This is a genomic window from Streptomyces longwoodensis, from assembly GCF_001514125.1.
Lineage (GTDB): Bacteria > Actinomycetota > Actinomycetes > Streptomycetales > Streptomycetaceae > Streptomyces > Streptomyces longwoodensis.
The window spans coordinates 163,645-220,838 of the sequence record NZ_KQ948553.1; the positions used below are offsets into that span (position 1 = coordinate 163,645).

Sequence of the window (57,194 nt, forward strand, 5' to 3'; positions counted from 1 at the left end):
CCTGAGCCGGCCGACGCCCGTCCGCCCGCCGTCACCCGGCCGTCATCAACCGCCGCATCGCCAGCGCCCACCGCGTCCGGCCAGGACCGCCCGAGCCGTGGCAAGAGCAGCACTTCGACGCCTGCCAGCGCCAGGTCGGTAGCACCGACGGCGTCGATCCTGAGCGGCGACACGACCACTTTCAGGGAGTCCTCTGTCCCTCTCGGCAAGCCCAGCTCCGCCGCTAGGCCCTCGGCCAGCTCAGCTGGGGCCACGGCAGCACCTACCGGCAGCGAACAGCCGCTCCCGGAGAAGCCCAGCCCGTCGCCCTCCGCGCCATCCAACCCGCCCTCTCAGTCCGGCGGCGGAGGACATCCACCCGCCAGCGGCGAGTGCCTACTCCGCATCGAACTGCCGATTCTCCACCTTTGCGTCTGAACCGGCTCGCCCGGTCGTGGCTGGAATTGACCTCACGCTCTCCGCAACAGGCAGCTTGCCCGTCACGCCGGGCCCTCGGAGCGCCCTATTCGCCCCAAAGGCCTCACCTGAAGCTCTGAGTTTCGGCCATGGCGCCGCCACGAATGAGCCTGTTGATCCATAAATATGAGTTGCACGCCTCCGGATTGCATCGTTGAAAATGGTTCGATCCGAAACTAAGGGGGCTAACGTGATTCAGCATGTCTTGTCGGGGATAGTGGGAGCTCTGATACTCGCCGAAATCCTTTTGTACCTGGGCTGGCGAAGGCACAGGCAGCTGATCATCCAGCTCCAGGCCGAGATGGCAGCGCAACGGCTCATAGGACTCGGCTCAGCTGACGCGGCTAATACCGCCGCTCAGCCGCAACGCGAGCAACCCCCCGGGCGGCGGCTCAGACTGCACGACTCGGGGGCTCGCGCCACGTCACCGGCCGCCAGCACACCGCGGCTCCCGCCTCCCGCGCAGGCGCCGCCCCCGGCATCCGGTCAAGACCACGCCGGTACCGATCACGCCGACGGCGGCTGCACGCCGATCAGGCGGGGATCCCTCACCCTGCTGGAGTAGCCAACTAGGCTTTTCCGCTGGCGGGTTACTTGCCACCCCCCACGCTCAACTACATCGCGGACTGGCGCGGCAGTGTCGCCCGGTCCGGATGCAGCGAGCAGATCCGCAGCGCATTCGCGCGCGCCGAGGCATAGGCCGCGCGCACGGCCTCCGCATCCGGGCCCCACGCCCGCGCCTCCGTCTCAGCCGCGGGCCCTCGCAGCCACTGCGCCGACGAGTGCGCTGGCTCCTGTGTGTACGACTCCTCGAAGTCCCACGCCCAGCCGCCGCGCACCTCGTGGACGCCCGGGTCGGTCACGGTCTCCGACCCGTCCGCCGCGTACAGTGCCGGACCGGCCTGCCAGATGTACGCGCGGGCCGGCAGCTCGCTGCGCACCCGCCGCAGCCCGTTGTCGGCGCCCGTCTGCCCGCCGGTCGTGCGTATCCACCAGTCCGTCGTCATCCGCTCGACGTGCACCGCGCCTCCGCGCTCCCTCGCCCAGCGCTCCGCCAGCTCCTCCGCGTGCCCCGCGTCCCAGAAGCCGAGCATGTTCCCACCGACATGCGCCACGTATAGCGTGCGGCCCGGGTCGCGCACCGGCACGTGCTCCAGGACCTCGTCCCGCACTCCGCCACCGCCGCCGAGGCCGAGCGCTTGGTCGATCGTGAGGAGCGCCTCCTCGTGCGCGCCTCGCAGCAGGTGCCCGTACGTGTCACTCGTCGTCTTGATCGACTCATGGCCCAAGCGCCGCTGCACGAGGGTCAGCGGGTGCCCGGCCGAGATCAGCGCGGCCGCGTGGCTGTGCCGCAAGTCATGGAACGTCGGCTGCTTCCACTCGGGCAGCAGTCCCTCCGTCTTCGCTTTCTCCACGGCCCGTATCCACTTCTCGTAGAACGTCGAGTAGACCAGCCGCCCGCCGGTCGGCCCCTGAAAGAGCAGGTCATCGTCAGCCATCGACGTGAGGCCCAGGTCGAACAGCTCATTCCACACGCTCTCGCTGATCTCAACCGTGCGCCGGCCCGCCCTCGTCTTCGGCGGCCCCAGGTAGAAGCCCTCGCCCTTCTTGCCCTTCTTCCAGGCGCGGGCAACGCGCAGCTCGTACTGGCCGGGCTTGCCGCAGCGAGCGTGCCTGCGGGCCAGCGCGGTGACCTCGCCCCAGCGCATCCCCGTCGCATAGGTCAGCCGCACGAAGATCCGGTCCTGCGGCTGGGTCAGCTTCGACACGATCCCGGCAACCTCGTCGGGTTCCAGGAACTCGATGTCCTCACCGTCGTCGTCGTCGATCCCGTCATCGTCGGTGCGGGGCAGAGCCGTCAGTTCACACGGGTTGCGCTGGCGCAGCGGGGGCTCCGCCTGCACCGCGTCCCGGAGGATCGACGACAGCAGGCCGTGCAGGTTCTTCAACGTCTTCGGCGACATCGGCTTGTGCTTCGAGCCGCGCCACACCTTCGTGCCCGCCATCTGGAGCACCCATGCCGACACGGTCGCCTTGGAGAAGTGCTCGGGCGAGCGGACGTCGCAGTGGCCGAACGTCGGCAGGATGTACGTCTCCAACTCTCGAAGACAGTCGGCCTTGTACTTGTCGCTGGCCCCAGTGCGCAGCTCGATGGACTGCCGCGCGTAGTTGTCGAACCGGTAGCGCAACTCTTCCTCGCCGACGGCCGCCTCGTCGACGTAGCCCTTGCCCTTGATCCACCCGGCCGGCCAGTGCTGTCCAGCCTCGTCGACGGCCTGCTTGAAGACCTCAGCGGACACTGGGTCGTCGAACCGTTCGGTCTGCCAGGCTCCCTTGGCGGCGCCGCCGAGGCGCCACTTCACCTGGTAGCTGGTGACCTCACCGGCCTTGTTTCTGCGCTCAACAACGCTCGCCATGGGCGCAGGCTACCTTCGATGTTCCCAAGGTGTTCCCACGCCAACATGACGAGCGATCAATTTTCGACTGTTTCCGCAGCTCAAAGCATGTGTGCGCGGAGGTGCCCAGAGCCGGACTTGAACCGGCACGCCCGCGAAGGGGCAGCGAGGTTTAAGCTCGCCGTGTCTGCATTCCACCATCTGGGCAAGTCAAGGGCTCCGCGTCGAGGCCGAGACTATCGGGACCGGTCCCGCGAACAGGGGCCGGACGGCTCGATGTTGTCTTATTTTATTGAGGTCTGAGGGAGCATCAGCACCGGGATCGCGCCATCCACACGTGCCAGAAGGCCTCCTGGCAGCGGTCAGCGGCACATGCTGAATGACGGGATTTCACCGCTTGAACCAAGGTGCCTCACCGGTTCTTCGCAGACCGGCCCGTACGGCGGTGTGATCGCCTCCGGGGCGGGGGTCATCCCCAGGTATGACACACGGCCCGCCCGTCCGACCGGAGTCTGCCCCCGATACCGGAACAGCGACTGACTCCACGGCGGCATCCGGCCGTGAGGATGGTGAGCGTCCCCCCGCCACCGTCCCGCGATCGGAGCGCCACCCGTGACCACCAGCCCCCTCGCCTCTCCCCGGACCACCGCCGTGGCCGCCCGTGCCACGGAGCTGTCGAAGATCTACGGACAGGGCGAGACCCAGGTGGTCGCCCTGGACCGGGTCTCCGTCGACTTCCGCCAGGCCGAGTTCACCGCGATCATGGGGCCCTCCGGCTCCGGCAAGTCCACGCTGATGCACTGCGTGGCCGGACTCGACACGTTCTCCTCCGGTTCCGTGCGCATCGGCGACACGGAGCTGGGCTCGCTGAAGGACAAGCAGCTCACGCGGCTGCGCCGGGACAAGATCGGCTTCATCTTCCAGGCGTTCAACCTGCTGCCGACGCTCACCGCGCTGGAGAACATCACGCTCCCCATGGACATCGCCGGCCGCAAGCCGGACCGGCAGTGGCTGGACACCGTCATCGAGATGGTCGGCCTGTCCGGGCGGCTCGGCCACCGCCCCGCCCAGCTCTCCGGCGGCCAGCAGCAGCGCGTCGCCGTCGCCCGCGCGCTCGCCTCCCGGCCCGAGATCATCTTCGGCGACGAGCCCACCGGCAACCTCGACTCCCGCTCCGGCGCCGAGGTGCTGGGCTTCCTGCGCAACTCCGTGCGGGAGCTGGGCCAGACGGTCGTCATGGTGACCCACGACCCGGTCGCCGCGGCCTACGCGGACCGGGTCGTCTTCCTCGCGGACGGGCGGATCGTCGACGAGATGAACGCGCCCACGGCCGACTCCGTGCTCGACCGCATGAAGCGCTTCGACACCAAGGGCCGCACGAGCTGACCCCCTCCGGCCACCGGAGCCGCCCCCGGCCGTCGCTCCCGGCCCCGTCACCCACCCTGGACTGAGACAACCCATGTTCCGTACCGCCTTGCGCAACGTGCTCGCGCACAAGGCCCGGCTCCTCATGACCGTGCTCGCCGTGATGCTCGGCGTCGCGTTCGTGTCGGGGACCCTGGTCTTCACCAACACCATCTCCGACGCCTACCAGAAGAGCTCGGCCAAGGGCTTCGACCAGGTCGACGTCGCCGTACGCCCCCAGGGCGGCAAGGACACCGGCGACACCGTCGGCCGGACGCCCGAGCTGACCGAGGCCCAGCTGCGCACGAGCGCCCGGGTGCCGGGGGCCGCTTCCGCGATCGGCGTGGTCGACGGCTTCACCGCGCTCGCCGACAAGGACGGCAAGCTCATCGGCGGCGGCTTCCAGTCGCAGGGCGGGAACTACTGGGGCACCGACGACCCGCGCTACCCGCTGAAGGAGGGCCGGGCCCCGCACGGCGCGCAGGAGGTCGCCATCGACTCCGAGACCGCGCGGCGCGCGGGCTACGAGGTCGGCGACACCGTGCGGATGTCCGTCGACGGCCCCGTGCTGGCGCCGCGGATCACCGGCGTGTTCACCACCGACGATGGCAACGTCGCCGCCGGCGGCAGCCTCGCCCTGTTCGACACACCGACCGCGCAGAAGCTGTTCGGCAAGGCGGGCACCTACGACGAGATCGACGTCAAGGCCGCGCCCGGCACCAGCCAGACCGCGCTGAAGGCGGCCCTGGACCGGGCGCTCCCCCGCGCCACCACCGAGACCACCACCGGCGAGCGACTGGCCGACGACCAGGCCGAACTGATCTCCTCGCAGATGAGCGGGCTGAAGCAGGGCCTGCTGGTGTTCGCCGGCATCGCCCTGTTCGTCGGGACGTTCATCATCGCCAACACCTTCACCATGCTGGTGGCCCAGCGCACCAAGGAGCTGGCGCTGCTGCGCGCGGTCGGCGCCTCGCGCCGCCAGGTGACCCGGTCGGTGCTGATCGAGGCCTTCGTGGTCGGCACGGTGGCCGGGGTGAGCGGCCTGGTGGCCGGCGTCGGCATCGGCATCGGCCTGCGCTCGCTGATGGGCGGCCTCGGCGCGACCGTCCCGGACGGGCCGCTGGTGGTCTCGCCCGGCACGGTCGCCACCGCCCTGGTCGTCGGCGTGGTCGTCACCATGCTCGCGGCCTGGCTGCCCGGCCGGCGCGCCGCGAAGATCCCGCCGGTCGCGGCGATGAGCAGCGTGCACGCCAAGGCGACCACCAAGTCGCTGGTGCTGCGCAACACCCTGGGCGCCCTGTTCTCCGCGGCCGGCGTCACGGTCGTCCTGTACGCCACCACCCTGTCCGGCTCCGACGGGCAGGCCCCGATGGGCCTCGGCGCGGTGCTGCTGATCATCGGCGTGTTCATCCTGACGCCGCTGCTGTCCCGTCCGCTGATCGCGGCCGCGGCGCCCCTGCTGCGCGCCTTCGGGGTCTCGGGCCGGCTGGCCCGGCAGAACTCGGTGCGCAACCCGCGCCGCACGGCGGCCACCGCGTCCGCGCTGATGATCGGCCTGACCCTGATCACCGGGATGACGGTGATGGCGGGCAGCCTGCAGAAGTCGATCGACAAGATGGCCTCGGCCGCGATCCGCGCCGACTACGTCGTGTCGATGGCCAACGGCAACGAGCTGTCGCCCGGTGTCGAGCGGACGCTGAAGGGCACCGACGGCGTGACCACCACCAGCCCGCTGCGCAACGCGCCCTCCCGCATCGACGGGCGCACCGAGTACCTGACCGGCGTGAACGGCTCCGCCATCGGCGAGCTGACCGACCTGAAGGTCGACGACGGCTCCTTCACGGTGGGCGGGGACCGGGTCGTCGTCGACCAGGACACCGCCGAGTCCCACGGCTGGAAGGCCGGTTCGGCGTTCACCGTGCACTACGAGGACGGCAAGGCGCAGCGGCTGACGGTCGCCGGGGTCTACGAGGGCAACGAGCTGATCCACGGCATCATGCTGGACACCGCCGCGCTCACCCCGCACCAGAGCGACCCGGCCGACATGCAGGTCATGGTGAAGACGTCCGGCGGCGCCTCCGGGGCGACGAAGGACCGGCTGGAGAAGGCCCTCGGCTCCAACCCGGCCGTCCGGGTGCAGAGCAAGGAGGACCTGTCCGAGGAGATCGCCCAGATGTTCACGCTGATGCTGAACATGCTCTACGGCCTGCTCGCGATGGCGGTGATCGTGGCGGTGCTGGGCGTCATCAACACCCTCGCGATGTCGGTGTTCGAGCGCTCCCAGGAGATCGGCATGCTGCGCGCCATCGGGCTGGAGCGCCGCTCGGTGAAGCGGATGGTGCGTCTGGAGTCCCTGGTGATCTCCCTGTTCGGCGGCGTGCTGGGCATCGGCCTGGGCGTGTTCTTCGGCTGGGCGGCCGGTGAGCTGCTGGGCACCAGGATGGCGACGTACGAGCTGGTACTGCCGTGGGCGCGGATGGCCGCGTTCCTGGCGCTGGCCGCCGCGGTGGGCGTCCTGGCCGCGCTGTGGCCGGCCCGCAGGGCGGCGCGGCTCAACATGCTCCAGGCGATCAAGGCGGAGTAGCCGGGGCGCCGGTCGCGTGACGCGCGAGGGGGTCCTCGTCCGACGGTCCGACGGACGGGGGCCCCTTCGCGTGCCCGCGCGGAGTCAGTTCCAGGTGCGGGCCCGCAGCGGCATCCCCGAGGCGCCGGACTGCGGGGTCTTCACGGCGAGCACCTGGTTGACGCCGATCTGGTTGCGCTCGAAGGCGAGCGCGGAGGCCGCCATGTACAGGCGCCAGACCCGGGCCCGTCCGTAGCCGGCGAGCTCCACCGCCCGCTTCCAGTCCGCCTCCAGGTTGGTCACCCAGCGGCGCAGGGTCAGCGCGTAGTGCTCGCGGATCGCCTCCACGTCCCGCACCTCGAAGCCGGCGCGTTCCAGCTGGGTGACGGTGGTGCCGACCGGCGCCAGCTCGCCGTCGGGGAAGACGTAGGCGTCGATGAACGCGTCGACCTCGTACGTCGACTCGTCCCGCTGGGGGCGGCGGGCGATCTGGTGGTTGAGGAGACGTCCACCGGGCTCGAGCAGGGCGTGGAGGTCCTGGGCGTACTCCAGGTAGCGGTCGGCGCCGACGTGTTCGGCCATGCCGATCGAGGAGATCGCGTCGAAGGGGCCGTCGGTGACGTCGCGGTAGTCCTGCACCCGGATCTCGACGCGGTCGGTCAGGCCCTCCTCGGCGACGCGCTTGCGGGCGTAGGCGGCCTGCTCCTGGGACAGGGTGATGCCGACGACGGAGACCCCGTGCTCGCGGGCCGCGTGGATCGCCATGGAGCCCCAGCCGCAGCCGACGTCCAGGAGGCGCTGACCGGAGGTCAGGCCGAGCTTGCGGCTGACCAGTTCGAGCTTGTCGTACTGGGCCTGTTCGAGGGTGGCCCCGGGTTCGGGGGCCGGCCAGTAGGCGCAGGAGTACACCATGGACGGGCCGAGGACCAGTTCGTAGAAGTCGTTGCCGACGTCGTAGTGGTGGCTGATGGCGCGCCGGTCGGTGCGGCGGGTGTGCAGGTGGCGGGTGCGGCGGACCTCCTCGGCCGGCGGCGCGGGCGGCAGGGGCGGTCCGGCGAGCCGGAACAGGCCGCGGACCGCGGAGCGCACCTGGGGGTCGCGCAGCGACCGGGCGAGCGTGGGCGCGTCCTCGCCGCGCTCCCAGATCAGTCCGGAGAGCCGGTCCAGGGCGGTGTAGAGGTCGCCCTCCACGTCCAGGTCGCCCGCCACCCAGGCGCGGGCCAGGCCCAGTTCGCCGGGCTTGAACAGCAGGCGGCGCAGGGCCCTGCGGTGGCGTACGACCAGCGCCGGGGCGTCGGGCGGACCCGCCTGAGAGCCGTCCCAGGCGTGGATGCGGAGCGGGAGCGGCGCTCCCAACAACTGTTCGAGCAGGCCCTTCAGCCGCGACGCGGCGTCAGCCATGGCGCACACCTCCGTGACGAACGATCCCGGATGTCAGTGACCACGTAAACACCAGGACGCCCGCTGCGCAGTCCCGCATTGGGGTTATGAGTGGGCAAAGAAGGTGTAGATGCCATGTTGTTGGGGCGGCCCCGCGGAGGCGGCGGGGAACGCCGAAGGGGCCGCCCGCACCACGGATGGCGGGCGGCCCCTTCGAGGGGTCCGGACGACGTCGGGTCAGGAGGCCTTGGCGGCTTCCTCGGCCTTCTCGGTCCTGTCACCGGTGCGGGCGGCCGGGGCCGACGCGACCGGGGCGGGCTTGGCGGCCTCGTAGAACTCCTCGCGCGGCGTCTCCAGGGCGCCGAGGGAGACGACCTCGCGCTTGAGGAACATGCCGAGCGTCCAGTCGGCGAAGACCCGGATCTTGCGGTTCCAGGTCGGCATGGCCAGACCGTGGTAGCCGCGGTGCATGTACCAGGCGAGACGGCCCTTGAGCTTGATCTTCATCTTGCCCATGACGATCATCGCGACGCCCTTGTGCAGGCCGAGGCCCGCGACCGCGCCCTTGTTGGCGTGGCTGTACTCCTTCTGCGGGAAGCCCCGCATGCCGGAGATCACGTTGTCGCCGAGGACCTTGGCCTGGCGCAGCGCGTGCTGGGCGTTCGGCGGGCACCAGGCGTTCTCGTTGCCCGCCTTGCGGCCGACGAGGTCCGGGACCTGGGCGTTGTCGCCGGCGGCCCAGATGTAGTCGGTGCCCTGGACCTGGAGCGTGGCCGCGCAGTCGACGTGTCCGCGGGGACCCAGCGGCAGGCCGTAGCGGGACAGGACCGGGTTGGGCTTGACGCCGGCGGTCCACACGATCGTGTTGGAGTCGACCTCGAGGCCGTTCTTCAGCACGACGTGGCCGTCGACGCAGGAGTCCATGGAGGTCGACAGGTAGATCTCGACCCCGCGGCTCTCCAGGTGGTCCTTGCCGTACTGGCCGAGCTTGGGACCCACCTCGGGGAGGATCTTGTCGGCGGCGTCGACGAGGATGAAGCGCATGTCCTCGCGGGACACGTTCTTGTAGTACTTGGCCGCGTCGCGGGCCATGTCCTCGACCTCACCGACGGTCTCGGCACCGGCGAAGCCGCCGCCGATGAAGACGAAGGTGAGCGCCTTGCGGCGGATCTCCTCGTCGGTCGTGGAGTCGGCCTTGTCGAGCTGCTCGAGGACGTGGTTGCGCAGGCCGATGGCCTCCTCGACGCCCTTCATGCCGATGCCCTGCTCGGCGAGGCCGGGGATCGGGAAGGTGCGGGAGACCGCGCCGAGCGCGACGACCAGGTAGTCGAAGGGCAGCTCGTACGCCTCGCCGACCAGCGGGGCGATCGTGGCGACCTTGCGGTCCTGGTCGATGGTGGTGACCCGGCCGGTGAGCACCTCCGCCTTCGGCAGCACGCGTCGCAGCGGGACGACGACGTGGCGCGGGGAGATGTTGCCGGCGGCGGTTTCGGGGAGGAAGGGCTGGTAGGTCATGTACGACCGGGGGTCGACGACCGTGACGGTCGCCTCGCCGTAGCGCATCTTCTTGAGGATGCGCCGAGCTGCGTACAGGCCTACGTACCCACCGCCTACTACGAGGATCCTGGGACGCTCCGTGGTGCTCATGGCATCGAGTATCCACCCGGTTGGAGGGGGCACCTCGTGCGCCCCTTCACAAGCTTGTCCAGTGCCTGTGCTACACTCCGCGGCCCCTTTCACCCGGGCCGGGGCGGGCGACGGGAACCGTTGTCCGGTACACCCCGTTGTCAATGCCGCGTGAGCTGCCTCTCTGGCGTTCCGAGCGGTCCGTGAGGGAGTGGAAACACCGCCCGGGGCACGTGATGCGAAGAGGGCCGTACACCCTCTTCTGAACATGTTCAAAGGGGAGTTCGGGCTCTGGAGGGGTGATCCGAAGGCGCTCGGGGGGTCGTCGCGACGGAATTCCTTGTGAAGAACTTCACGAACTTTCCCGACGGCATGTCGCCGGAGCCCCTCGGGACCCCTTCCGCACCCGCTCAGGCGTGGTCCGGCGCGCTCAACGGAGGCGGCTGACCAGGGGGTATCGGGGCCTCGGAAGGCCCAGCCGGCGTCCCGCGCGCGGGCCGGACGGAGGGGGCGGTCGAGAGCCGCTGGAGACCGGCTCAAGACCGGATGGGGCCGGCGGCGGGCCGCCGGCCCCGGTTGCCCCACTCCCGTCCGTGCGGCGCCTGCCTAGGTGCGCCCGTAGCCGCCGTCCTCGTCGCGGGCGCGGTCCTCGGCGAAGCCGAGTTCCTCGTCGGCCTCGTCGGCGCCGCTCTCGATGCGCTCCTTGCGCACCGTGCCGCGCACGGTCTCCTGCTCGGTCCGTTCCTCGGTGGTCAGGCGCACCCGCTCCACCGGGACGGCCTCGGTCTCCACGACCGGCCGCTCCTCGTGCAGCACCACCTCGTGCTCGGCCTCGGTGATGTCCGGGCCGGACAGGGCGGCGTCGCGGTTCTCCTCCGTGATCGGCTCACGGACGATGCGCGCCTCCTCGTGGCGCACCGGGACCGTGCGCTCCTCCTCCTCGGTGACCACGTACTTGACCAGCCGGGCGCGGCCGGCCTCACGGCGCTCGACGCCCACGTGCATCCGCTCCTCGGAGCGCGTCATGGCGTCGTCGGCCGTGCCCATGCCCGGCCGGGCGCCGACGTCGGCCCCCGCGGTGCCCGCGGTGCCCGCCATGCCGGCGGCCCCTGCCGCGCCGGCGGTGCCACCCGTCATGCCGGGCCGGTCCGCGTCCGCGGCCATGTCCGGCCCCATGCCCTCGTCATGGGTCAAGCCGCCCTCGCCGGACTCGCCGGCCCGCGCCCAGGACATGTCCCAGTCGATGCCGTAGTACTCGTAGAGCCGGTGCTCCTCGTCCTCCGACAAGTGACCGCCGCTGTCGACGTCGACGTTCGGGGCGTCCTTGACCTTGCTCTTGGAGTACGGGACTTCCACGTGGTCCTCCACCACCCGGGCATCACGCACGGGGACGAAGGACTCGTTGCTGCCGAACAAGCCGGTCTTCACCGACACCCACTCCGGCGCGCCGGTCGTGTCGTCGAGGAAGACGTGCTTGGCGTCCCCGATCTTGTGCCCCTCCTCGTCCATGACGGGGTGATCCAGGACGGATGCGATCTGCTCTCTACGGATCATGGTTCGGCCACCCTTCTCGTGGAGCCTGTACGGGCCGGGTAGACCTCTACGGAAGGGGCAAAACAGGTCAATTGTTGCGAATCACTCAGGACTGCTCGCGAACACCACTCGCTGGATCCCAGGCATGTGTACACGGCAACGCGTACACTGGCCTCATGACTGAGAACACCGTGACCGTACGGGAAGCCCGCGCGCACCTCGCCGACCACATCAACCGGGCCGAGGAAGGCGTTCCGACCGTCATCACGCGCAACGGTGCTCCCGTGGCGGCCGTGGTCCCGATCGCGGACTTCGAGGCGCTGGAGGAAGCGGCCGACGTCATGCTGGCGCGCGAAGCCGAAGCGGTCCTCGCCGAAGGCGGTCCCACCGTGACGATGGCGGAACTGCTGGCAGACCTGTTCACCGAACGGGACGGCGAGGCCGCGTGAAGTACGCCTTCCGGTTCACCGCGGCGGCGCAGCGGCAGCTCCGGGCCATCAGCCGGCCCGACGCCATGCGCATCCTGGCCGCGCTGACCGCGCTCGGTGACGACCCGTACCGCCAGGACGCCGACGTCAAGAAGCTCACCGGCCCGTCCGGACTCTACCGGCTCCGGGTCGGGAGCTACCGGGTCGCCTACCAGATCAACGACGGTGAACTCGTCGTCCTCGTCGTCAAGGTGGGCGACCGGCGGGACGTGTACCGCAACCTGTAGGCGGTCAGGCCAAGGACCAGCCGATCCCGTCGAGGATGTCGTGCTCGCTCACCACGACCTCCTCCGCGCCGATCCGGTCCATGATCGACAGCAGGACCAGCGCACCGGCGCCGATGACGTCGACGCGGCCCGGGTGCATGGAGGGCACGGCCGCACGCTCGGCGTGGGTGGAGTGCAGCAGCCGCTCGGTGATCTCGCGGACCCGGTCGCGGGAGACGACGGAGTGGTGGATGCGGGCGGAGTCGTATTCCGGCAGGTCCTGGGCGATGGCCGAGACCGTGGTGACCGAGCCCGCCAGGCCCACCAGCGTGCGGGCCTCGTGCAGCGGGACCGTCCGCTCGGCGAGGTCCAGGGCCGCCTCGATGTCGGCGCGCATCGCCGCGACCTGCTCCTCGGTCGGCGGGTCGGTCACCGCCCCGTCGACCACCAGGTGCCGCTCGGTCATCCGCACGCAGCCGACGTCCACGGAGCGGGCGGCCCGCACGCGGTCGTCGCCGACGACGAACTCGGTGGACCCGCCGCCGATGTCCACCACCAGGTAGGGCTTGGCCAGGTCGTCGCGGCCGGTCAGCTCCTTGGTGGCGCCCGTGAAGGAGAACGCGGCCTCCTGGTCGCCGGTGATGACCTCGGGCTCGACGCCCAGGATGTCCAGGACGCCCCGCACGAACTCGTCGCGGTTCTCGGCGTCCCGGGAGGCGGAGGTGGCCACGAAGCGCAGGCGCTCCGCCCCGTGCTCCTTGATCACCGCCGCGTACTCGCGGCACGCGGCGAAGGTGCGCTCCAGCGCCTCGGGCGCGAGGCGGCCGGTCCGGTCGACGCCCTGGCCGAGCCGCACGATCGTCATGCGCCGGTCCAGATCGGTCAGTTCGCCGGTCTCCGGGTGCGCGTCGGCGACGAGCAGCCGGATGGAGTTCGTACCGCAGTCGATGGCGGCGACGCGGGTCATCGGGCCTCCCCCTGGGCGGGCTGGTCGGTGGTCTGCCGGTCGGGCGCCACGCAGCTGCCCTTGCGCCACCACTCCGGCAGCATGGCCAGCGCCTCGTCGCCCAGCGGGTTCACCCCGGGGCCCGCGGCCAGCGCGTGCGCGACCAGGACGTGCAGGCACTTCACCCGGTCCGGCATGCCGCCGGCGCTGGGGAAGCCCTTCAGCTCCTCGATCTCGTCGCGGCGCCCGATGTAGTCCTCGTGCGCGGCACGGTAGGCGGCGGCGAGCCCGGGATCGGTGCCGAGCCGCTCGGTCATCTCCTTCATCACGCCGTTGGCCTCCAGCGTGCCGATGGCGGAGTTCGCCCGGGGGCACGTCAGGTAGTACAGCGTCGGGAAGGGCGTGCCGTCGGGCAGGCGGGGCGCCGTCTCCACGACGTCCGGGCTGCCGCAGGGGCAGCGGTGCGCGATGGCGCGCAGCCCGCGCGGCGGACGCCCGAGCTGCTGCTTGAAGGCCTCGACGTCCGCGTCGGTGGGCTCGGTGCGCGGCGTGGTCGGCGGGGGCGTTTCCATGCTTCGGGGTGTGTCTCTCTGTCAGTTCTTCTGGCCGGAGGCGTCGGACTTGTCGACCCCGTCCCAGACGTTGGAGTACCAGGGCCGGTCGGCGGCCCCGAGGTCGGCGCGGGACTGCTGGGCCGCGTCCGGGTCGACCACCACGAACCCGGTCTCGCCGGGCATGACGTAGTGCAGCCGCAGCCGGATCTGCTGCTCGGCGTAGGCGTCGTCCTGCCAGCGTGCCTTGAGGTCGCGCAGTTGTTCCACCCGCCGGCGGGCCTGCTCCTTCTCGCGCTGGAGGTCGGCGATGTCGGCGCGCTGGGAGACGTACTGGCGCATGGGGTACGCCAGGGCGACCACCAGCGAGCACAGTACGAGCGCCAGCAGCGCGGCACGGCTGGTGAGCCGGGAGCGGCGGGCCTGCCGCCGGGTCTGCGAGCGGTAGACCCGGGCCGCCGTCTGCTCGCCGAGCACCCGCAGCCGGGTCGCGGTGGAGAACCGGTCCCGGTCCTTCACGGCCATGTCGCCGACCTCCCGTTCACACGCGCGTACGTCCCCGCACACGGTACGGGACCGGTACGGGGACGTACGTACGACTGGCGCAGCCTTGACCCTTAAAGGCCCAGTGCCGGTCCGCTCAGCCCTTGAAGCGCGGGAAGGCGCTGCGGCCGGCGTACACCGCGGCGTCGTCGAGGATCTCCTCGATGCGCAGCAGCTGGTTGTACTTGGCGACGCGCTCGGAGCGGGCCGGGGCGCCGGTCTTGATCTGCCCGCAGTTGGTGGCGACGGCGAGGTCGGCGATGGTGACGTCCTCGGTCTCGCCGGAGCGGTGGGACATCATGCACTTGTAGCCGCTGCGCTGGGCCAGCTCGACGGCGTCCAGGGTCTCGGTGAGCGAGCCGATCTGGTTCACCTTCACCAGCAGGGCGTTGGCGGCACCCTCCTCGATGCCGCGGGACAGGCGCTCGGGGTTGGTGACGAACAGGTCGTCGCCGACCAGCTGCACCTTGTCGCCCAGCTTGTCGGTGATGACCTTCCAGCCGGCCCAGTCGTCCTCGAACAGCGGGTCCTCGATGGAGACCAGCGGGTAGGCCGCCACCAGCTCCTCGTAGTACTCCGTCATCTCGGCGGCGGAGCGCTCCTTGCCCTCGAAGACGTACTTGCCCTCCTTGTAGAACTCGGAGGCGGCGACGTCGAGCGCCAGCGCGATCTGCTCACCGGGGACGTACCCGGCCTGCTTGACGGCCTCGAGGATGAGGTCGAGGGCCTCGCGGTTGGAGCCCAGGTTCGGGGCGAAGCCGCCCTCGTCGCCGAGGCCGGTGGACAGGCCCTTGGACTTCAGCACGGCCTTGAGGGTGTGGTAGACCTCGGTGCCCCAGCGCAGCGCCTCGGAGAAGGACTCCGCGCCGATCGGGGCGATCATGAACTCCTGGATGTCCACGTTGGAGTCGGCGTGCGAGCCGCCGTTCAGGATGTTCATCATCGGCACCGGCAGCAGGTGCGCGTTCGGGCCGCCCAGGTAGCGGAACAGCGGCAGGTCGCTGGCCTCGGAGGCGGCGTGGGCGACGGCGAGCGAGACGCCGAGGATGGCGTTGGCGCCGAGCGAGCCCTTGTTGTCGGTGGCGTCCAGGTCGAACATGGCCTGGTCGATCAGGCGCTGCTCGGTGGCGTCGTAGCCGACGAGCTCCGGGCCGATCTGCTCGATGACGGCGAGGACGGCCTTCTCGACGCCCTTGCCCTGGTAGCGGTTCTGGTCGCCGTCGCGGAGCTCGATGGCCTCGAAGGCGCCCGTGGAGGCGCCGGACGGGACGGCGGCACGGCCGGTGCTGCCGTCGTCGAGGCCGACCTCGACCTCGACCGTGGGGTTGCCTCGGGAGTCCAGGATTTCCCGGGCTACGACGACGTCGATGGACGGCACGAGCATCTCCTTCGTGGATGTGACGCGGGTACACGCAGTACCGCAGTGGCTCTGCGAGATGAGCCTAACCGGCTCCGGCGCTTCGGCCAGCCGATCGGCCACCTCGTGGACAGAACCGAGAGTAAATTGTTCCTGAACTGAACAAAACCCCGGTGCGGCCATCAGGACATGAAAAACCCCGCCCCGGTGCGTACGGGGGAGGACGCACCGGGGCGGGGAGCCCGTGGGGACGGGGGGACCCTCACGGGCCTCCACCATGGAGGACCCGGATGTGAGGGCGCTGTGCTTCGGCTACGAGCCGCGTGTCACTTCAGGTGCAGCTGCTGGCCCGGGTAGATGAGGTCGGCGTCCTCGACGATGTCCTTGTTCAGCTGGAACAGCTTCTCCCAGCCGCCCTGGACGTGGTGCTTCGCGGCGATGGTGCTGAGGGTGTCGCCCGTGACCACCTTGTACTCGCCGTCACCCTTCTTGACCTTCTTGCCGGTCGGGGTGGTGACCGTCTTCTGCGACTTCTGCGTCTTCTGCGTCGCGGCCGGGCGCTCGCTGGAGCGGGAGGCGGCCTGGTCCTCGGAGCGGGTCGAGGTGGAGTTCGAGCCGCTGCTGGAGGAGTTGGAGCTGGAGGAGCCGGAGGAGCTCGAGGAGCTGCTGGAGGAGCCGCCGGTGGAGGCGCCCGACAGACCCTTGCCGCAGACCGGCCAGGCGCCCTTGCCCTGGGAGGCGAGGACCTTCTCGGCGATCTCGATCTGCTGGGACTTGCTGGCCTTGTCGGCGGTGGAGGCGTAGGCGGTGCCGCCGTACGCGGCCCAGGTGGAGGCCGAGAACTGCAGGCCGCCGTAGTAGCCGTTGCCGGTGTTGATGGACCAGTTGCCGCCCGACTCGCACTGGGCGACGGCGTCCCACTCGGAGGCGGTGGCGGCGGAGGCGTTGCCGGCCGCCATCAGCGGGGCGGCGATGGCGACACCGGTGACGCCGGCGAGCGCGGCGGCGCGGGTGGCCTTGGACGGACGACGGTGCTTGCCCTTGCCGGAAAACAGCATGGATCGATCCCCTCACCGACGCCTGCGAGGTGAGCTGTCGGGTTCGGGCCGGTTGAGTTGCCCGGCCGCGTCCCCCTCTCGGACGACGCGGCTCCACCCCAAGCCGGTCCCGGCGTCGATGGCCCGAAGGCCTCTCAACTGCCGGACCCGGCACTTACCTTGGGTCCCCCGCTCCTGCCTACGGCGCTTGACGCGACGACTGTTCCCGGGCTGCCGCTGGCAGGATTCGGCGTTGCGACGGCCGGGGCTCGGGTTGCCGAGCGGTCACGACCGTAGACAGGTGATCGACGGAATTTCAAAGACGATCAGGGCTTCTGAGACTCATCCCACACTTTCGCCAAACCGGACAATTGGCGGCGAAGCGTGACGTGAACTCCCGGTGCTTTTCGCCCTATTCAACCCCTAGAGACAGGGTCTGACCGGGGACGATACTGCTCGGGTCGGCCCCGATGACGTCCTTGTTCGCCTCGTACAGCGCACGCCACCCGCCCGCGAGGTCAAGGGAGTCGGCGATGGACTCGAGGGAGTCACCCGGGTGGACGAGGTAGCCCTCACCGACGGGGGACGCGTGGCGGCCGACGGAGGCGGTGCTGGTGCCGTCCTCGGCCGGGGTCTCCTCGGCGCTGCCGCCCCGGTGCTTGCCGGTGCCGGACGCCGCGGCGGGCGCGCTGTCCGTCGTGTCGGCCGCGGCGCTGGTGTCGACGAGGCTCCAGGACCCCACGCCCTGCTCGGACTTGTCCGGAGTGTCCGCATACGGGCTGCCCGTGGGCGAGCTGTCGGGCGTCCGCGCGGCGGCGTCGCCCTGCTCCGCACCGGTGGAGGTTCCCGGCGTCGCGGACGTGTCCGACGGAACGGACGAAGAGGGCGAAGAGGGCTTGGAAGAGGCGGAGTCGGACGGGGTGGCCCCCGTGTCGCCGGCCGGAGTGGAGGACGCCGACCCGGACGACTCGGACGAATCACCCGAACCGGTGGAACCGGTGGTCTCCTTGGAGGAGTCGGACAACCCGCCGGGAAGCGGCGCCTGCGACGCGTCGCCGGCCACGCCGGTGTCCACGCCCAGCGCGCCGTTCCGCTGGGTCAGTCCCGACGTCAGGCCACAGGTGCCCCAGGCCCCGACGCCCTGGTCGGCGAGGACCTTCTGGGCGACGGCGATCTGCTGGTTGCGGCTGGCCTGGTCGGGGCTCTGGGCGTAGGCCAGTCCGCCGTACGACTCCCAGTCGGCCTGGGTCAGACTCAGGCCGCCGTACTCGCCGTTGCCGGTGTCGGCGCTCCAGGAGCCCCCGGACTCGCACTCGGCGACCCTGTCCCAGACCGTGCCGTCCGCCGCGCTGGCGCCGGAGGCGGCGAGGAGCGGGATGGCAATGGCCGATCCGGTGACGCCGGCCGCGACGAGGAGGGCCGGGGCCTGACGGGGGCGACGGTGACGACCGTTCCCGGAGAGCATGCGGGGGCCTTTCTCGAGACAGCACTGACCGGCGCGGCGGGTGCCGTGGGCACGTGCGGGTCGCCGCGCTGAGGGGTGAACGTATCGGCAGACGATCACTTGTCACAAGTTCATGCCGCGCGGATCACGTGAAGATCACAAAGTTGAACGCGTGTCATCTTCACGTCCGCCCGTGACACCCCCGCCCCGCACCCCGGTTGATTACGGGTCAGGTGTGAACGACACGGGCAACGCGCGCAGACCGCGCATGATGAGCCCGCCGCGCCACCTCAACTCGGCCGGATCGGCGGCGAGTTGCAGGTCGGATAGCCGGGTGAGCAGGGTGGCCAGCGCGGTCTGGCCCTCCAGCCGGGCCAGCGGGGCGCCGAGGCAGTAGTGGATGCCGTGCCCGTAGCCGAGGTGCTGGTTGTCGCGGCGCGAGAGGTCCAGCACGTCCGGGTCGGCGAAGCGCGCCGGGTCGCGGTCGGCGGCGGCCAGGACGACGAGCACCGGGTCGCCGGGGGCGATGTCCTGGCCGCCGAGGGTGAGCGGCCGGGTGGCGAACCGCCAGGTGGCCAGCTCCACCGGCCCGTCGAAGCGCAGGAGTTCCTCCACGCCCGTCTCCAGCAGCCCGCGCTCGCCGCGCGCCAGGGACTCCTGGAGCCGGTGGCGCTGCCCGGGGTGGGTGAGCAGGGCGTACGTGCCGTTGCCGATGAGGTTGACCGTGGTCTCGAAACCGGCGAACAGCAGGATGAACGCCATCGCCGCGGCCTCGTTCTCCGTGAGGTGCTCGCCGTGGTCGGAGGCGCGGATGAGCCCGGAGATGAGGTCCTCGCCGGGCACCGGGTCGGCGGGCAGCGCCTCGCGCTTGCGGTGGATCAGCTCGGAGAGGTACCCCCGCATCTTCTTCACGGACCGGGCGACCCCGCCCCGGGGGCCACCGCCGTGCCGGATCATCATCCCGGCCCAGTCCCGGAAGTCGTCCTGGTCCTCGCGCGGGACGCCCAGCAGGTCGCAGATGGCGTAGATGGGGAGCGGGAAGGCGAAGTCGTGGATGAGGTCCGCCGAGCCGGTCCGCGCGAACCGGTCGATGAGGCCGTCCGTCAGCTCCTGCACCCGGGGCGCGAACTCGGCCACCCGGCGCGGGGTGAACGCCTTGCTGACGAGCCGGCGCAGCCGGGTGTGGTCCGGCGGGTCGATGTTGAGCAGATGGGTCATCAGCTCGGCCTTGCGCTCGCCCGGGATGCCGGTCTTGCCCTTCGCGTGCGCGGGCTCGTCGTGGTGCGCCGGGTTCTTGCTCAGCCGCGGGTCGGCCAGCGCCTGCTTGGCGTCCCCGTACCGGGTGACCAGCCAGGCCTCCACCCCGCTCGGCAACCGGGTCCACCGCACGGGCGCGTGCTCCCGCAGCCAGGCGTAGGCGGGGTAGGGGTCGGCGGCGAACTCCCAGGTGAAGAGTTCGGGGGCGGGGGCTCCGGGCGGGTCCGGGGCGACGGGGCAGGACGCCGGGCCGGTCGGTGGGGTCGGGCCGGTCGGTGGGGTCGGGGGGTGGGGCTGGGCTGTCACCGATCGACGGTATCCGTGGGGGTGTCCGCGGGGTGCGCGGGGAGGCCCTCCGCCTCCCGGATCGCGTCCCGGTACGCGCGGGCCGCCGCGCGCAGGGCCGCCTCCGGGTCGACGCCCTCGCGTTCGGCGCGGGCCGCCAGGGCGAGGAGGTCGTAGCCGAGGCCCTCGCCGGCGGGCAGGGGGACGCCCAGGCCCGCGGTGCGCACCCGGGACGCCAGCTTGGCGGCGAGGGCCAGGCCGGGCTGGTGCAGCGGCACGCCGTCGGTGACGGACTCGCGCCGCTTCTCCGCCGCCTTGGTGCGCAGCCAGTGCTCCTTGACCTCCTCGGGGGTGGTCGCGGTCGCGTCGCCGAAGACATGGGGGTGGCGGTGGATCAGCTTGGCGACGATCGTGGCGGCGACGTCGTCGACGGAGAAGGGCGCCTCCTCGTCCTCCTGGGCTATCCGGGCGTGGAAGACCACCTGGAGCAGGACGTCGCCCAGTTCCTCGCGCAGTTCGTCGCGGTCGCCGTCCTCGATGGCCTCGACCAGCTCGTACGACTCCTCCACCGCGTACTTGGCCAGGCCCCGGTGGGTCTGCCGGGACGACCAGGGGCACTCGGCGCGGATCCGGTCCATGACCTGCACGAGGTCGAGCAGGCGCGCGCCGGGGAGGTCGTACGAGGCGGGGAGCAGTTCCAGCTCGGGCAGGGCGACCCGGCCGGAGCCGGCCAGCCGGGCCAGGCCGTCGGTGAGGGCCGGCTCGCCCTCCCCCGTGGCCACCACGACCGCCGTGCGGCCGCCGGCGCAGGCCGCGACCAGTTCCTCGGCCGTCGGCGACGCCTCCTCGACGGTGATCCCGGCCTCGCGCAGGTACGGCAGCTGGGGGTGGGCGCCGTCCGCGCACAGCACGCGGTCCGCCGTGCGCAGCGCCTCCCAGGCCGGCCAGGACAGCAGGCCGGGGGCGACGCGGTGGCTGGTGGTGAGCAGGACGACCCGGCCGGTGGCGGTGCCGGTGGGGTCGGCGGGGCGGCGGGCGTCCGGGGAACCGGGGGCGGCGGCGGAGGCGGTCACATCGTTCACGCTTCGAACGTAACCCACACCGCCGACGGCCTCGCGGCGTTGTCCACAGGCAGCAGGTGCGGTCGTACGATCACACCGACCGGAGCCGTCCTGCGCCCGCCGACGCGGACGCCGACCACGGACCACGGACGCCGGACGCCGGAGCCGATCAGGCCGACTGCTTCTGCCCCGCCGTCGTCACCTCGCGCACCCACGGCGTGTCGGCGTCCACCCGGCTGACCTTCTGGACGTCCCAGCTGCCGTAGCGCGGGTTGAGGTCGACGCCGAGGTCCTTCGACGCCTTCGCCAGGGCGCCCCAGAACTCGGGCCGGCTGGTGTCGGTGCCCAGCTTCTGCGCGAGCTTCTGGGCCTGGAGCTGGAGGCGGAGGTTGTCGTCGAGGCGCTGCGGCGGGACGCCGTACTGCTGGAGCCAGGCCGTCTCCAGGGCCTTCGCGCCGCCCGCCTGCTTCTCCAGGTCGGACCGCATCGTCTGGACCTCGCCCCGGCTGACGGTCACGCCCGCGTCGCGCGCGGCGCGCTCCAGCACCCGGTCCAGGACCATGCCGTGCAGGGTGTCCCGGGCGAGGGTGCCGGTCTGGGCGACGGCCTGCGCGTACTGGGCGTCGTCCCGGACGGCCGCGCGCTGGGCCTCGCGCACCTCGTCCACCCGGCCCTGGAGCTGGGAGACGGTGATCCGCTGGTCGCCGACCACCGCCGCGGCGCCCGGGTGCGCGTCGTTGCCGCAGGCGGTGAGGAGGGGGCCGGCCGCGATGAGCGCGGCGGACAGCAGGAGCGCGGTGCGGCGACGGCGGTGCAAGGAAACCTCCCGAGGAGATTGTGCGACGGTGCACAAAGTCTTGCGGTGATCGATGGTAGGCAGTGGGACGGCTGGGGCCAACCCATTGGACCAACGATTCACCGGGACTTCAGGCACCGCCGCACCGACGCGCGATGGCCGGGGCCGCGCCCGGGGGTCAGCCGACGATCGCGACCGGTGCGTCCCACGCGTCGCGGTCGACGGTGAGCGTGTAGCCGCCGCGCGTCTCCTTGCTGTTCACCAGGTACTGGTGGCCGCGGCTGTGGCCGGTGAACTGGGTGGCGCCCCAGGGCCAGTCGGCGGTGGTCGTCTGCTGCTTGTCCCACAGCGCGTACCAGAGGTTGCCCGGCAGGTCCGTCTTGTTCGTGGCCGTGGCGATCGCCTTGGCGCTGGAGCTGCTGAAGCCGTAGTAGCCGCCGCGGTAGACCTTGCCGCGCAGGGTCTTCGTGAACGCGCGCACATACGTCAGCACCGCGTCGTTGCACGCCTTGTTCGTGATGTCGTACGGCTCCATGTCGAGGTAGACCGGGCTGCCGGCCTTCATGCCGAGCGCCGACGCCTTGGCGACCGCGTCGGCCGCGTCCTTCGCGCCGAGGGAGGCGGCGGTGGCCGCGGTCAGCTTCTCCGGGTTGGCGCTCGTCTGGCAGGGCGGCTGGGCGCCGACGTAGAGCGGGATGAGCTTCCAGCCCGCGGAGTTGACCGACTTCACCCAGGACGCGGTGAGGTTGGGCTGGGCGCAGCCGCGGTTCGCGCCACCTATGTAGACCGCGGCGGCGCCGTAGTAGCCGTCGGTCTTCCACGCCTTCATCGCGCTCGGCGAGGGCGCGGTGCAGGTGTCGAAGGCGCGGCCGGTGTAGGTCTTCTGGGCCGGCCAGGTGGTGGCGGCCATGGACTGCTGCGCGGCGATCCCGCCCCCGGCGACCACGGCGGCCCCGGCCACGGTCCAGGCGATGTATCGGCGCTTCTTGGACTGCCGGTGCTCGGCCATCCCCACCCCATTCGTGTTCACGGCGCGCGCGTGTGCGTGCGCACCCCCGCCGTCACCCTATGCACCCGCTGTCCGGTGACTCCGCGGGCCTCCCCCCAACCGCGTCACCCGCGCTACCCGCGCACCTGCCCCAGCCATTGCAGGGTGCGGTGGACCTCCGCGGCGAGCGGGTGGCCGGGGCCGCGCAGGCGTTCCACGTCGTGCAGGAGCCGGATCAGCGTGTCGTGCGCGGCGCCCCGGTCGCCGACGGCGAGGAGCAGCTGGCCGATGCGGCGGCGGACGTCGTGGGCGAGTTCGGGGTCGGTGAAGACGTACTGGTTCTCGTAGTACGGCAGCAGCGTGCGGTACTCGGCGAGCGCCGCCGCGGGGTCGCCGAGCTGTTCCAGGCACTGGGCCACGTCGAAGCGGAAGCGCAGCGCCTGCGGGTCGGCGTGACCGGCCTCGGCGGCGCGTTCCGCGGCCAGGCGGCGCAGTTCGGGCAGCGCACGCCGGTACTGGCCGTCGTCCATGAGGGTGGCCGCGTACTGCTTGCGCAGGGTGCGCACCACCGGTGAGTGCTCGCCGTGCTGTTCGGCGGCGGCCGGGAGGATCGCGCTGAGGATGTCGACGGCCTGGGTGATCCGGCCCTCCCCCAGCAGGCGCTTGACCTCGTCCACGGCGTCCGCCACGTCCGGCTTGCCGGGCGCGCCGGGCACCGGGGTCGCGGGGGCGGGCTGCGGCGCGGGCGTGCGCGCGCGGTCCGGCCAGGGGGCGTGCGGGCGCAGGAAGGGACGCGTCGGGTCCAGCGGCGCCCCGGTGGGCATCCCGCGCGCGGGGAGCAGCAGCGCCAGGTCCTCGTACACCTCCTGCGCCGAGGCGGGCCGGTGCTGCGGGTCCTTCGCCAGCAGCCGCAGCACCAGGTTCTCCAGGGCCTCCGGCACCTCGGGGCGCAGCCGGCGCACGGGGACCGGCGGCTCGTACAGGTGCCGGTGCAGCACGCCCAGCGCGGTGGAACCGGCGAACGGCACGTCACCGCTGAGCAGTTCGTGCAGCAGCACGCCGAGCGCGTACAGGTCGGTGTACGGGCCCACCGCGCCGCCCATGGCCTGCTCCGGCGCCATGTACGCGGGCGACCCGATCGGCGAACCGGTGTGCGTCAGACGGGTGGTATCGCTGTCCATCACGGACGCGACGCCCAGGTCCAGGACGGTGACCGTGCCGTCCTGCTTCACCATCACGTTGCGCGGCTTGAGGTCGCGGTGCACGATCGGCACCGCGTGCACGGCGCTGAGCACCGCGCACAGCTGCGCGGCCACCGCGACCGCCCACGGCCACGGGTACGGGTCGTGCTCGGCCAGGTGGTCGGAGAGGTCGGCGCCGTCGACGTACTGCATGACGAGGAACAGCTCCTCGCCCTCGCTGCCCGCGTCGTGCACCGTGACCAGGCCGGGGTGGTCGACCTGCGCGGTCACCCGGCACTCGCGCAGGAACCGGCGGCGCAGCTCGGCGGCCTCGGCGCCGGCCACCTTGTCGGGGCGCAGCAGCTTCACCGCGACGCGCCGGTCCAGGCGCCGGTCGTAGGCCGTCCAGACCTGGCCCATGCCGCCCTGCCCGAGGAGCGTGGCCAGTTCGTACCGGTCGCCGACGACGCGTCCGGCCGTCCCGGTCACCGGCCGCCCTCGTGGTCACCGCCGGGCCGGCCCTCCTGCTTGCGCAGGAAGTCGCTGAGCTCGTCCAGCTCCGCGCGCACCTGGTCGATGCGGGCGGGCGCGGGGCGCTGCGGCGGCGGGACGGGGCCCGGGGCCGTGGAGCCGTGGGCGGGCGGCGGCTGGGGCACGGGCGTGTGCGGCTGGGGTATCGGGGTGTGCGGGTGGGGCACCGGGGTGGCGGGCGGCTGCTGCGGCACGTGCGTGGTCGCGTACGGCGAGACCGGCGGCGTGGGCTGGGCGTAACCGAACACCGTGGGGGCGGCGGGGCCGTGCGCGCCGGGACCCTGCGGTCCGGGGCCGAACTGCGGCCGCCGGCCCAGCTGGACGTCGACCATCACGAAGTAGGCCGCCGCCGCGGCGCCGAGGATCAGCGCGGTCGCGAGCGCGATGTCGCTGCGCACGTCCGTCTCGGGGACCGAACCGACCACCGCCAGCGCGCCGATGGACAGCGGCAGGCTCACGTAGGCCGCCGTCCAGTCGTACCACCGGCCGCGCAGCGCGGCGACGCGGAACAGCGGCATGCACGCGAGCAGGCCGCACGACAGGAAGCCGGCGGCGGCGAACAGCACGCGCAGGGTGATGACGGTTCCCGCGCTGCGTGAGGGCGGCACCGCGCCGTGGCCGTACATGGCTGCTCCTGAACCGGGGGTGGCTGGACGTCGACGTGAGGCCTTGAGCGTATAGGCCGACACGGACAACGGGGTCCGGGATGTACCGAACCGTTGCCGCACTGATCGCTTCCGGTGAGGCGCGGACGGGCGCGCGGGCCTCCGCCCAGGGCTCACGCGGCTCAGTCCGGGGCGACCGAGCCGTCCGTGAGGCCGTCGTACATGCCGCGCAGCAGCTGGTCGCCGAGCCGGCCCGCCCGGCGCAGCGCGCGCTCGAACTCGTCCAGGGCGCGGAACCGGGCGCCGTAGCGCCGCTGTTCCTCCAGCGGCAGCCGGGGCAGCTGCAGGCGCCGCACGTCCAGCCGGGTGGCCGTGGAGGCGTAGCTGCTGGCCTGGCGGTGGTTGGCGGTCCCGCGCAGGAACCCGGCGAGGAACCAGGGGTCCAGCTCGGCCGGTTCGGGGCGCAGCAGCACGAGGTTGCGTCCCAGGGCGGCGCCCGCGGTGGACCCGTCGACCACCCGCGCCACCGCGCCGCCGCCGAGAACCGGGACGACGACGTCGCCGGGCCGGGTGAGCACCGCCTCCCCGTCGCTCTCGGGGAGCGTGCCGGAGGGGGCGGTGCCGGCGAGCACGTCGTGGTCGGTGAGGACGGGTACGCGCGCGTGGCCGCCGCTGCCGCCGGTGCTCATCGTCAGGGCTCCCCCGCGCGCGAGTTCGCCGACGGTGGTGAGCGGCCAGTGCGCGGGCCGCCCCGTGTCGGCGGGCGGCGGGGTGAGGTCGGCCGTCAGCCGCAGCGTCTCCCCCAGCCGCTCGCGCACGGCGGCGAGGGCCGCCGCGCCGTCGGCCACGGCGGGCGGGGGCAGGTGGCGGGCCGGGGCGAGGTCGACGTCGTCGTCGAGCAGGTCGATGACCGGCACGGTGCGGGCCAGGCCCGGCCGTTCCTCCAGGTCGCCGGTGCGGTCGGTGGTCCGCCAGGCGTCCAGGACGGCCTCGCGCACGGCGTCCCAGTCGGGCCCGCCGCGCCCCTCGCCGGTGAACCGTCCCGCGTCCACCAGCAGCACCCGCGGCTGCGCGGGCACCTGCTCGGGCCGGCGCAGCACCCACAGGTGCAGCGGCAGGTTGTACGGCGGTGCCGCGCCGGTCGGCAGCGCGACGACCGCGCGCAGCGCCCCCCGACGCAGCAGGTCGGCGCGGATGCGGCGGCCGGAGCGGCGGGAGGCGGAGGCGGGCGGCATCAGCAGCACGGCGGTGCCGCCCGCACGCAGCCGGGCCAGCGCGTGCTGCACCCAGGCCAGCTCGGACTCGGTGCGGGCCGGGAAGCCGTACTCCCAGCGGGCGTCGTAGGCGAGTTCGTCGTGGCCCCAGTTGCGCTCGTTGAACGGCGGGTGGCACAGCACCGCGTCGGCCCGCAGGCCGGGGTGGGCGTCGGCGCGCAGGGTGTCGCCGACGGCGGCGTGCACGGTGGCGCGGGTGCCGATGGCGAGGCGCAGGGCGGTGAGCGCGGCGAGGTCGGGCGCGCTGTCCTGGGCGTACAGCTCCTGGTCGGGGCGCGGGTCGACGGCCCGCAGCAGGGCTCCGGTGCCGCAGGCCGGGTCGAGGACGGTGCGGGCGGGTCCAGCGAGGTCGGCCATCAGGCGGGCGAGTTCGGCGGGGGTGAGCGTGTACTGGCGCGGGTTGGCGTCGAGGTGACGGCCGACCAGGAACTCGAAGGCCCGGCGCGCGCCGAGTTCGGCGGCCAGGTCGGCCACGCCGCGCAGCAGCGGCACCGAGGGCAGCAGGCGCGGGGCGGTGGGCGGCCGCAGGGCGGGCCGTTCGGCGGGCCCGGCGGGGAGCACCTGCTCCAGCGCCTCCGGCAGCAGGGCGGCGAGGCGTTCGTCGCGGCCCTTGCTGATCTCCAGCCAGACCGTGGGGCGGGCGTGGATGAGCAGCAGGACGCAGCCGGCGTGGACGAGTCCGGTGACCGGGCCCTCCGGGTGGCCGGCGAGCTGCTGCCAGACGCGTTCGCGCAGCGGGACCTCGGCGAGCTTGCCCTGGCGGCGCAGCCAGTCCTCGACCTCGGCGAGGGCGAAGGAGGGGCTGGTCTCGCTGCCGCCCACGGGCTTGGGGAAGTCGGCGTGCCGGCGGCGCCAGTTGCTGACGGCGGCACGGCCGACGCCCGCGAGCCGTGCGATCCCGGCCGCGGTCACCTCTGTCGCGTTGTCCTGCACCCGCCCCGCTCCCCTCGTCGCCCTGTGACGGCCGAGCATACCGACGCACACAAGACGGACCCCTTCACGCACGTGTACCGGTCCGGTGCTGTGAACCGTGTTGACTCGGTTCACAGCACATGCTGTCATTGACCTCGCGGACGGCGCCCCGGGCGCACAGGGGACGCCCGGGGCACCCGTGTCCGCTTACGCAGCGTCCGTCTGCGCACTCGTCCCGTTCCGTCCATCAGGTCCCACACGCCAAGGAATCGCCATGCGTCGCACCACACTCGCCGCCCTCTGCATCGCCGCCGCGACGGCCACCGCGCTCACCGGCTGCCAGTCGGGGTCGGACTCGTCCGACGGCGCCTCCCGGACCGGCGGCGTGAGCGCCTCGCCGGCGGCCAAGGAGAAGGAGAAGGAGAAGGAACCCTTCGCCGGGCTGACCGGCGGCCAGATCGCCGACCGGGCCCTGACCGCCACCACGGGCGCCTCGTCGCTGCGCCTGAAGGGCGACGTCCCCGACGAGGAGAGCGGCGGCACCATCACCCTGGACGTCGCCCTGGACAAGAAGGGCGAGTGCGCCGGTTCGCTGAGCATGAACGGCCAGGGCAGGGCCGACCTGATCAAGACCGGCGACACGATCTACATGAAGTACGACGAGGCGTTCCTGCGCGCCCAGAGCAAGGGCGAGTCGAAGGACACCACGGACGCCGTGGTGAACATGCTCGCCGGGAAGTGGACCAGGACGTCCGCCACCGGCAAGGACGCCATGGACATCTCCGGCTTCTGCGACCTGGACACCGTGCTCGGCGGCGCCGACGAGGGCTCCTCGGCGGCGACGCGCGGCAGGACGACCACCGTCGACGGCACGCCCGCGATCGTGCTCACCGAGCAGGACGGCAAGGACCGGTACACGGTGTACGTCGCCACCCAGGGCGAGCCGTACCTGCTGCGCATCGACAGCGCGTCCGCGGGCGACCCCGGCACGCTCGCCTTCAGCGACTACGAGAAGCCCGTCCCGGCGCAGAAGCCGAGCGGCACGATCCTCGACCTGGACGAGCTGGGCTGACCCGCACGCCCCCGCGACCGGCGCTGCCGCACGCCGCCGCACGACCGGCCCGGCCGCACCGTCGCGGTGCCGCTCACAGCGGGTGCCGCATCCACACGTTGGGCTCGACGTACACGGCGTAGTCCCGCTCGGGTACGCAGTGCACGGGCACGAGCGCGCCGGGCACCTCGACGAGGCCCTCGGTGTCGAAGGGCAGCCCGGTCCAGCGGCGCCAGTCCGCCAGCGGGGCGGCGACGGTCATGGAGACGGGGGCGATCCGCTCGACCACGGCCCCGGCGCGGGCGTGGACCCGCAGCCACGGGTCGGCGGGCAGCCCGTCCTCCCGCACCCGGCGGGCGTACTCCTCGATGGGCGTGCGCGGTTCGAGGTGCTTGGCGTTGGGCCGCACCGGGGCGACGACCTCGGAGAAGCCGCGGGCGCGGGCGGTGTCGCGCAGCGCGCCGAGCATGCGGCCGGACAGGCCGAGCCCTTGGGCGTGCGGCGCGACGACGACCGACACGGCACTCACGGTGTCCGGGACGGTCCCGCAGCGCAGGTCGGCGAAGGCCCACAGCAGCACCTGGTCCCAGCCGCGCGCGGGCAACTCGCCCCGGCCCTCGGCGTGCAGGCGGAAAGGGACGCTGAAGGCGTGCGCCACGACCTCGCCGCGTTCGTCCTGCGCGACCGCCACGTACTCGGGGAACTCCCGGGGGATCCGCGGGTAGTGGGCGGTGCCCACCGGGTCCTGGGTGGTGAACTCGGCCCAGGTGTCGGGCATGCCGAGCACCGCGTCGACGAGGTCGGGGCGGTCGGCGAGGGAGGAGACGGTGACCTGCATGCGGTCACCGTAGGGACGCGGGGCCGGGGCGGGAAAGCCGTTTTCGTGGCGGTGCCCGGCGGGCTCGCCCGGGGCTGCTCGGCGGGTTCAGCCCGCGCGGAAGCGTTCCGGGGCCTTCGTCGGGTTGCCGCCGGTGGGGAGCTTCTGGCCGGGGCAGGTGGCGAGGACCTTCTTCATCGCGGACTTCTCCGCGGCCGTGACCCACAGGCCGTACTTCCTCTTCACCGCGACCTGCGCGGCGACGTAGGTGCAGCGGTACGCCTTGTTCGGGGGGAGCCAGGTCGCCGTGTCGCCGTCGCCCTTGGAACGGTTGGTGCTCGCGTCGACGGCCACCAGGTTCAACGGGTCGTTGGCGAGGGCGATGCGCTTGCTCGCGTCCCAGTACTTGGCGCCCTTCTGCCAGGCGTCGGAGAGGGCGACGACGTGGTCGATGTCGACCTGGCTGCGGCCGCGCCGGTAGGTGACGGACTTGCCGGAGTAGGGGTCCGACTCCAGGACGCCGTACGACACCTTGCACTGGCCGGCGGTGAACCGGACCTCCTCCAGGTCCCGCTTCAGTATGTCGTCGCGGGTGTCGCAGTCGTTGGAGTCGGTGTCCGCCCAGGCGGTGCCGAACTTCTCGCGCTCGTAACCGGTCTTGGGCGCCCTGCCCTTGACCGTCAGGGCGTCGGCCGCCGTGAGCGCGGCGCCCCCGGTCGCGGCGGGTGTACCGCCGGGTCCCGCGGTGCCGTTCCCCGCGAGGTCGTCCTTGCAGCCCGTGAGCGTGCACAGCAGCACCACGGCGATCGCCGCCCCACCCCTCAGACGCTTCACGCGTCCCTCCCCTTCCCACCAGTTCCCGCCTGTTTCCCGCCTGTTCCCGCCTGCCCGGCGGTGCGGTCCGCCCACCACAGGGCGGATTCCCCGGGTGACGGCCCGTACACCGTAGCCAGCGCGGGTGCGGGGCCCGTCAGGAGGTCTGGACCACATCCGCCCACAAGTGGTCGAGCCGGGCAACCCGTGCATATGGTCGAGTGAGGAGTCACCCCCGGAAGGAGCTCTGGATGGGCATCTTCGACAGGTTCAAGAGCAACCGCCAGGCGCAGGACAAGGCGGGGTCCCTGTCCGACGCCGCCGAGAAGAAGGTGAACGAGAGGACGGGCGGCAAGTACGAGGGCCAGGTCGACGACGCGCAGCGCAAGGCGGAGGGCGCGCTCAACATGGACCGCGACCGGCCCGAACAGCCTTAGGCCGTGTCCGGACCCCGGGCACTCCCCCGGGTCCCCGAGGGACCCCGGGCCCGGCAGGGCGGCGTCGAGCCGACCACCCCCTGCCGGGCCCCCTCACGTCACGAGCCCAGCACCGACGCCAGGAACTCGCCCACCCAGCCCAGCAGTTCGCGGCCGACCAGCGGCTTGCCGCCGACCTTCGCGGTCTTCGGGCGCGGCACCAGGACCTGACGGGCGGCCGGCTTGATGACGGAGCCGGGGTACAGGCGCTTCAGGCGCAGCTCCTGCGACTCCCGCAACTCCACCGGCGCGAGGCGGATGTTGGTGCCCTGCAGGACGATCTCGCCGACGCCGCACGCCCGGGCGAGCATCCGCAGGCCCGCCACCAGCAGCAGGTTCTCCACCGGCTTGGGCAACTTGCCGTACCGGTCGGCGAGTTCCTCGCGGACGGCCTTGATGTCCTCCTCGGAGTTGGCGGAGGCGATCGCGCGGTACGCCTGCAGGCGCAGCCGCTCGCCGGGCGCGTACTCGTGCGGGACGTGCGCGTCGACCGGCAGCTCGATCTTGACCTCGAGCGGGGCCTCCTCCTCGATCTCGCCCGTCTCCAGCTGCCGCCGGTAGTCGGCCACCGCCTCGCCGACCATCCGCACGTACAGGTCGAAGCCGACGCCCGCGATGTGGCCGGACTGCTCGCCGCCCAGGAGGTTGCCCGCGCCGCGGATCTCCAGGTCCTTCATCGCCACGTACATGCCGGCGCCCATCTCGGTGTGCTGGGCGATGGTCGCCAGGCGCTCGTGCGCGGTCTCCGTCAGCGGCTTCTCCGGCGGGTACAGGAAGTAGGCGTAGCCGCGCTCGCGGCCGCGCCCCACCCGGCCGCGCAGCTGGTGCAGCTGGGACAGGCCGAAGTTGTCGCCGCGCTCGACGATGAGGGTGTTGGCGTTGGAGATGTCGATGCCGGACTCGACGATCGTCGTCGACACCAGCACGTCGAACCGCTTCTCCCAGAAGTCGACGACGACCTGCTCCAGCGCCGCCTCCGACATCTGGCCGTGCGCCGTCGCGATGCGCGCCTCGGGCACGATCTCGCGCAGCTTGGCGGCCGCCCGGTCGATGGACTCGACCCGGTTGTGGATGTAGAAGACCTGGCCCTCGCGCAGCAGTTCGCGCCGGATCGCCGCGCCGATCTGCCGCTCCTCGTACGGCCCGACGAAGGTGAGCACCGGGTGGCGCTCCTCCGGCGGGGTGGTGATCGTGGACATCTCGCGGATGCCGGTGACCGCCATCTCCAGGGTGCGCGGGATGGGCGTCGCGGACATGGTCAGCACGTCCACGTTGGCGCGCAGCTTCTTCAGCTGCTCCTTGTGCTCGACGCCGAAGCGCTGCTCCTCGTCGACGATGACCAGGCCCAGGTCCTTGAACTTGGTCTCGGACGAGAACAGCCGGTGGGTGCCGATGACGACGTCCACCGAGCCGTCGCGCAGCCCCTCCAGGACGGCCTTGGCCTCGGTGTCGGTCTGGAAGCGGCTGAGCGCGCGCACATTCACCGGGAACTGCGCGTACCGCTCGGAGAACGTGCCGAAGTGCTGCTGCACCAGCAGGGTCGTCGGCACCAGCACCGCCACCTGCTTGCCGTCCTGGACGGACTTGAAGGCGGCGCGCACCGCGATCTCGGTCTTGCCGTAGCCGACGTCGCCGCAGATCAGCCGGTCCATCGGGACCGACTTCTCCATGTCCTCCTTGACCTCGGCGATGGTGGTCAGCTGGTCGGGGGTCTCCGCGTACGGGAAGGCGTCCTCCAGCTCGCGCTGCCAGGGTGTGTCCGGGCCGAAGGCGTGGCCGGGGGCCGCCATGCGGGCGCTGTACAGCTTGATCAGGTCGGCGGCGATCTCCTTGACCGCCTTCTTCGCGCGGGCCTTGGTCTTGGTCCAGTCGGCGCCGCCGAGCCGGTGCAGCGTGGGGGCCTCGCCGCCGACGTACTTGGTGATCTGCTCCAGCTGGTCGGTCGGGATGTACAGGCGGTCGCCGGGCTGGCCGCGCTTGGCGGGGGCGTACTCGACGACGAGGTACTCGCGGGTGGCGCCCTGCACGGTGCGCTGCACCATCTCGATGTAGCGGCCCACGCCGTGCTGCTCGTGGACGATGTAGTCGCCCGCCTCCAGGGTGAGCGGGTCGATGGTCTTGCGGCGGCGGGCCGGCATCCGGGCGCCGTCGCGGCCGGCGGTGCGCTGGCCGGTCAGGTCGGTCTCGGTGAGGACGGCCAGCTTGAGCGCGGGGTCGACGAAGCCGTACTCGATGCAGCCGCAGGAGACGTGCACGACGGACGGGCTGATCTCGCCGAGGTCGTTGTCGAGGCGGGCGGCGATGCCCTCGCCGCCGAGGACCTCGACGGTGCGGGCGGCCGGGCCGTGGCCCTCGGTGACGAACACCGTGCGCCAGCCGTCGGCGAGCCAGCCCTTGGTGTCGGCGAGCGCCTTCGCGGTGTCCCCGCGGTAGGTGTCCGGGGCGTGCATGCCGAGCTTGAGGGTGTCGGTGCCGGTCTCCTCGTCGGCCGAGAAGGGCGAGACCGACCACCACATCATGTCCAGTTCGCGCGCCCGGTCACGGACGTCGGCGATGGACCACAGGGAGGCCGCGCCGACGTCGATCGGGGCCTCGCCGCCGCCCGCGGTGGCCGCCCAGGACGCCTGGAGGAACTCCTGGGAGGTGGCGACCAGGTCGGCGGCGCGCGTGCGCACCCGCTCGGGGTCGCAGACGACGGCCATGGCGCCGCCGGGCAGGACGTCGAGCAGCAGTTCCATGTCGTCGACCAGCACCGGGGCCAGCGACTCCATGCCCTCGACCGCGATGCCCTCGGCGATCTTCCCGAGCAGTTCGCCCAGCTCGGGGTGGTCCTCGGCGAGGGCACGCGCGCGGGCGCGCACGTCGTCGGTGAGCAGCAGCTCGCGGCACGGGGGCGCCCACAGGCCGTGCTCGGCGATCTCCAGGGAGCGCTGGTCGGCGACCTTGAAGTAGCGGATCTCCTCGACGTCGTCGCCCCAGAACTCGATGCGCAGGGGGTGTTCCTCGGTGGGCGGGAAGACGTCCAGGATGCCGCCGCGCACGGCGAACTCGCCGCGCTTCTCGACGAGCTCCACGCGCGCGTACGCCGCTGCCGCCAGCGCCTGGACGACGTCGTTCAGGTCGGCGGTCTGCCCCGGGCGCAGGGCGACCGGCTCCAGGTCGCCGAGGCCCTTGACCTGCGGCTGGAGCACCGAGCGGACGGGGGCGACGACCACCGAGACGGGGCCGGTCTCCGGGTCGTCGGTGCGCGGGTGGGCCAGGCGGCGCAGGACGGCCAGGCGGCGGCCGACGGTGTCGCTGCGGGGGCTCAGGCGCTCGTGCGGGAGGGTCTCCCAGGAGGGGTACTCGGCGACGCCCTCGGGCGGGAGCAGCGAGCGCAGGGCCGCGGCCAGGTCCTCCGCCTCGCGGCCGGTCGCCGTCACCGCGAGGACGGTGCGGGCCGACTCCCTCGCCAGGGCGGCGATCGCGAAGGGGCGGGCCGCCGGGGGGCCGACCAGGTCGACGTGCGGGCGGTTGCCGTCGCGGGCCGCCGTGATCGCTTCCGCGAGGGCGGTGTCCTTTGTTACGGCGTCGAGCAGACCGTGCAGGCTCATGGAGGGGCTTTCTCCAGGGGGGTGGGCAACACGACGGGCCCGACGCGTGTCACGGGCCGGGGGTCTGGGTGTCCAGCGTACGACGGTGAGCGGGCCGGTGCCGGATCCCTCCGGGCGGTGGGGAGAAGACGACGGACCCGGTGCCGTGAGTCCCCCAGGACTCCCGGCACCGGGTCCGTTCCCCCGTGTCCCCCGTTCCCCCGTGTCCCCCGTGCTCCGCCGCCGCGGGGGGCGGCGGTGGCTACTCGGTCGCGATGGCGTTCAGGACGTTCATGCGGCCCGCGCGGAACGCCGGGACCAGGGCGGCGAACAGGCCCACGAAGGCGGAGCCGATGAAGACGCCGATGATCGTCGGCCAGGGGATGTCGAGGACCTTCAGGCCCTCCAGGGCGAGGAGCTGCTGCGCGGTGGCGCCCCAGCCCATGCCCAGGCCCAGGCCGAGCAGCGCGCCGAACAGGGCGATCACCACCGACTCCAGGCGGATCATCCGGCGCAGCTGGCGGCGGGAGAGGCCGATCGCCCGCATCAGGCCGATCTCGCGGGTGCGCTCGACCACCGACAGGGCGAGGGTGTTCACCACACCGAGGACCGCGACGATGATCGCGAGGGCGAGCAGCCCGTAGATCAGGTTGAGCAGCTGCCCGATCTGGTCCTTCAGCGCCTGCTTGTAGTCGGTCTGGTCGCGCACGGTGTACTGCGGGTAGTCGTGCAGCGCCGACTTCAGCGAGGTGTAGGCGGCGTCCTGCTGCCCCTCCTTCGCCGTGGCGAAGACCAGCTGGTCGAGCGGCATGCGGTCGGCCGGGACGTACCGGGCGGCGGTGGCGATCGACGCGTACATCGCGCCCTTGTCGATCACGACGTCGTCGCTGGTGATCGCGCGGACCGTGAGCTTCGCCGTCCTGCCGTCCTTGAAGGCGACCGAGACGGTGGAGCCGAGCTTGATGCCGTGGTCCTTCGCGAAGCCCTCGAAGACGGACATCGAGTCGGGCCGGTAGGCGTCGGTCAGGTCGCCGGCGACGGTCTTGGTGCGCAGGTCCTTCGCGTACGTCGGGTCGGCCGCGTTGATCGTCTCGTCCTTGGAGACCTTGCCGTCGGGCGTGGTCAGGTTCGCGTCGAGCGTCTTGTACTCGGTGACGCGCTCCAGGCCGCGGGTGCTCTTGATCGCCTGGACGGCCTGCGGGGTGATGACCTGCCCGCTGTCGGACTGGACGATGAAGTCGGTGCCGACGGTCTTGTCGAGCTGGTCGGTCGCGGAGGCGACCATGGAGGAGCCGACCACCGACAGGCAGGCCACGAGCGCCAGGCCGATCATCAGTGCGGCGCCGGTGGCGCCGGTGCGGCGCGGGTTGCGCAGGGCGTTGCGCTCGGCCATGCGGCCGACGGGGCCGAAGACCCGCAGCAGCACCGCGCCCAGGACCCGGACGACCCCGCCCGCGAGCAGCGGGCCGATCACGACGAAGCCGATCAGGGAGGCGACGACGCCGAGGCCGAGCCACAGCGAGCCGTCGCTGGCCTTGTCGGCGTTGGCGGCCACGTAGAGGGCGTAGCCGCCGGCGCCGGTGAGCACCAGGCCGATCACGGCGCGGACCAGTCCGGCCCGGGCGTCGGCGGGGGCGTGGGCGTCGCGCAGCGCGGCCATCGGGGAGACCTTGCCGGCGCGGCGGGCGGGGAGGTAGGCGGCCAGGACGGTGACGACGACGCCCAGGACGAGGCCGAGGACCGGGGTGGTCCAGGCGACGGTGAGGTCGTCGGTCGACAGGTGCATCCCCATCTGGCCCATGAGCTTCATCAGGCCGACCGCGATGCCGACGCCCGCGCCGACGCCGAGGACCGAGCCGACGACGCCCAGCAGCAGGGCCTCCACCAGCACCGACCGGTTGACCTGCTTGCGGGAGGAGCCGATGGCCCGCATCAGGCCGATCTCGCGGGTGCGCTGGGCGACCAGCATCGAGAAGGTGTTGATGATCAGGAAGATGCCGACCAGGAAGGCGATCCCGGCGAAGCCGAGCATCGCGTACTTCATCACGTCGAGGAAGTCGCCGACGCTCGCCTGGTTGGCGTCGGCGGTCTCCTTGGCGGTCTGCACCTTGTAGTCGCCGCCGAGCGCGGCGGTGACGTTCTTCTTCAGCTGGGCGTCGCTCACCCCGGCCGCGGCGGTGACGTTGACGTTGGTGAAGACGTCCGTCGCGCCGACGAGGGTGCGCTGCGCGGTCGGCGTGTCCAGGTAGAAGATCGCGGCGCCGGGGTTGGTGACCTGGAAGGCGGCGATGCCGGAGATCTTCGCGGTGTGCGTGCCGAGGGCGCTGATCACGGCGATCTCGTCGCCGAGCCGCAGGTGGTGCTTGTCGGCGGTGTCCTCGTCGACCATGACCTGGCCGGAGCCGTGCGGCGCCGCGCCGGAGGTGATCTTCATGGTGCGGGCGTCGTTGGCGTTCCAGCTGCCGACGATGGTCGGGGCGCCGCTGGACGGCGACAGGCTGTCCTTGTCGGCGTCGACGACGGTCACCGAGGTGGAGAAGACGGTGCCCTCCGCCGCCTCCACGCCCTGCGCGGAGCGGACCGTGCCGAGCGCGGCGGCCGGTATGACCGGCGGCTTGCCCGTGTCGGAGGTCGTCTCACCGGTGTCGGAGGCGTCCTTGGCGCTGACCGTCACGTCGGAGGAGGTCGCGGCGAAGAGCTTGTCGAAGGTGGTGTTCATCGTGTCGGTGAACACCAGGGTGCCGCAGACGAAGGCCACCGACAGCAGGACGGCCACCGCGGACAGGGCCATGCGGCCCTTGTGCGCGAAGAAGTTGCGCATCGAGGTCTTCAGCACGGTCATGACGTGCGCCCCCGGGCGTCGAAGTCCTTCATGCGGTCCAGGACCTGCTCGGCGGTCGGGTTGAACATCTCGTCGACGATGCGGCCGTCGGCGAGGTACAGCACGCGGTCGGCGTAGGAGGCGGCCACCGGGTCGTGGGTGACGATCACGATGGTCTGGCCCAGCTCGTCGACCGAGGTGCGCAGGAAGCCGAGGACCTCGGCGCCGGCCCGCGAGTCCAGGTTGCCGGTCGGCTCGTCGCCGAAGATGATCTCGGGGCGCGCGGCGAGGGCCCGGGCCACCGCGACGCGCTGCTGCTGGCCGCCGGAGAGCTGGGTCGGGCGGTGCTTGAGCCGGCCGGCCAGGCCGACGGTCTCCACGACCCGGTCCAGCCAGGCCCGGTCGGGCTTGCGGCCGGCGATGTCCATGGGCAGCGTGATGTTCTCCAGCGCGTTCAGCGTGGGCAGCAGGTTGAACGCCTGGAAGATGAACCCGACGCGGTCGCGCCGCAGTTGGGTGAGCTTCTTGTCCTTCAGGCCGGTGATCTCGGTCTCGTCCAGGTAGATCTGCCCGGACGTGACGGTGTCGAGGCCGGCGAGGCAGTGCATCAGGGTGGACTTGCCGGACCCCGAGGGGCCCATGATCGCGGTGAACTGGCCGCGGGCGATGTCCACGTCGACGTGGTCGAGCGCGACGACCCGGGTCTCCCCCGACCCGTACGACTTGACGACCTGCCGCGCCCGCGCGGCAACGGCCGTACGCCCTCCAGTGCCCCCGTGCCTGGGAATGGTCACAGCCGATGTCACGGTAAGTCTCCTATGTCGGTCAGCAGATGGCCGCACCGGTGCGCGGTGCGGGTCGTACGGGTCGTTCCGTCGTACGGGTGGTGCCGTCGTACCGGTGGGTTCGGTGTCCCGGTGGTGCCCGGTGTCCCGGCCCCTTCGGCCTGTCCAAGAGTCTGGCGGTCGGTGCCGGTCCCGCGCGCTGGTGCCCGGACCCGTCTTCGCGGGGGGTTAACCCCACCACCGGACGGTGGGGCCGGCCCGCCCCCCGCGGCGTAAAGCCAGGTTAAGGACGGCCGGGCCCCCCTCTCGTCCTCCGTCGGGACGAACCCGCCCCGACCCCTGGTGCGGAGGAACCCCTAGGGGATCTCCACCGACGGGTGGAGAGCCCCTCGGGGCGGGCTCCACCTCCCGCGACGGGCGCCCCTGGTGGGAAGCTGTGTCCCGCAGATAGCTGCAAGGGGCACCGGAAAGGCGAGGAGGGGGTCCGGTGGGGACCACGAAACCGGCGGCACCGCACACCGCGCGGGGCACGGAGCCCGGCCGGCGGGGGGCCGTGGTCGCCGCGCTGATGCTGGCCATGGCGCTGGCCGCGCTGGACTCGACGATCGTCTCCACCGCCGTCCCGCAGATCGTGGGCGACCTCGGCGGCTTCTCGGTGTTCTCCTGGCTGTTCTCCGGCTACCTGCTGGCCGTGACGGTGACCCTGCCCGTCTACGGCAAGCTGTCCGACACCTTCGGCCGCAAGCCGGTGCTGGTGGCGGGCGCGGCGGTGTTCCTGCTGGGCTCGCTGCTGTGCGCGCTGGCGTGGGACATGGGCGCGCTGATCGCGTTCCGGGTCGTGCAGGGGCTGGGCGGCGGGGCGCTCCAGGGCACGGTGCAGACGCTGGCCGCCGACCTCTACCCGCTGCGGGAGCGGCCGAAGATCCAGGCGAAGCTGTCCACGGTGTGGGCGGTCTCCGCGGTCGCGGGGCCGGGCCTGGGCGGGGTGCTCGCGGCGTACGCGGACTGGCGGTGGATCTTCCTGGTCAACCTGCCCGTCGGGACCCTGGCGTTGTGGCTGATCGTCCGTCACCTGCACGAGCCGCGGCGGGAGTCGGCGGGACGTCCGCGGGTCGACTGGGCGGGCGCGCTGGCGGTGTTCGCCTGCGGGGGCGCGCTGTTGACCGCGCTGGTGCAGGGCGGAGTGGCCTGGGCGTGGCTGTCGGCTCCCTCGCTCGCCCTGTTCGGCCTGGGTCTCGCCCTGGTGGCGGTGGTGGTGCTGGTGGAGCGGCGGGCGGCGGAGCCGATCATCCCGGGGTGGGTGTGGCGGCGCCGCACGATCGCCGCGGTCAACCTCGCGCTGGGCGCGCTGGGGTTGCTGATGGTGGCGCCGACGGTGTTCCTGCCGACGTACGCCCAGGCGGTGCTGGGGCTCGCGCCGGTGGCCGCGGGGTTCGTGCTGTCGGTCTGGACGGTGAGCTGGCCGGTGTCGGCGGCGCTGAGCCAGCACGTGTACCGGCGGATCGGCTTCCGCAACACCGCGCTGCTCGGCATCGGCGCGGCCGCCCTGGTCCTGCTGGCGTTCCCGTTCCTGCCGTACCCGGGCGCGGCCTGGCAGCCGACGCTGCTGATGCTGCTGCTCGGGGCGGCGCTCGGGCTGTTCCAGCTGCCGCTCATCGTCGGGGTGCAGTCCACGGTGGGCTGGTCGGAGCGGGGCACCACGACCGCGTCGGTGCTGTTCTGCCGGCAGACCGGCCAGACGGTGGGCGCGGCGCTGTTCGGCGCGGTCGCCAACGGGGTGCTGGCCGCGCGGCTGGGCGGCGCGGGCGACCTGGACGCGGTCGCGCGCGGGCTGGACGACGGCGCCGTCGCGGAGGCCACCCGGCGGGCGGTCGCGGACGCGGTGCACGCGGTCTACCTGGGCGCGGCCTGCGCCGCCGCGCTGGCCTTCCTGGTCCTGCTGCTGGTGGCCCCGCGGCGCTTCCCGGTGCTGGCGGAGCCCGGCGACGGCGGGCACGGCACCCCGGAGCAGGGGGAGCCGTGAGGTAACCATCGGTAACACCCGCAGGTCAGCCGGGTCCCCGCGCAGTAAGCGCATACCGACCACCCAGTTTGCCGAAAACCTCGCGCGGCGGATGACCGCCGAGTAGCGTGCGTGACCCGCACCCCCCAACCTCCCTGCGGTCCGCCGCCACGGACCCGAGCCGCGCAAGGAGTTCGGGATGTCCCACGACCCGTATCCGCCGCCCCGCCGCACGCCTCCGCCCTACGCCGCCTCCCCGCCGTACCGCACCCCGCCGCCACCCCCGCACGCCGCCTCCCCGCCGCACGCCTCACTCTCGCCCCCGCAGCCGCCGCACCTCACCTACCCCTGGCAGCCCGCCCCCGCCCCGCCCCCGCCCGCGCCCGCGCCGCGCCGGCCGCCGCAGCACGCCCCGCTGGGGCACCACAGCGACCTGCGGGTCCTGCGCACCGCCTACCGGTGGCAGCGGCGCGTGGCCACGCTCACCGCGCTCGGCTACTTCGTCGTCTTCCTCGTCCTGTCGGCGTGCGCGCCGTCGGTGATGACCGCCCGCGTCGCCGACGGCCTGCCCGCCGGCCTGCTGCTCGCCCTGGCCCAACTGCCCGTCACGCTGCTGGCGATCGCCGTCTACGAGCTCACCGCGCACCGCCACGTCGACCCGCTGGCCCGGCGCATCCGCCACCAGGCCGAGGTGGACGCCCGGCGGGAGGCACGACGATGACCGCCCCGCGCCCCGCCGCGCCCGCCGAACTCGCCGCGACCGTCACCGACTTCGGCGGCGGCGCGCAGACCATGTCCCTCGTCGCCTTCACCGCCGTCGCCACCGTCACCCTGCTGCTGTGCGTGATGACCGGCCCGGACCGCGACGACCTCGACGAGTTCTACACCGGCTACCGCTCCCTGTCCCCGCTGCGCAACGGCCTGGCCATCGCCGGGGACTACATCTCCGCGGCCACCGTGCTGGGCACCGGCGGCGTGATCGCGCTGGCCGGCTACGACGGCGTCGTCCTCGCCCTCAGCACGGCGCTGTCGCTGGTGCTGCTGATGTTCCTGCTGGCCGAACCCCTGCGCAACGCGGGCCGGTTCACCATGGGCGACGTCCTGGCCCGCCGGATGCCGGGGCGGGCGGTGCGCATCACCGCCTGCGCGGTCACGCTCGCCGCACTGCTGCCGATGATGCTGGTGCAGCTCGCCGGCACCGGCCAACTGCTCGCCTTCATCCTGGGGTTCTCCGGCGACTCGCTGCAGACCGGCTGTGTCGTCTGCATGGGCGTGCTGATGATCAGCTACGCGGCGATCGGCGGGATGAAGGGCACCGCCCTCATCCAGATGGTGAAGATCGTGATGCTGCTGGGGTCCGGCGCCGCCGTCGCCCTGCTCGTCCTCGCCCGGTTCGACTGGCAGCCCGGCGCCCTGTTCGAGGCGGCCGCCCGCGGCAGCGGGGTCGGCGACGCGTTCCTCCGCTCCGGCCTGCAGTTCGGCGGCGGGAGGTACGCCGACCTCGACATGATCAGCGCCGAGCTGTCGGTGGTCCTCGGCGGCGCCTGCCTGCCGCACATCACCATGCGCACGTACACCGCCTCCACCGCCCGCCAGGTGCGCCGCTCGCTGTCCTGGGCGGTGTCCTGCGTGGTGCTGTTCGTGCTGGTCATCACCGTCGTCGGGTTCGGCGCGACGGCACTGGTCGGCCGGGCCGTGATCGCCGGCGCCGACCCGCAGGGCAACACCGCCTACCTGCTGGGCTCGCGCGCGGTCCTCGGCGCGGACGTCTCCACCGGGGAGACGCTGCTGTTCACCACGGTCACCACCGCGCTCTTCCTGACCGTCCTCGCCTCCGTCGCCGGGATGATCCTCGCCTGCGCCAACTCCCTGGCCCACGACGTGTTCGCCTCCCGGCGGCGCGAGACGTCCCCGAGCCGCGAGATGCTGCTGGCCCGGCTGTCCGCGCTGACCGTCGGGGTCCCGACGGTGCTGCTGGCCGCGCAAATCCAGCACCGCAGCCTCCAGCCGCTGGTCACCCTGAGCTTCTGCGTCGGCGCCTCGGCCCTCGCCCCCGCGCTGGTCTACAGCCTCTTCTGGCGCCGCTACACCCGCACCGGCCTGCTCGCCACGCTGATCGGCGGCACGCTCGCGGTGCTGGTGGTGATGCCGGGCACCCGGCTGGTCTCCGGCTCACCCGGATCGGCTTTCCCCGAGGCCGACTTCAACTGGTTCCCGTTCACCACGACCGGCCTGGTCACCATCCCGCTCGGCTTCGCCCTCGGCTGGCTCGGCACCCTCGCCTCGGGCCGCGCGAAGGCGGAGGAACAGCGCCGCCAGTACGAGGCGGTGGAGAGCTGGATCCTGGCGGGCGCGGTGCGTGGGGGCCGGGGCGGGGGGGCGTGAAGGCAGGGGGTGAGGGCAGCGGGTGAGGGCGGGGCGGAAGCGGCCCCGGGGCTCCCCGTAGGGGTGGGGTCCGACCGCCCGCGGTCAGCCGACCGCCCGCGGTCAGCCGACCGTCCGCGGTCAGCCGACCGTCCGCGGTCAGTCGACCGTCCGCCCCGTCAGGGCCGTCAGGCTGGTGCGCATGTGGTCCATGTGGGCGCACACGTCGTCCCACACCGCCCCGTGCTCGCGCAGGACCCGCTCCGTCTCCTGGGCGACGTGCTCCTCGTGCTGCCGGGCCCCGGCCAGGATCCCGGCGGCGTACGCGTCGGCCTCCTCCTGACCGTGCCGGGCCGCTTCCTCGGCGTCGGCGAACTCCTGCTCCGCGCGGGCCAGCGCGGCCTCGGCGAGCGCGGCCCGCCGGGCGTGCTCGGCATCGAGGGCGGCGGCCCGCTCGGCCTCCTCGCGCTCGACCGCGGCCCACCGTCCGGCCTGCTCCTCCTCCTGCTCGGCGAGCAGCACCTCGGTGCGGCGCCGCAGCTCGCGCAGTCCCGCGAGCGCCTCGGCCCGGCCCTCCTTGACCTCGGCGCGGGCCGTGACGCGGATCGCGTCCGCCTCCGCCTGCGCGGCGAGCAGCCGGGCGCGGGCGCGTTCCTCGGTCTCCGCGCGCAGCGCGTCCGCCCGCTCCTGGGCCGCCCCGCGCACCGCCCGGGCGCGCTCCTCGGCGCGGGCGACCCGCTCGTCCGCCTCCTGCCGGGCGCGCTCACGCAGGGCCGCGGCCTCCTCCTGCGCGAGCCGGAACAGGTGCCGCGCCGACTCCCCCAGCGCGTCGTAGGTCTGCGGCGCGAGCCGTCCGACGGCCTCGCGCAACCGCTCCACCTCGGTCTCCATCTCCCGGGCGAGCACCGTCAGGCGGGCCGCGCGCTCCCACGCGGCGTCCCGCTCGGCGCAGATCCCGGCGGCGTACGCCTCCACCTGCGCGGGCCGGTACCCCCGCCCGCGGACGGCCACGAACCCGTACGGCGACACCGGCGCGCTGCTCATCCTGGAACCCCAAACGATGTCCGAACGACGTTCCGCACATCTTGAGGTATCGGACATAAGTGTTCTAACCCGACACTCCGAGCACCGGTCACGCGCCACCCCGGACACGGCGGAGGGCCGGGCCCCGTCGTACGACCGGGCCCGGCCCCCACCACACCGCGCAGCGCAGCGCGGGACGTTCAGCTCACAGCAGGCCGTCCCACATCTGCTCCAGCAGCACCGACCACCAGCTCTCCGGCGACCCCAGCGCCGCCGGGTCCAGCGCGGCCAGCTGGGCCTGGAAGTCCACGGTCCAGCGGCCCGCCTGCTCCTGGTTCAGCCCGAACCGCAGCCGCCACATCCGCCCCAGCAGGGCCAGGCACCGCTGGAACTCCAGCAGCCCGGTGTTCACGAACTGCGGCGGCACCGGCGCCCCGCCCGGGCCGGCCTCCACCGGCACCGCGACGATGTTCGCCGTCCCGTACTGCACGCACAGCGCCTTGCCGAAGTCGCTGCCCATCACCAGGTACGACCCCGCGTCGGCCGCCGGCTGCACCCCGCGCTCCTGCGCCAGCTCGGCGAGCGTCGGCACCGGGCGGCCGGGCTGGGCCTGCGCCCAGAAGAACGGCCCCACGTCCACCGGCAGGCCCGCCACCACCAGCGCGTGCGCCACGACCGGCGGCACGCCCTGCCGGGACACCGCGGCCTGCTCGAACCGGAAGATCCCCGGCCCGAACGCCGCCCCCAGCTCCTGCGCCACCGCCTCCGGCGGCAACGGCGGCGCCGGGTGCACCGGCGGCAGCGGCGCCCGCACCGGCGCGGGCCGCGCGGGACCGTCCGCCACCTGGTGCAACTCACCCTGGTGTGCCAGCAGTTGCTGCATCCCCTGCTGCCGGCTCGCGTGGTCCGTGCCGTACGGCGCGATGCTCGTGATCCGCGCCTGCGGCCACTGCTCCCGGATCATCCGCGCGCAGTACGCGCCCGGCAGCTCGCACGACTCCAGCTCGGTGTGCAGCTCCAGCACCTGGTCCGGCGGCACGTTCATCGCGCGCAGCTCGTGGAAGATCTGCCACTCCGGGTGCGGCGTCCCCGGCGCCGACCGCCGGATCAGCTGCTGCTCCGAGCCGTCCTGCGCCCGGTAGCGCAGCACCGCCTGGTAGCCGGGACCGACCGTCGGCTGCCCCGTCGGCTGCTGCGGGTACCCGTACGCCGGCGGCTGCCCCGGCACCGGAGCGCCCGGCGGCGGCACCGCACCCGGGGGCACCGGTCCGGGGGCGCCCGGAGGCATCCCGGGGGCGTGCGGCGGCGGGGGCACGCCGGGACCGCCCACCGGGGGTGCGGCGAGGACGGTCTCCGCGTGGTGCACGGCCCCGCGGGGCCCGCCGGGGTGACCGGGAGCGCCCGGCCCGGCGGGAGCACCCGGGGCGCCGGGCGCCTGAGGAGCGCCGGGCGCGGCCGGGGGCTGGTGCGGGGCCGGGGCGGAGGGGACCTGCGGTGCGCCCGGCGCACCCGGTACGCCCGGCGGAGGCGGGGGCACGGGGCCGCCGCCCGGCCGGTTCGGGTCGGCGAACATCGTCTCCGCGTGGTGCACACCGCCCGGCGGCGTACCGCCCGGCGCGCTCGGCGGCGCGGGAGGGGTCGGCGCGCCGGGAGCGCCCGGAGCGCCCTCGGGGCCATCGGGGCCCAGCGACGACACGAACTGCGTCGCCACGTACGCGCCACCACCCGGCGCCGACGGCGGCGGCGTGCCGCCCGGCCGCGCGCCCGGCGTACCCGGCGCTCCCGGCGGGGGCGGAGGCGTGGCCCCGCCCCCGCGTCGCGGCGGCGGGGCCGCCTTGCTGGTCGCGGCGTCGGCGATGTCACCGGCGTGCGGCGCGAGCGGCCGCCCGGACGTGCCCGGGCCGTCCTGGGGCGCGCCCGCGGGGCGCGTCGCGGCGCCGGGGCCCTGCGGGTAGCCGTACGAAGGGCCGGACGGCGGCGCGGGCGGCGTGCCCTGCGCCTGCGCGTCGTCCAGCGCCGGCGCGAACGCCGTCGGCGGCAGCCGGCTGCCGCCCGAGATCAGGGCCGTCTTGGCCTCCGGCGGCGCGACCGGCGGCTGCGGCTCGTCGTCCGAGCCGCTCAGCGGCGGCGCGAACACGGTCGCGGGCAGCGGTACGGAACGGTCGTCACCGGCATCGGCGTTGGTGTCCGTCCCCGCCCAGGGCGTCGCCCCGACGGGAGCGGCGGGCGCACCGGACGCGGGAGCGGCCGGCGCACCGGCGGCGGGAGCGGCCGGCGCACCGGCGGCGGCACCGGCGTCGCCCGGCACGCCCGCCTGCGTCCGCGGCAGCGACGGATCCGGCGTCACCGCACCCCCGGCGCCGGTGCCGGCGCCGTCGCTCCCGGACGAGGCCGCCGACGCCGCACTCGACGCCGCACTCCCCGCCGGCTCGCGCCGGTCCGGGATCCCCAGCTTGTCCGCCGCCTCCTGCAGCCACTCCGGCGGCGACAGCAGGAACGACGTCTGGTTCAGGTCCACCCGCGCCGCGGCCGGCGCCGGCTGCGGCGCGTCCTCGGGACGGCCGTACTCCTCCTCGTACCGGCGGATCACCTCGCCCACCGGCAGCGCCGGCCACAGCGTGGCCTCCCCGCTGTCCCGGGCGATCACCAGCCGCTGCCCGCCCGCGTCCGAGCGCGGCCCGTCGGCCCGGTCCTCGCCCCAGACGACGAAGCCCAGCTCGAACTCCCGCACCCGCACCTCCCGGTGCTGGTACGCGGGCACGTCCCCGTTGATCCACTCCTCGGCGCGCTCCTGCGCCTGCGCGAACGTCACCATGGCCCGGCTCACTCCCCCGCCGCAGACACCGAGGACACCGGCACCGCACGCGCGAAGCCACCGTCCACCATCAGATTCGCCACCGTCTCCAACTCCGGCGGATCGCCCGCCAGTCGGGACAGGAAGGCGTCGAAGTCCTCACCCGCGGGCAGCAGCAACCGCTCCACCCGCTCCGCCGGCGACCACCCCGGATCCACGTCCCGCACGTCGTCGTACGCGCAGAACCACACCGAACCGGCCCGCTCGCCCTTCACCTTCACCGCCAGCAGACCGCCCTGCACGAACCCCACGCCCAGGTAGTCCTTCGTCAGGTGGTCGCGCAGGCATTTGTTCACGTACACCAGGTCGTTGACCGCCGCCTCGTCCCGCACCGTGAAGAACGGCTGGTCCAGCAGCAGCCCCAACTCCGCGTCCAGCGCCGCCCCCACCGGCGCGCACCCGCCCGCCGCCTTCAGGAACGACCGGTACGCGCCCGGCAGCCGGTAGCCGAGGTCCTCCTCGACGCCCTGCACCTGCGCCTCGGTCACCGCCACACCCGACTTCGGCAGCCGGAAGTGCGCCGGCCGCGTCTCCTGCAGCGGACGCGTCCCGCGCTTGTCCTGCTCGACGTTCGCGGTCGCGACGCCACCGTGATGCCGCAGCAGCGCCTTCACCTCCACCGGGACCAGCTCCAGCCGGCGCGTGCCCACCACGTGGTGCCACGTCCAGCCGTGCGGCGTCGCCACGTTCGGCACCGTGTCCCACAACTCGTGCCCCGCCGCGGCCGACGCCGCGTTCGCCGACACGTAGTCCGTCAACCGCAGTTCGTCGACGCCGAAGCCCTCCGGCGGATCCGCGATCTCCGCGGCCGCCCGCGCATAGGGCGAGAAGTCGGGGTAGCCGTGCTCGTCCACCCGCACCCCCCTCGGATGGCGCGCGGCCCGCACCGGGTCCGGGAAGTGCACGACCTGCCCGGCGTAGGCCGCGTTCGGCGGCGCGGCGTGTCCCTGGGCCTGGCGGCCGGGAGGTACCCCCAGCCCGAGCCGACCTGTCGTCATGGCGGTTGCCCCCTGCGGCATTCCGTTACGGCCCCCGGCCACCGGCTCCGCACCCGGAACCGGCCCACCACGGACCGTAGTCGACTGTCTCAACGGCACCGACGCGCGTTGACCGCGCCTGTCGCGGTGCCGACAGCCTATGCGGTACGGCGACCCCGGTCACCGGCCCTCCGTTCGAACCCCGCACCCCCGTCCCACCCCCGTCACCCCCGGGAGCCCCTCCCGCACCCTCCCCTGTGTGACCAGCCGTCACCCCCACGTGACCACCCACCCCACCGCTGGCGTGTCGCGGCGCCCCAGCTTCCCCACCAGCCACGCCATTTGGCACCCTGGGTCCGCCCGGGGGATGCTCAGGAGGGGATGACGATCATGAGCGCGACACAGACGGGACCGCACCGCGGCCCCCAGCCGCAGCCACCCGCACCACCGCACACGGCACCGCACGACGGACCGCGCACCCCCACCGCCCCCGTCCCCGCACCCGCAGGCGCCCCGGCCGGCGGCGACCCCCGCGTCGGCTGGAGCACCGCCGACACCCCCCACGCACCCACCCTGCGCCACCGCCGCGACGGCATCCTGCCCACCGTCGCCGCCGCCCTCTCCGTCCGCGGCACCACCCTCACCAGCACCGCCGCCCGCGGCGAGGAACCCCCCGTCCTGCACCCCCTCGTCCAGGACTTCCTCGACACCCTCACCAGCGGCCAGCGCGACCGCTTCACCGGCCGCTGCGCCGAGACCCTCCTCATCTCCCGCCACCTCGCCGCCGCCGACACCGCCCGCAGCAAACGCGCCGCCCGCAAACCCATGACCAACGGCGAAGCCCGCAAAGCCCTCAAACAGGCCAAACTCACCGCCCGTCACATCCGAGAGGACGGCGACCCCCTGCACGGTGCCTTCGCGACCCCCTGCCGCGCCTGCACCGCCCTCAGCGCCCACTTCGGCGTCCGCATCGTCGACCCCACCCCGGCCGACCACTGACCCCGCCCCTCCGCACCGCTCCTCCCACCACCACTACCACCATCACCGCAAGGAAGACCGCACCACGGCGGCCCCACGGCGCCCCGCCGCCGGTCCACCACCTCGACGAACGAAGGGCAGATGCACACCGACCGCACCTCGACCACCCGCTTCCCCGTCCCCGTCGACGCCGCCCTGCGCGACGCCGGCTGGCAACCAGGACGCTGGGACATCAAACAAGCGGAAGTCTGGGCCGACACCCTCCGGGACCACATCTCACCCGGCGGCCACCGCCACGCCGTCTTCCCCGCCGCCGTCGAGGCCTGGGCCGAATTCGGCGGACTGCACATCACCCCCACGGGACCGGGCCGCCAGCTCGCCCCCGCCACCCTCCACCTCGACCCCCTGCACGGCCTCCACCAGGCCCGCACCCTCGGCGACCTCGGCCGCGCCCTCGACACCGAGATGAGCCCCCTCGGCACCGAGACCGACACCGCCGCCCTCCTCGCCATCGACGCCGAAGGCCGCGTCTACGCCCTCGACCACACCGGCGACTGGTACCTCGGCCCCGACATCGACCACGCCCTCGGCACCCTCGTCGCCGGCACCCGCCCCACCCGCCTCACCACCGGCTGACCCCCGCGGCAGCGCCCACGCAGTCCGCTCCGCCTCCGCGGCGTACGCCGCTTCGGCCGCTCAGACCGCCGGAATCACCGCCGACACCCGGAAACCCCCCGCCTCCGTCGGCCCCGACACGAACACCCCGCCCAGCGCCACCACCCGCTCCTTCATCCCCACCAGACCGTTCCCCCCCGACGGCAACCGCGCCGACGACGCCGACCCCGCCTCCGGCGGCGGCTCGTTCTCCACCTGCATCGCGATCTCCGACACCCGGTGCGCCAGCCGCACGTACGTCTTCGCACCCGCCGCGTGCTTGTGGACGTTCGTCAACGCCTCCTGCACCACCCGGAACGCCGTCTGCTCGATCTCCGCCGCGTACGACCGCGCCTCCCCCTCCACCGACAGGTCCACCACCATCCCCGCGGCCGCCGACTGGCCCACCAGCTCCTCCACGTCCGACAGGCACGGCCCCTCCACCGCACCCTCGTCCACCACCGCACGCGACACCGCCACCGCCGCAGCCGCGGCCACCTCCACCGCCGCCGGCACCGCCGACGACGACCCCCCGCGCACCCCGTCACCGCTGCGCAGCACGCCCAGCATCTCCCGCAGCTCCGTCAACGCCTGCCGGCCCATGTCCCCCACCAGCGCCGCGTTCTTCACCGCCTTGTCCGGGTCCTTCCGCGCGATCGCCTGCAACGCCGCCGCGTGCACCACCATCAGACTCACCCGGTGCGCCACCACGTCGTGCATCTCCCGCGCGATCCGCGTCCGCTCCTCACCCCGCGCCCACTCGGCCCGCTCCTCCGCCCGCTCGGCCAGCAACTGCAGCTCCCGCTCCAGGCTGTCCGCCCGCTCCCGCAGACTCTCCATCAGCCGCCGCCGCGCGCCCACGTACAGACCCAGCAGCACCGGCGGGGCCGTCATCCCGATCGCCGTCGTGATCGACGCGAACGGCACGAACCAGTCCCCCAGGGTCAGATCACCCCGCGCCATGTCCTGCCGCACCCGCACGAACGTCACGATCAGCGTCCCCACCAGCGACATCCCCGCCAGCGAACCGATGATCCGGCGCGGCAGCTCCGACGCCGCCAGCGTGTACAGGCCGACGACCCCCATCAGGAAGCCCATCTCGGCCGGCGTGATCGCGATCGCCACCAGCACCACCGCGATCGGCCACCGGCGGCGCACCACCAGCACCGAGCCGGCCAGCAGCCCGAACACCACCCCCACCGCCGGCGCGATCCCCGCGTCCCGCGCGAACGGAACGCCCTCCACCGCGCACTCCACCGCCGACGCCGCGGCCAGCGCCCCGTCCAGCACGGCGCTGCGCCACCTGGCCCACCACCACGGCCCTCCCCGGGCCGCCTCGTGCTCTTCCCCCGTCGTGGTCATGGCTCCAGCCTACGGAAGCCCACCCCGCCTTTTCCGGCGAGTTTCGCCGACTGGCCTACACCACCCTCCGTAATCGAATAACTCCGAAACCCCCTACTTTCACTCGAACTACTGAACCACCCCTGTTCGACCACGGAACGCTACATTCCGCCCGGACGGTATGCGTATGACACATGCACCGGGCACGACCCCCAAGTACGCCGACTTCGAGGGCCTGCGACAGCAGGCGGTGGCGCTGCGGCGCCGCGGGCACAGCCTCCGGCAGATCCGTGACGAGCTGAAGGTCTACAACAACGACCTCCTCCACCGGCTGGTGAAGGGGGAGCCGCCGCCCGACTGGACCAAGCGCCCGAACGCCAAGGACGACCTGCGGGAGAAGGCGCGGGAGCTCCGCCTCCAGGGGTGGACGTACGACCGGATCGAAGCGGAGCTGGGCTGCTCGCGGAGTTCGGTGTCGCTGTGGGTCCGGGACCTGCCGCGCCCTCGCCCCCGCCACACCCCGGAGGAACACCGGGCACTCATGCAGGACGGACTCGCCAGGCGTCGCGCCGCGGAACACGAGGAACGCGCCGGGATCAAGCGCGCGGCCCGTGACGGCGTCGGCGAGCTGACCGATCGCGAGCTGTTCCTGACCGGCGTGGCGCTGTACTGGGCCGAGGGATCCAAGAGCAAGCCGTACGACCGCCGCGAACGGGCGGTCCTCGTCAACAGCGACCCCGGGGTGGTCCAGGTCTACCTCGCCTGGCTCGATCTCCTGGAGGTGGAACGCGAGCGCCTGGGCTTCCGGCTCCTCATCCACGAGTCCGCCGACGTGGACGCGGCCCACCGCTTCTGGGCGGCGATCGCCGGCACGGAGGTGTCGGCCTTCGCCAAGCCGACGCTCAAGCGGCACAACCCGAAGACGGTCCGTAAGAACACCGGTGACGACTACCACGGCTGCCTGGTGATCGCCGTCGCACGAAGCGCCCACCTCTACAACCGCATCGAGGGCTGCTGGGAGGGAATCGTGACCCAGTCAGCGGCACGTCTCCGGTAAGGTCTGAGGCGCTGTCCCCCGTGGTGTAACTGGCAGCACACTGGCTTTTGGTGCCAGCAGGTCAGGGTTCGAATCCTTGCGGGGGAGCTCACAGCGCACACGAGCGCAGTTCGGGTCCTGACCTCCAGGTCGGGACCCGCTCCCATGTCCCCCGGTCAACGCCCCGGTATCCTTCGGGTGTCCCCACCCCTACACAGCCGAAGGGCAACTCCGTGAGCGCCATTCGCCCGGCAGCCGTCGTCGTTCTCGCAGCGGGTGAGGGCACCCGTATGAAGTCGGCCACACCCAAGGTCCTGCACGAGATCTGCGGTCGCAGCCTCGTCGGTCATGTCCTCGCCGCCTCCCGCGAGTTGGACCCCGAGCACCTCGTGGTCGTCGTCGGGCACGCGCGCGAGCAGGTCACCGCGCACCTCGCCGAGATCGACCCGGGCGTGCGCACGGCCGTCCAGGAGGAGCAGAACGGCACGGGGCACGCGGTCCGGATGGGCCTGGAGCAGCTCGGTGGCGCGGTGGACGGCACGGTGGTCGTGGTGTGCGGGGACACGCCGCTGCTGACGGCGGCCACGCTCCGGCAGCTGGCGGAGACGCACGGCGCGGACGGCAACGCGGTGACGGTGCTGACGGCGGAGGTCCCGGACGCGACGGGGTACGGCCGGATCGTGCGGGACGCGACGGGCGCGGTGACGGCGATCGTGGAGCACAAGGACGCGTCGGAGGAGCAGCGGGCGGTCCGGGAGATCAACTCGGGTGTGTTCGCGTTCGACGGTGCGTTGCTGGCGGACGCGCTGAAGCAGGTGCGGACGGACAACAGTCAGGGTGAGGAGTACCTGACGGACGTGCTGGGGATCCTGCGGGAGGCGGGGCACCGGGTGGGGGCGTCGGTGGCGGCGGACCACCGGGAGATCGCGGGGATCAACAACCGGGTGCAGCTGTCGGAGGCGCGGCGGATCCTGAACGACCGGTTGCTGACGGAGGCGATGCTGGCGGGTGTGACGGTGGTGGACCCGGCGACGACGTGGGTGGACGTGACGGTGTCGTTCGAGCGGGACGTGGTGGTGCACCCGGGGACGCAGTTGCACGGTGCGACCCGGTTGGCGGAGGGGGCCGAGGTGGGTCCGAACTGCCGGCTGACGGACACGGTGGTGGGTGCGGGGGCGCGGGTGGACACCGCGGTGTCGTACGGGTCGGAGATCGGTGCGGGGGCGTCGGTGGGGCCGTTCGCGTACCTGCGGCCGGGGACGCGGCTGGGGGTGAAGGGGAAGATCGGGACGTACGTGGAGACGAAGAACGCGTCGATCGGTGAGGGGACGAAGGTGCCGCACCTGTCGTACGTGGGGGACGCGACGATCGGTGAGTACTCGAACATCGGCGCGGCGAGCGTGTTCGTGAACTACGACGGTGAGGCCAAGCACCACACGACGGTGGGGTCGCACTGCAAGACGGGTTCGGACAACATGTTTGTGGCTCCTGTCACGATCGGGGACGGCGCGTACACCGCGGCGGGCTCGGTGATCACCAAGGATGTGCCGCCCGGTTCGCTGGCCGTGGCCCGTGGCCAGCAGCGGAATATCGATGGCTGGGTGGCCCGTAAGCGTCCGGGCAGTGCGGCGGCGCGGGCTGCCGAGGCGGCTGCCCGTGAGGGCGAGCGCGAGGACTGACCGGAAACGCGTGCGTCAAACACGGCGTACCGTGATAAGTGCACACCCGCACCCCCACCAGCTGAGACGGCTCGCCGCGCCCAGCGGCGCGGCCTGTCGTCAGCCGGCTGAGACACCTCTGAGGAGACAGTGCTGTGACCGGGATCAAGACGACCGGCGAGAAGAAGTTGATGTTCTTCTCCGGCCGCGCCCACCCCGAGCTTGCCGAGGAGGTCGCCCACCAGCTGGGTGTCGGGGTCGTCCCGACGAAGGCCTTCGACTTCGCCAATGGCGAGATCTACGTCCGTTACCAGGAGTCGGCGCGTGGTGCGGACTGCTTCCTGATCCAGAGCCACACGGCTCCGATCAACAAGTGGATCATGGAGCAGTTGATCATGATCGACGCGTTGAAGCGGGCGTCGGCGCGTTCGATCACGGTGATCGTGCCGTTCTACGGTTATGCGCGGCAGGACAAGAAGCACCGTGGCCGTGAGCCGATCTCGGCGCGGCTGATCGCGGACATGATGAAGACGGCCGGTGCGGACCGGCTGCTGACGGTGGACCTGCACACGGACCAGATCCAGGGCTTCTTCGACGGTCCGGTGGACCACCTGTTCGCGTTGCCGCTGCTGGCGGACTACGTGGGCGAGAAGGTGGACCGCGACAAGCTGACGGTGGTGTCGCCGGACGCGGGCCGGGTGCGGGTCGCGGACCGCTGGTGCGACCGGCTGGGTGCGCCGCTGGCGATCGTCCACAAGCGGCGTGACAAGGACGTGGCGAACCAGGTGACCGTCCACGAGGTCGTGGGTGAGGTCGAGGGCCGGGTGTGCGTCCTGGTGGACGACATGATCGACACGGGTGGCACGATCTGTGCGGCGGCGGACGCGCTGTTCGCGCACGGTGCGGAGGACGTCATCGTGACGGCGACGCACGGCGTGCTGTCGGGTCCGGCGGCGGACCGGCTGAAGAACTCGCGGGTGAGCGAGTTCGTGTTCACGAACACGCTGCCGACGCCGGGTGAGCTGAGTGACGCGCTGGACAAGATCAAGGTGCTGTCGATCGCCCCGACGATCGCGAGTGCGGTGCGTGAGGTGTTCGAGGACGGTTCGGTGACGAGCCTGTTCGACGAGCAGTGAGGTTTCTGCACCGGGTGCGCTGACCGCGTCCGGTGATCGTTTTGGGTACGGCCTCCCCCGCCGGGTAAGCTGCTGGAGTTGCTCGGCGAGGGAGGCCGTACCCAGTACGGCGATCCGTTATCGACGCGCTCTTCGTAGCAGGCCGTTCGTTGGCCGGGTGACCCCGTCCGTTCCGCTTCCTACGAGGAGTGATCACCATGTCCGAGGTCAAGCTCGCCACCGAGACCCGCACCGAGTTCGGCAAGGGTGCCGCGCGCCGCATCCGCCGTGAGAACAAGGTCCCGGGTGTCCTGTACGGCCACGGCACCGACCCGGTCCACCTGACCTTCCCGGGCCACGAACTGCTGCTGGCGCTGCGCACGCCGAACGTCCTGATCGCCCTGGACCTCGACGGCAAGACCGCGCTGGCGATCCCGAAGTCCGTGCAGCGCGACCCGCTGAAGGGCTTCCTGGAGCACGTGGACCTGCTGCTGGTCAAGCGCGGCGAGAAGGTCACGGTCGAGATCCCGGTGCAGACCGAGGGCGAGCTCGCCCCGGGCGCGTACCTGCTCGAGCACGTGCTGAACGCCCTGCCGGTCGAGGCCGAGGCCACGCACATCCCCGAGTCCGTCACCGTCTCCGTCGAGGGCCTGTCGGCCGGTGACTCCGTCCTCGCCAAGGACATCGAGCTGCCCAAGGGCACCACGCTGGCCGTCGAGGACGACGCGGTCGTCCTGCAGGTCCTCGCCGCGCAGGCGGAGGAGACCGAGGGCGAGGCGTCCGAGGGCGACGAGGCCGCCGCCGAGGCCTGATCCCCACGATCACCCACCGGTCAGCCGCTGTCCCTCCCGAGGGGCGGCGGCTGGCGCGTATCAAGGAGACCTGGACGTGACCACCCCCGCCAACGCCCCCTGGCTGATCGTCGGCCTGGGAAATCCCGGGCCCGAGTACGCCATGAACCGGCACAACATCGGTTTCATGGTGGCCGATCTGCTGGCCGAGCGGATCGGGGGGAGGTTCAAGCGGGCCGGGAAGGCGCAGGCGCAGGTCGTGGAGGGCCGGATCGGTCCGGTGGGACCGGCCGGGCGGCGGGCTGTGCTGGTGAAGCCGATGTCGTTCATGAACCTGTCCGGGGGGCCGGTGAACGCCCTGCGGGACTTCTACAAGGTGCCGGCCGCGCAGATCGTGGCGGTGCACGACGAGCTGGACATCGACTACGGCACGCTGCGGCTGAAGCTGGGCGGCGGGGACAACGGGCACAACGGGCTGAAGTCGATGACGAAGGCGATGGGGCCGGACTACCACCGGGTGCGGTGCGGGATCGGGCGGCCCCCGGGGCGGATGCAGGTCGCGGACTTCGTGCTGAAGGACTTCTCCTCGGCGGAGCGCAAGGAACTGGACTGGTTCGTGGACCGGGCGGCGGACGCGGTGGAGTGCCTGGTGACCGAGGGGCTGGAGCGGGCGCAGGGGACGTACAACTCCTGAACCGCCCCCGGCGGAGTTGACCCGGCGCAGGGCCATGGCCAATGATCCCGGCCATGCCTGCCGCCGCCCACCGTTCCCGCCGCACCTCCGACACCGCGCTGCGGTTCGGGCGGGTCGCGGCGATGGGGGCGGTCACCGTGCTCGTGCTGATCGCGGGCGTGTGGGCGTCCTGGGGGACGGCGCAGCACGTGATGCTGACCAAGGGGCGGGAACGGGGCACCGTGACGGTGACCCGGTGCGGGGAGGACACCTGCTCAGGTCCGTACGCGCCGGTGTCGGCGGGGTCGACGGCGCGGGCGCGGGTGGAGATCGACCGGTCGGTGGGCGTGCGCGTGGGGCGCACGTACACGGTGGTGGTGAAGCCGGACACCGACCGGGTGGTGCGTTCGGGGCCGGCCGGGGTGCTGTACGCGTGGGTGCCGCTCGGGGGCGCGCTGCTGCTGGCGTCGGTGGTGGTCGCGGGCGGGATGCGGCGGCCGCGGGCGGGCCGGCTGCTGGCGGGCTCGGGGGTCGCCCTGCTGACGGCGGCGTTCCTCGCGGTGTGAAGCCTCGCGGTCTGAAGCCTCGTGTTCCGGCGATCACTTCTCGCCACCCCACTTCACGCCTTATGGGCGGGCTTGCCCCTGCAGCGACGTCAAGAACCGGCCAAGCGTTGCCCGTTCGTGATTGACGCGCCTCGCGCGGGGGGAACAGGCTGGGCCGCCCCCTCCACATCTTCCCTGTCACCACACGAAGATGGACTGCCCCATGCGCCCCTTGCGTTCCCTCTCGCGCGCCGGTGTCGTCACCGTCGCGTCCTGCGCCGCCCTGTTGGTCCCCGTGACCGGTGCCGTCGCCGGCGGCGACAACGGCGACGTGAAGACCCACCGCTCCACGACCGGCGAGTTCGACCAGCGCGACGAGCCGAAGGTCTGCTCGTTCTACCTGGACGCCTTCCACTTCGACGGGCTGCAGAAGGTCGACTGGCACATCGAGGCGTGGGCGGTGAACGCCACCCCCAAGGGCGAGACGGTGAAGACCGGCTCGATCACCCTCGACGGCAAGGGCCACGGCCGCACCCAGGACCTGTCGCTGCCGGACGGCCAGTACAAGCTGTTCTGGACCTTCGAGGGCGAGAAGGGCGCCGCCAAGCACAAGGTCTTCAAGGTGGACTGCGCGGAGGGCGGCGGCACCGGTGCGTCCCCGTCGGCCTCGCAGTCGGCGTCGGCCTCGTCCTCGGCCTCCTCGTCCGCCACGTCGACCCCGTCCGGCTCGGCGAGCGCCTCCCGGCCGGGCTCCGGGTCGAGCGCGCCGGGTGCGTCCGCGTCGGGTACGACGGCCGCGCCCGTGCCGTCCGGTCAGGGAGGCGGCGGCGACCTGGCCGAGACCGGCAACGGCGCCCCGGTGGGTGCCCTGTCGGCGGCCGCGGCGGCGCTGGTGGCCGGTGGGGCGTTCCTGGTGCTGCGCCGGCGCAAGGGGCAGCACCGCTGACGCCGGCGCTCCCCGCGTGAGGGACGGCGAAGGGCGCCCCCGGGACCCAGGTCCCGGGGGCGCCCTCGTGTGCCGGTGTGCGGGGCGGGTCAGCCGGTGTTGCGCAGGCCGGCGGCGACGCCGTTGACGGTCAGCAGCAGGGCGCGGGAGAGCAGCGGGTCGGGCTGCTCGCCGGTGGCCGCGGCGTCGCGCTGGCGCTTGAGCAGGGTCACCTGGAGGTAGGAGATCGGGTCCAGGTAGGCGTCGCGGATGGCGAAGGTCTGCTTCAGGACGGGCTGGGCGTCGAGGAGTTCCCGTTCGCCGGTGACCTTGAGGACCTCGGTGACGGTGAGGTCGTGCTCGGCGCGGATGGTGTCGAACACGTGCCGGAGCTCGTCGGGGACGAGCGTGTCGACGTAGTGCTGGGCGATGCGCAGGTCGGTCTTGGCGAGCGTCATCTCGACGTTGGAGATGAAGTTGCGGAAGAAGTGCCACTGTTCGTGCATCTCGTCCAGCACGCTGTCCAGCCCGGCCTCGCGCAGCGCCTTGAGGCCGGAGCCGACGCCGAACCAGCCGGGGACGATCTGACGGGACTGGGTCCAGCCGAACACCCACGGGATGGCGCGCAGTCCGTCGAGGGAGACGCCGGAGCCGGGGCGGCGGGCGGGCCGGGAGCCCAGGTGCAGGTCGGCGAGCTGGTCCACCGGCGTCGACGCGAGGAAGTACGTCGGCAGGTCGGGGTCCTCGACGAGGCGGCGGTAGGCGGCGTGGGCGGCGTCGGAGGCGACGTCCATCGCGGCGTCCCAGCGGGCGAGGGCCTCGGTGGACTGGCGGGGCGCGGTGTGCAGGGCGGAGGCCTGCAGGGTGGCCGCGACGGTCAGTTCGAGGTTCTCGCGGGCCAGCGACGGGATGAGGTACTTGTCGGAGATGACCTCGCCCTGCTCGGTGACCTTGATCTCGCCCTCCAGGGTGCCCCAGGGCTGGGCGAGGATCGCGTCGTGCGAGGGGCCGCCGCCGCGGCCGACGGTGCCGCCGCGGCCGTGGAAGAGGCGCAGGCGCACGCCGTAGCGGTGGGCGACGTCGCGCAGGCGGCGCTGGGCGCG

General features: G+C 72.8%; 46 protein-coding genes, 2 tRNA genes and 1 riboswitch (2 of these 49 only partly in view). Of the genes, 19 read left to right on the forward strand and 29 right to left on the reverse strand.

The genetic code is table 11. From position 1 onward, the window contains the following. The 3 genes from AQJ30_RS15855 to AQJ30_RS15865 all read right to left on the reverse strand — a co-directional run. Positions 1–179 carry the 5' portion of a hypothetical protein gene (locus AQJ30_RS15855; protein ID WP_159052341.1) on the reverse strand. Its footprint begins 154 nt before the window's first position, so the window shows 179 of its 333 coding nt (coding positions 1–179); its start codon is at positions 177–179; its stop codon lies off the left edge, out of view. An 891-nt stretch (positions 180–1,070) separates the two neighbouring features. After that, positions 1,071–2,873, reverse strand: coding sequence for a tyrosine-type recombinase/integrase (locus AQJ30_RS15860; RefSeq protein WP_067233903.1), 1,803 nt, complete (start codon positions 2,871–2,873; stop codon positions 1,071–1,073). A gap of 102 nt (positions 2,874–2,975) precedes the next feature. Continuing rightward, positions 2,976–3,059 (reverse strand) — tRNA-Leu (locus AQJ30_RS15865). 405 nt (positions 3,060–3,464) lie between these two features. Between AQJ30_RS15865 and AQJ30_RS15870 the strand changes: the two genes are divergently transcribed. Both AQJ30_RS15870 and AQJ30_RS15875 read left to right on the forward strand, forming a co-directional pair. Beyond that, positions 3,465–4,238, forward strand: a complete 774-nt coding sequence (locus AQJ30_RS15870) for an ABC transporter ATP-binding protein (RefSeq protein ID WP_067233904.1) — start codon at positions 3,465–3,467, stop codon at positions 4,236–4,238. A 73-nt stretch (positions 4,239–4,311) separates the two neighbouring features. Beyond that, positions 4,312–6,840 (forward strand): ABC transporter permease, encoded by a 2,529-nt coding sequence (locus tag AQJ30_RS15875; RefSeq protein WP_067233905.1) that lies wholly within the window; start codon positions 4,312–4,314, stop codon positions 6,838–6,840. 84 nt (positions 6,841–6,924) lie between these two features. On the opposite strand, the gene AQJ30_RS15880 is transcribed toward AQJ30_RS15875, so the two are convergent. The 3 genes from AQJ30_RS15880 to AQJ30_RS15890 all read right to left on the reverse strand — a co-directional run bounded on the left by AQJ30_RS15880 (position 6,925) and on the right by AQJ30_RS15890 (position 11,379). Next, positions 6,925–8,220 carry an SAM-dependent methyltransferase gene (locus tag AQJ30_RS15880; RefSeq protein WP_067233906.1) on the reverse strand — a complete coding sequence of 432 codons (1,296 nt, stop codon included), beginning with the start codon at positions 8,218–8,220 and terminating at the stop codon, positions 6,925–6,927. Between the two features lie 216 nt (positions 8,221–8,436). Then, entirely contained in the window at positions 8,437–9,846 is a 1,410-nt protein-coding gene (locus AQJ30_RS15885; protein WP_079084071.1) for an NAD(P)/FAD-dependent oxidoreductase, read from the reverse strand. 585 nt (positions 9,847–10,431) lie between these two features. After that, on the reverse strand, positions 10,432–11,379 hold the full coding sequence (locus AQJ30_RS15890; RefSeq protein WP_067233909.1) for a PRC and DUF2382 domain-containing protein: 948 nt from the start codon (positions 11,377–11,379) through the stop codon (positions 10,432–10,434). A 155-nt stretch (positions 11,380–11,534) separates the two neighbouring features. On the opposite strand from AQJ30_RS15890, the gene AQJ30_RS15895 reads away from it, so the two are divergent. Further along, positions 11,535–11,807: a type II toxin-antitoxin system Phd/YefM family antitoxin gene (locus tag AQJ30_RS15895; RefSeq protein ID WP_067233910.1), complete on the forward strand. Its 273-nt coding sequence runs from the start codon at positions 11,535–11,537 to the stop codon at positions 11,805–11,807. Further along, on the forward strand, positions 11,804–12,073 hold the full coding sequence (locus tag AQJ30_RS15900) for a type II toxin-antitoxin system RelE family toxin (protein WP_067233914.1): 270 nt from the start codon (positions 11,804–11,806) through the stop codon (positions 12,071–12,073). Before AQJ30_RS15895 ends, AQJ30_RS15900 begins: the two co-directional genes overlap by 4 nt. Positions 12,074–12,077: 4 nt before the next feature. Here AQJ30_RS15900 and AQJ30_RS15905 read toward each other — a convergent pair whose 3' ends face one another. From AQJ30_RS15905 to AQJ30_RS15965, 13 genes are all read right to left on the reverse strand, one after another. Further along, positions 12,078–13,019, reverse strand: a complete 942-nt coding sequence (locus AQJ30_RS15905; protein WP_067233915.1) for a Ppx/GppA phosphatase family protein — start codon at positions 13,017–13,019, stop codon at positions 12,078–12,080. Continuing rightward, the gene (locus AQJ30_RS15910) at positions 13,016–13,570 is read right to left on the reverse strand and encodes a DUF501 domain-containing protein (RefSeq protein WP_067233917.1); all 555 of its coding nucleotides are present in this window, start codon (positions 13,568–13,570) and stop codon (positions 13,016–13,018) included. Before AQJ30_RS15910 ends, AQJ30_RS15905 begins: the two co-directional genes overlap by 4 nt. 21 nt (positions 13,571–13,591) lie before the next feature. Continuing rightward, positions 13,592–14,074 carry an FtsB family cell division protein gene (locus tag AQJ30_RS15915; RefSeq protein WP_067233918.1) on the reverse strand — a complete coding sequence of 161 codons (483 nt, stop codon included), beginning with the start codon at positions 14,072–14,074 and terminating at the stop codon, positions 13,592–13,594. Positions 14,075–14,189: 115 nt separating this feature from the next. Further along, positions 14,190–15,476: a phosphopyruvate hydratase gene (eno, locus tag AQJ30_RS15920; RefSeq protein WP_067233920.1), complete on the reverse strand. Its 1,287-nt coding sequence runs from the start codon at positions 15,474–15,476 to the stop codon at positions 14,190–14,192. A gap of 299 nt (positions 15,477–15,775) precedes the next feature. Then, positions 15,776–16,507, reverse strand: a complete 732-nt coding sequence (locus tag AQJ30_RS15925; RefSeq protein WP_067233922.1) for a LysM peptidoglycan-binding domain-containing protein — start codon at positions 16,505–16,507, stop codon at positions 15,776–15,778. A gap of 4 nt (positions 16,508–16,511) precedes the next feature. Next, positions 16,512–16,703: riboswitch (cyclic di-AMP (ydaO/yuaA leader) on the reverse strand. A 195-nt stretch (positions 16,704–16,898) separates the two neighbouring features. Beyond that, entirely contained in the window at positions 16,899–17,951 is a 1,053-nt protein-coding gene (locus tag AQJ30_RS15930; protein WP_067233925.1) for a LysM peptidoglycan-binding domain-containing protein, read from the reverse strand. Between the two features lie 201 nt (positions 17,952–18,152). Further along, positions 18,153–19,493 carry a cytochrome P450 family protein gene (locus AQJ30_RS15935; RefSeq protein ID WP_067233926.1) on the reverse strand — a complete coding sequence of 447 codons (1,341 nt, stop codon included), beginning with the start codon at positions 19,491–19,493 and terminating at the stop codon, positions 18,153–18,155. Next, positions 19,490–20,461 (reverse strand): nucleoside triphosphate pyrophosphohydrolase, encoded by a 972-nt coding sequence (locus AQJ30_RS15940; protein ID WP_067234732.1) that lies wholly within the window; start codon positions 20,459–20,461, stop codon positions 19,490–19,492. The genes AQJ30_RS15935 and AQJ30_RS15940 overlap by 4 nt, the downstream gene beginning before the upstream one ends. A 241-nt stretch (positions 20,462–20,702) precedes the next feature. Further along, positions 20,703–21,350, reverse strand: a complete 648-nt coding sequence (locus tag AQJ30_RS15945; RefSeq protein ID WP_067233928.1) for a SurA N-terminal domain-containing protein — start codon at positions 21,348–21,350, stop codon at positions 20,703–20,705. A 157-nt stretch (positions 21,351–21,507) separates the two neighbouring features. Beyond that, positions 21,508–22,338 carry a glycoside hydrolase domain-containing protein gene (locus tag AQJ30_RS15950; RefSeq protein WP_067233929.1) on the reverse strand — a complete coding sequence of 277 codons (831 nt, stop codon included), beginning with the start codon at positions 22,336–22,338 and terminating at the stop codon, positions 21,508–21,510. A gap of 113 nt (positions 22,339–22,451) precedes the next feature. Continuing rightward, positions 22,452–23,945: a serine/threonine-protein kinase gene (locus AQJ30_RS15955; RefSeq protein WP_281200940.1), complete on the reverse strand. Its 1,494-nt coding sequence runs from the start codon at positions 23,943–23,945 to the stop codon at positions 22,452–22,454. Between the two features lie 38 nt (positions 23,946–23,983). Beyond that, a complete protein-coding gene (locus AQJ30_RS15960) occupies positions 23,984–24,655 on the reverse strand; it encodes a hypothetical protein (protein ID WP_067233933.1) in 672 nt (223 codons plus the stop codon). A gap of 161 nt (positions 24,656–24,816) precedes the next feature. Further along, positions 24,817–26,841, reverse strand: coding sequence for an N-6 DNA methylase (locus AQJ30_RS15965; protein ID WP_067233935.1), 2,025 nt, complete (start codon positions 26,839–26,841; stop codon positions 24,817–24,819). Positions 26,842–27,094: 253 nt separating this feature from the next. Here AQJ30_RS15965 and AQJ30_RS15970 point away from each other — a divergent pair, with 253 nt between their 5' ends. Continuing rightward, positions 27,095–27,892, forward strand: coding sequence for a hypothetical protein (locus AQJ30_RS15970; RefSeq protein WP_067233937.1), 798 nt, complete (start codon positions 27,095–27,097; stop codon positions 27,890–27,892). Between the two features lie 73 nt (positions 27,893–27,965). On the opposite strand, the gene AQJ30_RS15975 is transcribed toward AQJ30_RS15970, so the two are convergent. Continuing rightward, entirely contained in the window at positions 27,966–28,709 is a 744-nt protein-coding gene (locus tag AQJ30_RS15975) for an acetyltransferase-like protein (protein WP_067233939.1), read from the reverse strand. Between the two features lie 87 nt (positions 28,710–28,796). Then, complete coding sequence (locus AQJ30_RS15980; protein WP_067233943.1) at positions 28,797–29,522, reverse strand: HNH endonuclease family protein; 726 nt, start codon at positions 29,520–29,522, stop codon at positions 28,797–28,799. Between the two features lie 230 nt (positions 29,523–29,752). On the opposite strand from AQJ30_RS15980, the gene AQJ30_RS15985 reads away from it, so the two are divergent. Next, the gene (locus AQJ30_RS15985; protein WP_067233945.1) at positions 29,753–29,938 is read left to right on the forward strand and encodes an antitoxin; all 186 of its coding nucleotides are present in this window, start codon (positions 29,753–29,755) and stop codon (positions 29,936–29,938) included. A gap of 98 nt (positions 29,939–30,036) precedes the next feature. On the opposite strand, the gene mfd is transcribed toward AQJ30_RS15985, so the two are convergent. The 3 genes from mfd to AQJ30_RS16000 all read right to left on the reverse strand — a co-directional run bounded on the left by mfd (position 30,037) and on the right by AQJ30_RS16000 (position 37,176). Next, complete coding sequence (gene mfd / locus AQJ30_RS15990) at positions 30,037–33,570, reverse strand: transcription-repair coupling factor (protein ID WP_067233946.1); 3,534 nt, start codon at positions 33,568–33,570, stop codon at positions 30,037–30,039. Between the two features lie 241 nt (positions 33,571–33,811). Continuing rightward, positions 33,812–36,391: an ABC transporter permease gene (locus AQJ30_RS15995; RefSeq protein WP_067233948.1), complete on the reverse strand. Its 2,580-nt coding sequence runs from the start codon at positions 36,389–36,391 to the stop codon at positions 33,812–33,814. Further along, on the reverse strand, positions 36,388–37,176 hold the full coding sequence (locus AQJ30_RS16000) for an ABC transporter ATP-binding protein (protein ID WP_067233950.1): 789 nt from the start codon (positions 37,174–37,176) through the stop codon (positions 36,388–36,390). The genes AQJ30_RS15995 and AQJ30_RS16000 overlap by 4 nt, the downstream gene beginning before the upstream one ends. Positions 37,177–37,642: 466 nt before the next feature. On the opposite strand from AQJ30_RS16000, the gene AQJ30_RS16005 reads away from it, so the two are divergent. The 3 genes from AQJ30_RS16005 to AQJ30_RS16015 all read left to right on the forward strand — a co-directional run bounded on the left by AQJ30_RS16005 (position 37,643) and on the right by AQJ30_RS16015 (position 41,542). Further along, a complete protein-coding gene (locus AQJ30_RS16005) occupies positions 37,643–39,178 on the forward strand; it encodes an MFS transporter (protein WP_067233954.1) in 1,536 nt (511 codons plus the stop codon). Between the two features lie 178 nt (positions 39,179–39,356). Next, positions 39,357–39,878 carry a DUF485 domain-containing protein gene (locus tag AQJ30_RS16010; RefSeq protein ID WP_067233955.1) on the forward strand — a complete coding sequence of 174 codons (522 nt, stop codon included), beginning with the start codon at positions 39,357–39,359 and terminating at the stop codon, positions 39,876–39,878. Beyond that, entirely contained in the window at positions 39,875–41,542 is a 1,668-nt protein-coding gene (locus AQJ30_RS16015) for a sodium/solute symporter (RefSeq protein ID WP_067233957.1), read from the forward strand. The genes AQJ30_RS16010 and AQJ30_RS16015 overlap by 4 nt, the downstream gene beginning before the upstream one ends. A gap of 138 nt (positions 41,543–41,680) precedes the next feature. On the opposite strand, the gene AQJ30_RS16020 is transcribed toward AQJ30_RS16015, so the two are convergent. The 3 genes from AQJ30_RS16020 to AQJ30_RS16030 all read right to left on the reverse strand — a co-directional run bounded on the left by AQJ30_RS16020 (position 41,681) and on the right by AQJ30_RS16030 (position 46,396). After that, complete coding sequence (locus AQJ30_RS16020) at positions 41,681–42,565, reverse strand: cellulose-binding protein (protein WP_067233959.1); 885 nt, start codon at positions 42,563–42,565, stop codon at positions 41,681–41,683. A 184-nt stretch (positions 42,566–42,749) separates the two neighbouring features. Next, positions 42,750–45,359 carry an SUKH-4 family immunity protein gene (locus AQJ30_RS16025; RefSeq protein ID WP_067233961.1) on the reverse strand — a complete coding sequence of 870 codons (2,610 nt, stop codon included), beginning with the start codon at positions 45,357–45,359 and terminating at the stop codon, positions 42,750–42,752. Between the two features lie 8 nt (positions 45,360–45,367). After that, the gene (locus AQJ30_RS16030) at positions 45,368–46,396 is read right to left on the reverse strand and encodes an SMI1/KNR4 family protein (RefSeq protein ID WP_067233962.1); all 1,029 of its coding nucleotides are present in this window, start codon (positions 46,394–46,396) and stop codon (positions 45,368–45,370) included. Positions 46,397–46,765: 369 nt separating this feature from the next. Between AQJ30_RS16030 and AQJ30_RS16035 the strand changes: the two genes are divergently transcribed. After that, positions 46,766–47,374, forward strand: a complete 609-nt coding sequence (locus tag AQJ30_RS16035; protein ID WP_067234735.1) for a YwqJ-related putative deaminase — start codon at positions 46,766–46,768, stop codon at positions 47,372–47,374. Positions 47,375–47,494: 120 nt separating this feature from the next. After that, entirely contained in the window at positions 47,495–47,989 is a 495-nt protein-coding gene (locus tag AQJ30_RS16040) for an SUKH-3 domain-containing protein (RefSeq protein ID WP_067233964.1), read from the forward strand. A gap of 60 nt (positions 47,990–48,049) precedes the next feature. Here AQJ30_RS16040 and AQJ30_RS16045 read toward each other — a convergent pair whose 3' ends face one another. Next, on the reverse strand, positions 48,050–49,369 hold the full coding sequence (locus AQJ30_RS16045; RefSeq protein WP_067233966.1) for a sensor histidine kinase: 1,320 nt from the start codon (positions 49,367–49,369) through the stop codon (positions 48,050–48,052). Positions 49,370–49,535: 166 nt separating this feature from the next. Here AQJ30_RS16045 and AQJ30_RS16050 point away from each other — a divergent pair, with 166 nt between their 5' ends. The 8 genes from AQJ30_RS16050 (at position 49,536) to AQJ30_RS16085 (ending at position 56,112) form a co-directional block, all read left to right on the forward strand. Continuing rightward, on the forward strand, positions 49,536–50,405 hold the full coding sequence (locus AQJ30_RS16050; protein ID WP_067233971.1) for a hypothetical protein: 870 nt from the start codon (positions 49,536–49,538) through the stop codon (positions 50,403–50,405). A 14-nt stretch (positions 50,406–50,419) separates the two neighbouring features. Next, a tRNA-Gln gene (locus tag AQJ30_RS16055) sits at positions 50,420–50,492 on the forward strand. Positions 50,493–50,617: 125 nt separating this feature from the next. Beyond that, the gene (glmU, locus tag AQJ30_RS16060; RefSeq protein WP_079084075.1) at positions 50,618–52,063 is read left to right on the forward strand and encodes a bifunctional UDP-N-acetylglucosamine diphosphorylase/glucosamine-1-phosphate N-acetyltransferase GlmU; all 1,446 of its coding nucleotides are present in this window, start codon (positions 50,618–50,620) and stop codon (positions 52,061–52,063) included. A gap of 134 nt (positions 52,064–52,197) precedes the next feature. Then, positions 52,198–53,178, forward strand: coding sequence for a ribose-phosphate diphosphokinase (locus AQJ30_RS16065; protein ID WP_067233975.1), 981 nt, complete (start codon positions 52,198–52,200; stop codon positions 53,176–53,178). A gap of 197 nt (positions 53,179–53,375) precedes the next feature. Next, positions 53,376–53,969, forward strand: a complete 594-nt coding sequence (locus tag AQJ30_RS16070; protein WP_067233977.1) for a 50S ribosomal protein L25/general stress protein Ctc — start codon at positions 53,376–53,378, stop codon at positions 53,967–53,969. Between the two features lie 70 nt (positions 53,970–54,039). Continuing rightward, positions 54,040–54,642 (forward strand): aminoacyl-tRNA hydrolase, encoded by a 603-nt coding sequence (gene pth / locus AQJ30_RS16075; protein ID WP_067234737.1) that lies wholly within the window; start codon positions 54,040–54,042, stop codon positions 54,640–54,642. A 41-nt stretch (positions 54,643–54,683) separates the two neighbouring features. After that, positions 54,684–55,187 (forward strand): hypothetical protein, encoded by a 504-nt coding sequence (locus AQJ30_RS16080; RefSeq protein ID WP_107119595.1) that lies wholly within the window; start codon positions 54,684–54,686, stop codon positions 55,185–55,187. 211 nt (positions 55,188–55,398) lie between these two features. Then, positions 55,399–56,112 carry an LPXTG cell wall anchor domain-containing protein gene (locus tag AQJ30_RS16085; protein WP_067234741.1) on the forward strand — a complete coding sequence of 238 codons (714 nt, stop codon included), beginning with the start codon at positions 55,399–55,401 and terminating at the stop codon, positions 56,110–56,112. 89 nt (positions 56,113–56,201) lie between these two features. Here the strand turns inward: AQJ30_RS16085 and ppc are convergent, their stop codons facing one another. After that, a protein-coding gene (gene ppc / locus AQJ30_RS16090) for a phosphoenolpyruvate carboxylase (RefSeq protein WP_067233979.1) crosses the window boundary here: on the reverse strand, positions 56,202–57,194 show its 3' end. Its footprint extends 1,749 nt past the window's final position; 993 of the gene's 2,742 nt are visible here — the last part of the coding sequence; its start codon lies beyond the right edge, outside the window; it ends in the stop codon at positions 56,202–56,204.

What these genes read in the sequence shown, in the direction of transcription:
- AQJ30_RS15915 (WP_067233918.1), bottom strand. Translation starts at nt 14,074, where the DNA reads ATGGCCGTGAAGGACCGGGACCGGTTCTCCACCGCGACCCGGCTGCGG.
- AQJ30_RS15860 (WP_067233903.1), bottom strand. Translation starts at nt 2,873, where the DNA reads ATGGCGAGCGTTGTTGAGCGCAGAAACAAGGCCGGTGAGGTCACCAGC.
- AQJ30_RS15925 (WP_067233922.1), bottom strand. Translation starts at nt 16,507, where the DNA reads ATGCTGTTTTCCGGCAAGGGCAAGCACCGTCGTCCGTCCAAGGCCACC.
- AQJ30_RS15985 (WP_067233945.1), top strand. Translation starts at nt 29,753, where the DNA reads ATGGGCATCTTCGACAGGTTCAAGAGCAACCGCCAGGCGCAGGACAAG.
- AQJ30_RS15950 (WP_067233929.1), bottom strand. Translation starts at nt 22,338, where the DNA reads ATGGCCGAGCACCGGCAGTCCAAGAAGCGCCGATACATCGCCTGGACC.
- AQJ30_RS15880 (WP_067233906.1), bottom strand. Translation starts at nt 8,220, where the DNA reads ATGGCTGACGCCGCGTCGCGGCTGAAGGGCCTGCTCGAACAGTTGTTG.
- AQJ30_RS16040 (WP_067233964.1), top strand. Translation starts at nt 47,495, where the DNA reads ATGCACACCGACCGCACCTCGACCACCCGCTTCCCCGTCCCCGTCGAC.
- AQJ30_RS15995 (WP_067233948.1), bottom strand. Translation starts at nt 36,391, where the DNA reads ATGACCGTGCTGAAGACCTCGATGCGCAACTTCTTCGCGCACAAGGGC.
- AQJ30_RS15890 (WP_067233909.1), bottom strand. Translation starts at nt 11,379, where the DNA reads ATGATCCGTAGAGAGCAGATCGCATCCGTCCTGGATCACCCCGTCATG.
- AQJ30_RS16070 (WP_067233977.1), top strand. Translation starts at nt 53,376, where the DNA reads ATGTCCGAGGTCAAGCTCGCCACCGAGACCCGCACCGAGTTCGGCAAG.
- AQJ30_RS16025 (WP_067233961.1), bottom strand. Translation starts at nt 45,359, where the DNA reads ATGGTGACGTTCGCGCAGGCGCAGGAGCGCGCCGAGGAGTGGATCAAC.
- AQJ30_RS15905 (WP_067233915.1), bottom strand. Translation starts at nt 13,019, where the DNA reads ATGACCCGCGTCGCCGCCATCGACTGCGGTACGAACTCCATCCGGCTG.
- AQJ30_RS16015 (WP_067233957.1), top strand. Translation starts at nt 39,875, where the DNA reads ATGACCGCCCCGCGCCCCGCCGCGCCCGCCGAACTCGCCGCGACCGTC.
- AQJ30_RS16035 (WP_067234735.1), top strand. Translation starts at nt 46,766, where the DNA reads ATGAGCGCGACACAGACGGGACCGCACCGCGGCCCCCAGCCGCAGCCA.
- AQJ30_RS16045 (WP_067233966.1), bottom strand. Translation starts at nt 49,369, where the DNA reads ATGACCACGACGGGGGAAGAGCACGAGGCGGCCCGGGGAGGGCCGTGG.
- AQJ30_RS15875 (WP_067233905.1), top strand. Translation starts at nt 4,312, where the DNA reads ATGTTCCGTACCGCCTTGCGCAACGTGCTCGCGCACAAGGCCCGGCTC.
- AQJ30_RS16080 (WP_107119595.1), top strand. Translation starts at nt 54,684, where the DNA reads ATGATCCCGGCCATGCCTGCCGCCGCCCACCGTTCCCGCCGCACCTCC.
- AQJ30_RS16030 (WP_067233962.1), bottom strand. Translation starts at nt 46,396, where the DNA reads ATGACGACAGGTCGGCTCGGGCTGGGGGTACCTCCCGGCCGCCAGGCC.
- AQJ30_RS16050 (WP_067233971.1), top strand. Translation starts at nt 49,536, where the DNA reads ATGACACATGCACCGGGCACGACCCCCAAGTACGCCGACTTCGAGGGC.
- AQJ30_RS15975 (WP_067233939.1), bottom strand. Translation starts at nt 28,709, where the DNA reads ATGCAGGTCACCGTCTCCTCCCTCGCCGACCGCCCCGACCTCGTCGAC.
- AQJ30_RS15910 (WP_067233917.1), bottom strand. Translation starts at nt 13,570, where the DNA reads ATGGAAACGCCCCCGCCGACCACGCCGCGCACCGAGCCCACCGACGCG.
- AQJ30_RS15895 (WP_067233910.1), top strand. Translation starts at nt 11,535, where the DNA reads ATGACTGAGAACACCGTGACCGTACGGGAAGCCCGCGCGCACCTCGCC.
- AQJ30_RS15960 (WP_067233933.1), bottom strand. Translation starts at nt 24,655, where the DNA reads ATGTACGGCCACGGCGCGGTGCCGCCCTCACGCAGCGCGGGAACCGTC.
- AQJ30_RS16020 (WP_067233959.1), bottom strand. Translation starts at nt 42,565, where the DNA reads ATGAGCAGCGCGCCGGTGTCGCCGTACGGGTTCGTGGCCGTCCGCGGG.
- AQJ30_RS16010 (WP_067233955.1), top strand. Translation starts at nt 39,357, where the DNA reads ATGTCCCACGACCCGTATCCGCCGCCCCGCCGCACGCCTCCGCCCTAC.
- mfd (WP_067233946.1), bottom strand. Translation starts at nt 33,570, where the DNA reads ATGAGCCTGCACGGTCTGCTCGACGCCGTAACAAAGGACACCGCCCTC.
- AQJ30_RS15930 (WP_067233925.1), bottom strand. Translation starts at nt 17,951, where the DNA reads ATGCTCTCCGGGAACGGTCGTCACCGTCGCCCCCGTCAGGCCCCGGCC.
- AQJ30_RS15885 (WP_079084071.1), bottom strand. Translation starts at nt 9,846, where the DNA reads ATGAGCACCACGGAGCGTCCCAGGATCCTCGTAGTAGGCGGTGGGTAC.
- eno (WP_067233920.1), bottom strand. Translation starts at nt 15,476, where the DNA reads ATGCTCGTGCCGTCCATCGACGTCGTCGTAGCCCGGGAAATCCTGGAC.
- AQJ30_RS15970 (WP_067233937.1), top strand. Translation starts at nt 27,095, where the DNA reads ATGCGTCGCACCACACTCGCCGCCCTCTGCATCGCCGCCGCGACGGCC.